Below are 57,140 nucleotides of genomic sequence, written 5' to 3'. Positions count from 1 at the left end.
CGACCTGCCAGTCGTTCGGGGCGTAGCCGGCGTCGACCGCCGCACGGCTGGCACCGACGGCAGCGCCGAGCTTGTCGGCAACCGGCAGGATCACTTCCTGGAATTTTTCCGACGAGCCGAGCGCCCGGCCGCCCGAGATGATGATCTTGGCCGAGGTCAGTTCCGGACGATCCGACGACGACAGTGCATCGGCGACGAAGCTCGACAGACCCGGGTTGGCGACAGCCGAGACGTTCTCGATCGCCGCCGAACCACCTTCAGCGGCAGACGCAAAGGAGGCGGTGCGCACGGTGATCACCTTCTTCGCTTCCGTCGTCTGCACCGTCTGGATCGCATTGCCGGCATAGATCGGCCGCTTGAAGGTGTCAGAAGAGACGACTTCGATGATTTCCGAGACCTGGCTGACGTCGAGCAGCGCTGCAACGCGTGGCATGACGTTTTTGCCGACTGAGGTCGCGGCCGCGACGATCGTGTCGTAATTGCCGGCAAGCGAGACGATGAGCGCTGCCAGCGGCTCGGCCAGGTTGTTGGCAAGCGAGGCGTCGTCGGCAACGAGCACCTTGGCAACACCGGCAAGCTTGGCGGCCTGTTCGGCCGCCGCCTTGGCGCCGGCGCCGGCGACCAGCACGTGAACGTCGGCTCCAGTCCCACTGGCGATCTTGGAGGCAGCCGTCAGCGCCTTGGCGGTCTGGTCGGAAAGGTGGTTGCTGTCGTGGTCAGCCAGAAGCAGAATGGCCATGATGAGATCTCCCTTTGCTGAACCTTAGAGGACGCCGGCTTCGACTTTAAGCTTCTCGACGAGCTCGGCGACCGACTTGACCTTGATGCCAGCCTTGCGGCCCGACGGCTCCTCGGTCTTCAGCACCTTGATGCGGGCTGCGGTGTCGACGCCGAAGTCGGCCGGCGACTTCTTGTCGAGCGGCTTCTTCTTCGCTTTCATGATATTGGGCAGCGAGGCATAACGCGGCTCGTTCAGGCGCAGGTCGGTGGTGACCACCGCCGGCAGCGTGATGTCGATGGTCTGCAGACCGCCGTCGACTTCGCGGGTCACCCTTGCTGTGCCCCCTGGCGCCTTGCCATCGCCGATCTCGACCTTGGAGGCAAAGGTGCCCTGGGCCCAGCCCAGCAGCGCCGACAGCATCTGGCCGGTCTGGTTCGAATCATCATCGATCGCCTGCTTGCCGACGATGATCAGCCCCGGCTGTTCGGCCTCTGCGACTTGCCTGACGATCTTGGCGACGGCGAGCGGCTCAACCTGGTCGTCGGTCTCGACGAGGATCGCCCGGTCGGCCCCCATGGCGAGCGCGGTCCGCAGCGTCTCTTCGGCCTTGGCCGGACCGACGGAAACGACGACGACCTCATCCGCCTTGCCGGCTTCCTTCAGCCTGAGCGCTTCTTCGACCGAGATCTCGTCGAACGGGTTCATCGACATCTTCACATTGGCCAGCTCGACACCCGAGCCGTCCGCCTTCACCCGGATCTTGACGTTGTAGTCAACCACCCGCTTAACCGTCACAAGTATTTTCATGGCCAACCCTTTCCGGCAATTTTCGTTATCTGCTCAGGACCGTTACATGCGCCCGCGCTTGGCTTCGGGATCGTAGGGCGATTCCGCAATGACGCGGGCCTTGCGCCTCTCACCGAGGATCGGGACCTTGAGTTCCGTTCCCGGAACGCCGAGTTCGACCGGCAGCAATGCGAAGGCGACGTCGTGGCCGAGCGTATAGGCATAGCCACCCGAGGTGATGCGCCCCACCAGCTTGCCGTGATGATAGACCCCTTCATAGATCAGCGCGCTTGCGCCATCGGTGTCGATCGCGATGGTGAAGGAGCGCCGGGAAATGCCCTCTTCCTTTGCCTTCGCCAGCGCATCGCGGCCGATGAAGTCGCCCTTGTCGAGCCGCACGAAACGATCGAGGCTGCTTTCCCAGGCGCTGAGCTCAGGGTTCATGTCGCGGTACATCGCCCGGTAGGACTTTTCGAGACGCAGTGATTCCAGCGCCTGCAGGCCGATCAATCTCAAGCCATGCGCTTCGCCGGCGGCAAGCAGCGCATCGAGCAAGTGGCGCTGGTAGCAGAGCGGGTGATAAAGCTCCCAGCCAAGTTCGCCTTCGTAGTTGACGCGCAGCAGGCGAACGTCGCTTGCGAGCCCCACTGTGCCCGATTGCACGCCAAACCACGGGAAAGCCTCGTTGGAGAGATCGATCTCGGTCAGCGATTGCAGCACTTCGCGCGCCTTCGGCCCGACGATGGTGAAGCAGCCGCGGTCGTTGGTGACGTTGCGAAGCTGCACGCTGCCGTCCTTTGGCAGAAGCTTCGACAGATCGTCGAAATTCCAGCGCTCTGCCCGCGGCGTCGAGATCAGGTAGAACAAACCGTCTTCCAGACGGGCAACGACATATTCCGCCTGCACACCGCCCTTCTGCGTCAGATGATGGCTGAGGTTGACGCGCCCTGTCTTCGGCAGGCGGTTGGCGAGAATGCCGTCGAGCCAGGCTTCAGCACCTGGGCCGCTGACCTCGAACTTGGTCATCGGCGTCATTTCGACAAGGCCGACGGCGTTACGCACGGCGTGAACCTCCTCGCCAACATATTTGCCCTTTTCGGTCCAACGCCAGCTGTATTGGTCCTTGGCCTCCACACCCTCAGGCGCGAACCAGTTGGGCATTTCCCAACCGTTGAGAACGCTCCAAACGGCGCCCTTCTCGGTCAGGCGATCATAGGAAGGGGCTGTCTTCTGCGGCCGCGCGGCCGGCATGTCCTGGCCGGGATAGTGCTGCTCGGCGTGGGTCCCCCAGGCCTCGCGCACCTTCTCGCGCGTCCAGTTCTTGTTGGCGTAGTCGCCGAAGCGGCGTGGGTCGAGCTCGGAGGTATCGAGGCTATTGCCGCCTTCGACGATGCGTTCGGAGAGGTAATAGCCGATCGCCCCGCCCCAGAGGATGCCGCCGGGCACGCCCTCGGCGATCCAGACATTGTCGAGCCCCCAGGCCGGGCCCACCAACGGCAGCTCGTCGGCCGTCATCTGGAACGGCCCGCGGACATTGGCCTTGATGCCGACGCGGCCGAGCGCCGGGACGAGGTCCATCGCCCGTTCCCAGTTCCAGGCAACGGAATCGAAATCCTCTTCGAGCAGGTCGGCGCCGAACCATTCCGGCACACCGTTTTCGGCAAACAGCTTCAGATGCTCGGTCTTCTCGTAGGGGCCGAACATCAGGCCGTCGCCCTCCTCGCGAAGATAGCCCTCGAACCCCTCGTCGCGCAGGATCGGCATCTCAGGCAGGCCCTGGCGCTTGCGCTCGATCACCTCAGGAACGGCATCGGTGATCCAGTATTGATGGACGATCGGGATCGCCGGGATTTCGAGCCCGAGCATGGCGCAGGTCTGGCGCGCATAGTTGCCGGTCGCCGAAATGATGTGCTCGCAGATGATCTCGCCCTGATTGGTCTTGATCTTCCACTCGCCGCTCGGCATGCGCTCGAAACCGCGCACCTCGGTGTTGAGATAGATCTTGGCGCCGCGATCGCGGGCACCCTTGGCCATCGCCTGCGTCACGTCGGCAGGCGCGATGTGACCGTCATCGGGATGGTAGAGTGCGCCCAGCATCTCCTTGTTGTTTTCAAGAAGCGGCCAGAGTTCGCGGGCTTCCGCCGGCGAGACGAGTTCGGCGCGAATGCCCTGAACCTCGGCGACGCTCATATAGCTCTTGTACTCGTCGAACCGGTCGCGGGTATTGGCGATGCGCAGCTGGCCGCATTTGTGCCAGCCGACATGCTGTCCGGTTTCGGCTTCGAGACCTTCGTAGATCTCGATGGTCTTGGCGATCATCCGGCCAATATTGATGCTGCGGGCATAGGAAGGAATGAGACCGGCAGCATGCCAGGTCGAGCCGGCGGTCAGTTGCGTACGCTCCAGGAGCGCGACATCGGTCCAGCCGCGCTTCGTCAGACCGTAGAGAATAGCTGCGCCGACGCAGCCGCCGCCGATGACAACGGCCCGAGCATGAGTTTGCATTGAGAGGTTCCCTTATGTGGAATTTTCAGCAACTTACAAACGGCGGGAGCGCTTGTAATCTTGCTAAAAATTGTCCGGGGGCATAACCTCAGTTTATGCATAGACTTCGCTCGCTCGTCCCCTCCGCCAACTATCTCTTCGTCTTCGAGGCCGCCGCCCGGCGGCAGAGCTTTACCGGCGCTGCGGAGGAGCTGAATGTCAGCCAGCCGGCCGTCAGCAAAACGATCCGGCTGCTTGAAGAGGCGACCGGCCTCAAACTCTTCCGCCGCGAACACGCCCGGCTGGAGCTGACAGCCGAGGGCAAGCGGCTTTATAAGGAAACGCAGGAAGCCTTCGATCACCTGCACATGGTGATCTCGTCGCTGAGGCAAAAACACTCGCGCGACATCGTGCGCGTCTCGTTCTCCGCATCCTTCGTGCAATTGTGGCTGCTGCCGCGGCTGAAAGCGTTTAAAGCGCAGCATCCGGATATCGCCTTGCGCATCGCCGAAAGCAGCCGTGACGACCAGGATCTGCTGGAGGAAGATATCGATCTGTCCGCGCGGCTCGGCACGGGCAAATGGCCAGGCATCCACGCCTGGCATTTCGTCACCGAGGAAGTGTGGCCGGTCTGCAGCCCGGCCTATCTGAGGGAACATGGGCCGATCGAGAGCCCGGCGGATCTGCTCAACCACACGCTTCTGCATTTCGAGGAGCGGCATCGCTCACGCGTGGGCTGGCGGGAATATCTCGAGCGCAACGAGGTCTCGGCCGCCAAGCTGACGCAGGATTTCGTCTTTACCGACGCGCTGAATTCGATCGAGGCGGCCGTGCTCGGGCAAGGGGTCGCGCTCGGCTGGAAGCATCTGGTGCACGACCACCTAAAGGCAGGCAAGCTCGTCTGCCCGATCCGGGCGAGCTATCACTCGGGGCAGAGCATTCACATCGTCATGCCGGCCCAACGCCCGCCGAAGCGGGGCACCGAGATCTTTCGCGACTGGCTGATGGAGCAGAACGCCGACGCCGACATCTTCGCCGACGAGGTTGGTTAGAAACGTTCGCCGACGAAGTGGGCTACCTGGGCTCCGGCCTCGTAATAGGCTTCCTTGAGACGCCGCATCGGCGGGTCGCTCGGGTCGGTGAGCGGCAACGGCAGCTCCGCTTCGGCGATCTCGCCCAGGATGTGCCGCGCCAGCACCCGACCGAACACCGTTCCAGGCGCAATACCGCGGCCGTTATAGCCGGAGAAGCCAACGACATTCGGTGCGAACCGGTGGAAGCGTGGCAATGCATTGGTGGTCATGCCGATCTGGCCGTACCATTCGCACTCGAAATCGACCTTGCCCAGTTGCGGGAAGAGCCGGCCAAGCGAACGCCGCGCCCAGGCCTTGTGAACGGCCGCACCGCCATTGCGCAAGGCGCCGACGCTGCCGAACACTAACCTGCCCGCCTTGTCCATGCGGAAGGACGAGAGGATTTCCTTGGTATCCCAGACGCCCTCGCGGTTGGGCAGAATGGTCGAGAGCAAGTCAGGTGCCAGCGGCCGGGTCGCGAGATTGAAATAGGGCAGATAGACCTGTTCGGTGCGCACCCTCTCCCAGGGGCCGGTGCTATAGGCATCGGTCGCGACGATGATCCAGTCCGCCGTCACGGACGCCCTTTCCGTTGCCACCTTCCAGCGGCTGCCGACGCGTTCGGTCGAGACGACCCGGCTTGATGTGTGCAAGACGACGCCGGCCCGCTGGGCCGCATGCGCCAGGCCGCGGACATAGGCGAGCGGCTGCAGTGTGCCTGCCCGCCTGTCGAGCAAGGCGCCGGCATAGGCGTTCGTGCCGATCCGTGCGGCCGTCTCGGCCGCATCGAGAAGCTCAACCGGCGCGCCGCGCTTTTGCCATTGCGACGCACGGTCCTCGATCTCCTTCAGGCCGGCATCGCCGACCGCGCAGTGCAGCGTGCCATTGCGTTCCAGCTCGCAGGCGATGGCGTGCCTGTCGATCAGGTCCATCACCACGTGCGGCCCGTTGCCGAGCAGATCGAGAAGACGCTCGCCATGGACCTCACCGAGTTCGCCCGGCAGATCGTCAGGCATGACCCACATACCGGCGTTGATCAGCCCGACATTGCGACCCGCGCCGCCAAAGCCGATCTCCGCACCCTCGAGTAGGATGACCCTGCGGCCGGCTTCCGCCAAATGCAGAGCCGCCGAAATACCCGTAAAGCCACCCCCGACGATCACCACGTCAGCAGATGCGTCGGCTGCAAGCGGACTGGTTATCGGCGGCTGGGGGGCGGTCTTTTCCCAAAGCCCATGGGAGCGGGGGTCGTTCAGCATCGTTCAGGTCCTTCGCGCGGGATATCGCTTCGTCTTTTCCCGCAACTTCCATCAATTATCACAATGATAACGTCGCCATCACTGTGTAAAGACCACCGTCCTGTGGCCGTTGACCATGACGCGGTTTTCCAGGTGCATCTTCACCGCCCGAGCCAGAACGCGGCTTTCGATATCGCGGCCGGTGGCGACGAAATCCTCGGCGCTCATCGCGTGGCTGACCCGCTCCGTCTCCTGCTCGATGATTGGCCCCTCGTCGAGATCCGGCGTGACATAGTGCGCCGTCGCGCCGATCAATTTGACGCCGCGCGCATGTGCCTGGTGATAGGGTTTGGCGCCCTTGAAGGACGGCAGGAACGAGTGGTGGATATTGATGATCCTGCCATAGAGCCGGTTCGACAGATTGTCGGAGAGGACCTGCATATAGCGGGCAAGGATGACGAGGTCGGCCTCGGTCTCGCGCGCCAGATCGATCAGCCGCTGCTCCTGTTCGGCCTTGTTGTCCTTCGTCACTTTCCAATGATGATAGGGAATGCCTCCGAGCTCGGCATTCCTTGCGCTGTCGTCATGGTTGGAGACGATGGCGACCACCTCGGCATTCAGCCAGCCGACGCGGATTTGGTAGAGCAGATGCAGCATCGCATGGTCGAATTTAGACACCATGACGATGATTTTCGGGCGTCGCGTTGCGTCGGCAACCGCGGCCCGCATGCCGAAGCGATCGATGGCCGGTTTCAGCGCCCGCTCGACACCGTCCCGCGACATGCCCACGGGTCCGGTAAAGGCGATGCGCATGAAGAAGCAGTTGCTCTCGACATCGCGAAACTGATTGCTTTCGACGATGTTACCGCCGATCGCCGCAAGCTCGGTCGTCACCGCTGCGACGATACCGGGCTGGTCGTCGCAGGCGATCGTCAGGATGAAAGAGGCAGCAGTGCCGGTCGATGTCAGGTTTGCGGGCATCACGGTCATGCCTCTTTCCTTTCGTGGTAGCGGTGGCGGACACGGCTCACCGGAGAGGTTCAATCCTTGGATTTCGGTTGGCCGAAAACATAATCGGAGACCTTGGGCAGAAAGGTCTCGCTGTAATACCCGCGCGGTTTTTCGCCGACCGCGACGCCGGCGTTGAGAATGCCGGCCTGGTAATCGTCGGTAAACAGCGAATAGGGGTAGACGGGTTCAACCGCGCTTGCCGCCTGCAGCTGCTGGCGCAATTCGGCGGGAATCGAAAAATCCAATGCCGCCAGGTTGTGATCGAGCTGTTCAATCCGGCTTGCGCCAATGATGGCGGCACCGACGCCTGGCTGCGTCACCACCCAGTTCAACGCGACCTGCGCCATGCTGCGACCGGTCTCGGCGGCGACCGCCTCGAGTGCGGCGACGATGCGCATGTTGCGCTCGGTAAAGAGGCCGAGGCCACTGCCGGAGGCGTCGAGCGAAAGCCGCCCCGCCGCCGGCTGGCCGGCGCGATATTTGCCGGAGAGCAATCCCATGGCGAGCGGGCTCCAGGCGGTGATGCCGAGGCCGAGCGTCTGGGCGAGCGGCACGAATTCGTTCTCGATGCTGCGCTCGGCCAGCGAATAGGGAAGCTGCAGGCAGATCGGCGGCGTCAGGGCATGAACCTCCGCCCGGGTCTGCGCGCGCGCGGCATACCAGCCTGGCACGTCGGAAAGCCCGGCATAGCGGATCTTGCCGGCGCGCACGAGATCATCGAGTGTCCGCATGACCTCTTCGGCTGGCGTGATCCTGTCCCAGGTGTGCAGCAAATAGAGGTCGATGTAATCCGTCTTCAGCCGCCGCAACGAAGCGTCGACAGCACGCATCAGGTTCTTGCGGCCGTTGCCGCCGGCGTTCGGATTGCCAGGCTCCAGGCTGTTGGAAAACTTGGTCGAGATCACCACCCGGTCGCGGATGCCTGCCTCGGCCACGAATTTGCCGATCAGCTCCTCGCTGACACCGGCCGCATAGGAATCGGCCGTGTCGATGAAATTGCCGCCAACCTCGAGGTAGCGGTTGAAGATCGCGCGCGCGGCGTCCTCGTCCGATCCCCAGGAACCGCCGATACCGCGAATGCCGCCATTGCCAAAGGTCATCGTTCCGAGCGCGAGCCGACTGACCCGCAACCCCGAACGGCCGAGAAGGTAGTAGTGGTCCATGGACATCGGTTATTCCTGATTTGTCTCGCGCCCTGCCCTCGGCCCCGGTCACATGCGGCCGTGATAGCTCCTGCGCGCGACGCTTTGCTGGACGTGGTTGATCATCGTTACGAAGTCGAAGACCGGTCGATCGGTCGCCGCCTGCACCGCATGAGCGTAAGGCGGCAGATCGCTGCATTCGAGCAGAATAGAGCGAACACCCGGGTTATCCTCCACGAGCTTGCGAGCGACCTCTGTGACCTCTCGCTCGATCTGCGCGCTGTCGAGCGTGCCCTTTTCTTCGAGAATGGCCTCGCGAAACTCCTTCTGCCCTTCCATGCCGGCAATCGCGAGCGGGACATGCCCCGGCACGTTGCTCGCCTCGAAGTGGCGAGGCGTCAGCCGGCTAGCATTGGCCGTGATGATGCCGACACTGCCGCCGGCAGCCGCATGCATGAACGGGATCTGCATCAGGCTCGACAGAAACACCGGGATATCGACGGCGGCCGCGACCTCCTCCTGGAAATAGGCCATGAAACCGCAGGCCCCGGTGATCGCCTTGACGCCGCGGTTCTGCAACTCGACAGCCGCTTCGATGAAGACGTCGCGAAGTGCGGGATCGCGCTGGTTGAGCAATCGGTCGATCGAGGCCCCACGGACCTCCTGAAAGCGGACCGGAAAGTCATAGGTCGTGGCGTTGCCGACATTGCCGGGCACGCAAGGATATGCCGCATCGAGGATCAGGATGCCGATCGACTCTCCATACCACGACTGCGTCCTCCGCGTGACTGAGTGGACAGTCATCGTCTTGTCTCCGATATCAAATTGTTCTCAAATCGGCATGCCCGCCGAGGGGAACGGGAGCCTGTAGCGGCTCCCGTATATGGCCTTACTGGACCAGACGCGGCGCGCCGGTTTCGGCGGCGGTGCCATCGAGGCCGTAGGACTTCAGGACGTTGACGATGGTGCCGTCCGCATGCATCGCCTCGATCTGCGCATCCAGGGCAATGCCGAATTCCTTGGCGTTGAAGGAATAGGGGAATGCGGCTTGAGCGGCCTCCTTGGTCGCCCTGACCCGATCGTCGGAGGCGGCAACCTTGACCTTGACGTCCTTGAGCGCACCGCTCTTTTCAGCGACGACGCCTGTCGAGTAACCGTCCACTGCCACGTCGATACGGCCGGAGAAGAGATCCTGCTGCATGTTGACCGAGTTCGGATAGAGCTTCAGCTTGGAGCCGAGCATCGTCTTCAGGTCCGTGACCCAGAGATAGCCCTGCACCGTGCCGACCTGCTTGTTTTCGAGGTCGCCGACATTGACGACGCCGTCCTTGGAATAGATCGCCATCTGGTCGGTATAGAGCGGCGCCGAGAGGTTCATGACCTTGGCGCGCTCGGCCGTGCGATACCAGTCGCCCGTGGCGATATCGGCCTGGCCCGAAAGCACGTATTGGATGGCGGCGGCCGGATCGACGGCAATCGCCTTCACCTTCAGGCATTCGCGCTTGGCGAATTCCGCGGCGATATCGCCGTCGATGCCCTTCATGTTACCGCTGTCGTCGAGATAGGAATGCGGGACGTAAGTTGTGACGGCAACCGTCAGCGTGCCCTCTTCGATCGTGGCAAAGGTGTGCTTCGGTGTGCAATCCTGGGCAAGCGCCACTTGGCCCGAAACGAGGACGCCGGCGATACCGGTCAAAAGAAGGCGGGTTTTGGTCGTGAACGAAGTCATGCCTGAATGCCCTTTCGTGGTGTTGGTTCAGCGTTGCGCATAGGAACCGGCGCGCTTTTCGACATGGCTGACGAGCAGAGCGGCGGGGATGGAGATCGAGGCGTAGAGAACGCCGGCGGCAAGCAGCGCCGGGAAATAGCGGAAGGTATTCGAGCCGATTTCATAGGCACGGCTGACGAGTTCCGGCAGCGCGATGGTGAAGCAGAGCGACGTGCCCTGGAAGATCAGGATCGAGAAGGCGAGCAGCGCCGGAAGTGCGACACGCAGCCCCTGCGGCAGCAGCACGTAGCGCAAGGCATCCAGTCGATTGAGCCCGATTGCGACGGCCGCCTCTCGCTGGCCATGCGGGATCGACTGTAGGCTGGCGCGAATGATCTCACTGGTATAGGCGCCGGTGTTCCAGGCGAGTGCGATGACGGCTGCGGTAAAGGAGCCAAGCGTCAGGCCGGTCGTCGGCAGGCCGAAATAGATGAACTGCAGCAGCACCAGCGCCGGCGCGCCACGCCCGACTTCGACCAGGAACAGGGCGATTATTTTCGTCAGCCGGCTCTTGGCGAGAACGCCAAGCGCCAGCAGCAGCCCGAACGGAATGCCGATCAAGAGACTGAGCGCGGTCACCTGCAGGCTGATCGAGAGGCCCGACAGGAGATCGGGAAGCCAGGCGGAAAGTTCTTCGTAGCTCGGCAACATCAGCGGGCCACCTTTGCTTGCAGATAGCCGTCAGCGACGCGCGACAGCCAGGCGACCGGCAGGCTCAGGAGGATGTAGAACATGCCGACCAGAGCGAAGACTTCGAGACCGCGGAAAGTCAGCTGCGACAGCTGGTTGCCCTGGAAAGCCAGCTCGCTGACGCCGATGGTCGAGGCCACGGCCGTCTCCTTCATCAGGCCGATGAGGTAACTCGCCGCCGAAGGCAGAGCGACGCGAAAGGCTTGCGGGGCGACAACGTCCGTCAGCGTGTACCAGCGGCCAAGGTTCAGCGCCGACGACGCCTCCCATTGGCCGAAGTGTATCGAGGCCAACGCGCCGCGGTAGATTTCCGCCATGTTCGCGGCCGCGATCAGCCCCAGCCCGGCCAGCGCCGCATTGAAAGGGCTGATCGGGAAGACGCTCATTCCCAAGCCGAAGAAGATGATGAACAGCCAGAGGATCGGCGGAATGCCGCGCACGATCTGGATGAACACCATGGCCACGAACCGCAGCGGCAGGATGCGGCTCTGCCTGGCCGCCACCAGCGGAACCCCGAGCACGGCGCCGGCCAGGAAGGCGCCGAGCGTCAAGGCGGCCGTCCAGGGAAGCCCGCGCAATATGGTGAAGAGGTCGGCCGTGCTCATCGGTCGTGCACCGCCCGAAGGAAGCGCTTGGTGCGCTCCTGCTGCGGATTGCGCATGACGTCTGCCGACGGCCCCTTCTCGATGATCTTGCCGTCGGCCATGATCATCACCGTGTCGGAAACATTCTCGGCAAAGCTCATTTCGTGGGTGACGACGATCATCGTCATGCCGGTCTCGGCCAGTTCCCGCATGACGGCGAGGACTTCGAGGCCGAGTTCGGGATCGAGCGCAGAGGTCGGCTCGTCGAAAAGCATGACGTCTGGATCGAGCGCAAGCGCTCTGGCAATGGCGATGCGCTGCTGCTGGCCGCCGGAACAGCGGCCGGGATATTGCTCCGCCTTGTCGGCCAGGCCGACGCGCTTCAGCAGTTGCATCGACCGTTCGTCGGCACTCCTGCGGCTGCGTCCGAGAACGCGCTCCTGCGCCAGGCTGACATTTCGCAGCACGGTCATATGCGGAAAGAGGTTGAAGGACTGGAAGACCATGCCGACGCTGCGGCGCAAGGTCGAAAGCTCCGATCGCCCGGCGGGGGCGGCCGCGTTGAGCGAGATGTCGCCGATGGACACATGCCCACCATCCGGCGGCTCTAGGTAGTTGATGCAGCGCAGCAGCGTGCTTTTGCCGGATCCGCTCGGCCCAATGATCGCCAGCACTTCTCCTGGCATCACCTCAAGGTCGATGCCGTCGAGCACCGTGTGGTTGCCGTAGTGCTTGCTCAGCTTGTCGAGCTTGATCAGCGGCTTCCGCGCCTGGCCTTTTGCGGATGGCACCCCTTTGGCAGCCAGAGCATCGTCCTCAGTCATTGTCGGTTTGCCACTCCCCAAGTGCAAGACAGCGCCATCCATGACGATTTCGCTCCATTGCAGGCACGGATCGACCCTGCGCCGGGCAGGCCGCGTCCTGTCGCTGAATGTGTTTGATGTTTGCCGTGCGCCGCGGGGGCGAACGACAGTCGTTCCCGTTCTTTTGTTATGGATCACCATAACGATTCGGCGCCGGCTCGGCAGACGACAAAAATTGCAGAGCGGCATAACCTGGGGTTATGACTTTAGTGAGGGCGTTTCGCTGCCTTCTGCGAAAACCGATCGAATGCGTGAGGTGCCAGGCGTTTGCTCGATGCGCCAAGCCTTTGGGGCGTCATGCCCGTCCAACCAAAAATGGTTAATGCTGACGATCGCCGCTGTTGGCAAGATAACACTATTTTAGCCATGACAGATGAGCAAAGCCATCAGATCGCTAGATATCGCTATGCTCACCGAGTCGCTCAAAAATTGCCTGCGCCGTCCGCAAGTGATAGAAAGGGCCGCAAAATTGCAACCGGGCAGGGAAGACGCTGGTGCCTTTACACGCAGTCCGAACCACTGGCTTTGATGACCGGCCACACCACTTGCGAGCAGCATTGACTGTGCGATAGCTATGCATGAGGACCGACTGAATTAGAGCGCGACACCGTTCTCGCCACTTGGATAGCTCGAGCGATGCTCGCGGGCGGTTCAAACGAAACCGCAACGGAAAGGGAAAGGGTAGGATGTCAAGCACTGACTCGACGTTGTCTGCTGCATCTTCCGTGGACGAGACCGTCCTTGGCAACACGGACGAAGTCATCTCTGTCTATGACGAGGCTCTTCATCTCGTGGGATCCTCGGTTGCTCTTCAACGGGCCTACGAGGTGGCCGGACTGGTCGATGCGACGCTCTGGCATGTCTACCCCGAACTGCTGGAACCGGCCTCGAAGGCAATGGCTGAATCCGTTCTTGCCAATGGCGTTCCCCGCAGCATCGAAATCATCGACGGGCCCAATCGTTCACGACGAACCCTGCTCCTCTTTCGCGCTGGGAACGGCGTCGGCGTCATAGAGACGGATGGGGCATCGGTGAGACGCGAAGTCGCGAGCCAGGGCGAGAATGAACGTGCGTTACTGCTTCATCAGGCGACCCATGATGCCCTGACCGGCTTGCCCAACCGTCGCCAGTTCAGCGATGACCTGCGAAGCGTATTGCCGGCGATCCATGAGAAGAAGCCGGCGCTGATGCAGATCGACCTCGACGACTTCAAGCCGATCAACGATACGCTCGGACACGGCGCTGGCGACGCAGTGCTCCGGATGGCAGCCGAGCGTATCCGCAGCGTGTTGCGCGACGGCGAGGTTGCCTACCGGCTTGCGGGAGACGAATTCGCGATCATCCAGCGCGACGCCGATCAGCCCATGGAAGCCGAGCGCTTGGCCGAAGCGGTGGTCAATGCTTTCAAGGAACCTTTCACGGTCGACGGCATCTCGGCCTTTGTCGGTGCAAGCATTGGCATTGCCATTGCGCCGCCCGACGGAAACGAGGGCGAACAGTTGATGAAGGCTGCCGACATCGCTCTTTATGCAGCCAAGAAGGAAGGCCGGGGCCGCGCCAAAACCTTCAGCCGCTCGATGCTGATCGTCCTTGAGCAACGGGAAATGCTGCGCCGGAGCCTGCGCACTGCACTCCGGGAAAACCAGTTCTCCATCGAGTACCAGCCGCTGGTCAGACCGCCCTTTGAGATCGTCGGCTTCGAGGCTCTGGTGCGGTGGCGTCATCCGCTGGTAGGCATCATTCCGCCCAATGTCTTCGTGCCGATGGCCGAGGCCGATGGGCTGATGAGCGATATCGGCCAATGGGTGCTGGAGCAGGCCTGCCGGCAGGCAACCACATGGCCCTCGCATTTCACTGTGGCCGTCAACCTGTCTCCGGCGCAGTTCCTGCACGACGGTTTCACCGATCGCGTGTCGCAGACACTTGATATGGTGGGCTTGCGGGCAGATCGGCTCGAACTGGAAATTACCGAATCGGTTCTTCTCGAAAAGACCACCAACAATCTCGACACACTCAACACCTTGAATGTGCTCGGTATTCAGATTTCTCTCGACGATTTCGGCACCTATTATTCGTCGCTGAGCTATCTCAAGAACTTCCCGTTCGACACGATCAAGATCGACCGCTACTTCATCAAGGATCTCGAGAACGACGAGAAGAGCCAGGTGATCGTCCGCTCGATCATCGCGCTCGCGCACGGTCTGGGAATGGCGGTAACCGCGGAGGGCGTCGAAACCCGTGCCCAGGCCCTGTGGCTGGAGCGCGAAGGCTGCGATCGCTTGCAGGGTTATTTCCTCGGCGTTCCCATGCCGCCCAACGCGATCGACAATTATTTGCGCCAGTCAGCGACAATGGAAATTTCGTAGCACAGCTGGGACATGCCAACGGTCGGGTCGGCCGACGGCGCTAAAGCCGCCCGGACCGCTTAGAAGTTTGCGTGCCTTGTAAATCAGTTTAGAAGTGCCTGTGGGCAGTGGCAAAGTTCCACAGATGGAGGACAAAACAGCATGGATGTCGGCAGCAGTGTTCCAGCTGAAGCGGTTTTCGAGCCCTTGCTCCAGTTCGAAATGGAGATGGGTACATTTCTTTCAGAGTGGCAGCATTGCGACCATCTCTCCACCTATCTGGCCCGCATGATCAGCCACAACAGGGCCGATCCGGTGCGGCATTCGAACTTCTTCTCCTCGGCGCTCAACGAACTGCTCGAGGTTTCCTTCCGCGGCGGCTCGTCCAGCGGTCACATCGGCCTCGCGATCTATCGAAACGGGCCGACGGAACGGGTTCAGATCACGTTTCCCTGCCCGCCCGGACAGATTCCGTTCTACCGTGAGGCCGTGTCGAAGATCGATCGCAGCGATGCGCATTCCCGTTATCTCGATGCCATCTCGACCGACATGGCGCCCAGCCGCGAATCCATCCTTCTTGATCTCGCCATCAATTTCGATGCGAGCATCCGCATCGAGGAAAACACGTCGCCCGCAGTGACACTGATCGTCGACCTGCCGCTGGAAGGGCTCGTGAGTTGAGCGTCGCAGGCCTTTCCCCCAACTTCAAGATGGCGTTCGACGCCAACAGCCAGGTGTTTTCGCTCGCCGGCATCATCCGGCCGAGGTCGGTCGACGAGATCGCCGATAGCATTGCCATGCTCAAGCAGGCGATCGACGACGTACGCGGCGTGCTCTACGTCGACGTGAAACGCCTGATCCAGATGAACAACACCGCCTTCCACGCCTTCGTGCGGGTTGCCCTCGATGCGTGCCGCGCACGCGCCGATTTGCGCGTGGTGATCGTGACGTCGAGCGTCGTCGGCTGGACCACGCGGATGTTCGCACATCTCAACCAGATCGAACCGCAGATTACCGTCGAGGTCTACGATTCGACGTTCTACCCCGGGCAGAGCTTCGTCGAAGACACGAGCTTCATTCCTGTCCTCCGCGCGCAGACGAAAATGACCTGGCGCCACGAGCGTTCGATCCTGCCGCGCCACGGCATGCGGCCCGGCATCGCCATGGCCGACATCTGCTGCGGCATCGGCGATTTCGCCGTGCTCGCGCAGAAGGAGTTTCAGCCGGCGCGGATCGTCGCTCTCGACCACTCGAAGCCGAGCCTCGCCTATGCCCGCAAGGTGGCGGCGGACTTCGGCGTGACGGGTATCGAATATACCTACGGCGACGCGTCGGAGATGCTACTCGAGGACAACCAGTTCGACTTCGTGACCTGCCGGCATTCGCTGCAGATCTTCAATCAGCCGGAGCTGCTTCTCAAGGAGCTCTATCGGATCGTGAAGCCGGGCGGCCGCGTCTACATCACCAACGAGAAGAACTCGCACTGCCTCGGCGAGCCACGGGCGCAAAGCATCCAATGGACCTACAATGAGCTCGCGAGGCTTTTGAGCCATTTCGAGATGGATGTGGAACTAGGGCCAAAGAGCCGCCGCTATCTCGCCGACGCGGGCTTCGACGACATCCTGGTCGAATCCTTCATGGTCACCAATCTGGACGGTGCCCCACAGGATTTCGCCGACGTCATCGCCGGCTGGGAGAAGATGTTTGCGGCAATGGCGGCGAGACACGGCGAAGCGCCCGAATTCATTGACCGTTTTCGCCAGGGCTTCCGGGATCACATCTTCGCGGCACTGCATCCGAAGGGCTATGCAGGCTGGCCGATCTGGGCAGCGTCCGGGCGCAAACCACTATGAGCGAAAGCAATGTCCAACGTCCCCGGTTCGGTTTGAGATCCTTTCGCGCCAAGTTCGTGCTGGTCGTCGGCAGCGCCGTGCTCTTCGACCTCCTGCTAACAGGCGGCCTGGCGCTCTGGAACGTTCAAAGATTGTCGCGCGACGCGACGACGGAGGTCGGGCAGGGCCTGCAAAAGGCAAACGAAGATTACATGCTCACCTACGCGGAATCGACGGCCGCGCGGGTTGATCTTCTGCTCGGCCAGGTTCACGCCGACGTCGCCACGCTCGCGGGCGTGCTCCAGGCGCAGATCGACCGCCCCGTGCGCAGGTCCGACGTCGGAGAGGCACTGGCGCGGCACGCACCAGAATCCGTTACCGTGGCTTACGATTCCAAAGGTGGATGGGCGCAGAACCTTCCGGGACCGCTCTCGAGCGTCAGCGTTTGGAGCTATCTCCTTGGCCCCGACCACCGGCCGCTACCCGAGGTGCAGACCGATATCGAGAACAGCGCCGTTCTCGATCTGGTTGCTCCCGCCCTGCTTGCGCACGGCCGCTCCAAACTGCAGATGTACTACGTCGGACCAAAGGAGCGGCCGATCTTGCGGATGGCGCCCTATGCCGATCAGGCGCAGACGTTCGACCGTCTCTACCCCGGTCACAACGAGGCCAACTTCTGGAACTTCTTCTTCCCCGGCCTCTACGAGTCCTGGGAGGGATGGGCGAAGGATCCGAGCCTCAGGCCCGTTGCAGCCGATAGCACGCAAACGGCACCTTATACGGATGCCGCCACGGGGAAACTGATCGTCAGTTTCTTCCAGCCGCTCTGGACCCGCGACCGCAAGGGTGTCGCCGGAGCGGCCGGAACCGATATCACGCTCGACCAGCTGGCCGAGGTGGTGCAGAACGTCAAGGTCGCCGAGACCGGCTTCGGCTTCCTGGCGATGTCCGACGGCAACGTGCTCGCTATCAACCCGGCCGGCGAAAAGACGATCGGCCTGCAGACGTCAAGCGATACCGGCACCCAGGGCGTGACCGGTGCGGACCGCTCGCTGCGCAAGAGTGCCCAAGCCGCCATCGCGCAATTGCCGCTGGGGCAGGACGGCGTGATCCAGCGTGTCATGCTCGACGAAGCCGGCGAGAAGGTGCCCTATCTCGTTCTCCTGAAGCAGTTGCAGGCGGAGAATTTCTGGGTGTCTGGCCCAGTGCGCAAGGAGACCATGTCGCTCGGCATCGTCGTCCCCGAGCGGGAAATCTATGCCTCGCTGTTTGCAGCGCAATCCGGCATCTCGCAGGCGGCCAACCGCATCCTGGCCTATCAGATCCTGGCGCTGCTTGCGTCATTGCTGTTCGTGACGGCGGCGGTGTTCGGTATCTCCAAGCGCGTGACCGCCGGCATCAGTGCGCTTGCCGGCGCCGCCAAGCGCATTCAGGCGAAGGACTATTCGGTCCGGGTGCCTATCTCGACGCGCGACGAGGTGGGCGAAGCAGGCACGGCCTTCAATCGAATGGCCGAGGAAATCAGCTTCCACACCGAAAACCTTGAGCACCTCGTCGAAGAGCGCACGAAGCAGATCGAGGAAGCCAATCAGCAGATCTCGGCCTTGAACGCGCAGCTGCGCAGCGAGAACCTGCGGCTTGGTGCCGAGCTGGCGGTCGCCCGACAAATCCAGATGATGGTGTTGCCGAAGGTCAGCGAGCTTGACGAGATCGCAGATCTGGAAATTGCCGCCTATATGCGCCCCGCCGACGAAGTGGGCGGCGACTATTACGATGTCCTGCGCGATGGCGCGCGGCTGAAGATCGGGATCGGCGACGTCACCGGCCACGGCCTTGAAAGCGGCGTGCTGATGCTGATGGTCCAGTCGGTCGCGCGCGCCTTGCAGGAAGCCGGCGACATGGATCCCTCACAGTTCCTCAACCGCTTGAATCGCGCGATCTACAAGAACATCGTGCGCACCAACACCAACAAGCATCTTTCCCTCGCATTCCTCGACTATGAGGGCGGCCGTCTGACGCTTTCCGGGCAGCACGAGGAGCTTATCGTCGTTCGCAACAATAAAGAGGTGGAGCGCATCGATACGCTGGATCTCGGCCTGCCGATCGGCCTGGAATCGGACATCTCGCGTTTCGTCGCCACGCGCGAAGTGGCCTTTGCCCGCGGCGACATGATCATTCTGCACACCGACGGTGTGACGGAAGCGGAAAATGCCGCTGGCGAGCTGTTCGGCATTGAGCGGCTTTGCGACAGTGCCCGGCAATTTTACGGACGCAGCGCCGAAGATGCGAAATCAGGTATCATCGAGGACCTGATGGCGCATATCGGCAAGCAGAAAATACACGACGACATTACGCTCGTCGTCATGAGACACAGGTGAGCAGATGACGACTTTGTACGGACCGGCGGACCTCACCAGGCGCGCCAACGAGAGCGTGACGCGGCTGCGCCTGTACGACGGCCAGCTCAATCTAAGCTGGAGACATTGCGCCCTCGCCTCGGATTTTGTCGCCGAGCTGATCGCCATGCGCTACCGCGCCTCGCGCAATGCCTACAAGGAAGTCCGCCACAACATCGGCTATCTGACGAATGAGCTGGTCGAAAACGCGGTCAAGTTCCGTGCCGCGGGCGGCATCGTGGTCGAGGCCTCTATCGACGACAGCAATTTCCGTGCGAAGGTGTCGAACTTCGTCGATGGCGAGACTGCGGCGCGCTTCCAGGATCTGCTGTCCGAGATCACCACGGGCGATCCGGGCGATCTCCTGATCGAACGTATTGAAGCCAACGCAATTGGTACCGGCAAAAGCGGATCTGGACTTGGTCTATTAACACTCATGAGCGATTATGGCGTTCGTTTCGCGTGGGTTTTCGGACCCAATGGCGACGGCGGCGGCATTGCGCTCGAGACCTATGCCTCGATCCCCGTCCCCGATATCTCGAACTGATGAGCAGGTGAATATGGAAATCAAGGACGAGGACTACCGCGTTTGGTCCGAGGGCAACGACATCCACTTCGAGGGAACCATGCGGCTTCCCGGCACGGAAGCCTATGCCCCGATCTTCTCGCTCGCCATGGGCGTGCTTGAGGCCGAGCCCGACCGCATGACGATCGACCTGGCGGAATTGCAGTTCCTGAACTCGTCGGGGATCAACCTGCTCGCAAAACTGACGATCGAGGCCCGCAACCGGCCGAACGTGCAATTGACGGTGCGCGGAACCTCCGAGATCCCGTGGCAGTCGAAGTCGCTGCCCAATCTCAAGAAGCTTCACCCCGGCATCGACCTCAGGCTGAACTGAGGCTGACGCCGGCACAATGGCGAACAGGGGACCTGCCCGACGTCACCTGACAAGATCGACCGGTGCTTTCCGGTCGATCGTTCATTCGCCGCTGCCGATAAGGACAACGGGACGGGCGGCCATCATCCCCCGATGCACGGCAGACCGGTCGGAGCGATGAGATGAGCATCGCAAGAAAACGGAAATCTGTTTCGCCAAGAGCCGCCTTAAGCGCAAAGTCGGCGTCCATGGCAGCGAATTCGCCGACGTTCGAGCACATCGTCACCGATGTCAACGAGACGTTTCTTTGGCGTCTGGACGATTACCCCTGGGAGCGCAACGTCTGGAATTTCCATCCGGAGATCGAGATCCACCTGTTGCGGAAATCCACGGGCATGGCATTCGTCGGTGACCACATCGGGGAGTTCTCACCGGGCTACCTGACGGTCATCGGCAGTAATCTTCCGCATGATTGGGTAACGGCAACGGCGCCCGGCGAGGTGATCGAAGGCCGTGACATCGTCATCCAGTTTCATCCCGACCGGATTCGGCAAATCACCGGCGCCCTGCCCGAATTCGCACAGCTCGAGGATTTCTTCGCGCGAGCGGAGCGAGGACTCGTCTTTCATGGAGACGCACGCGCCAAGGGCGGCGAACTGATCGAGCGCATGGGCAGCGTCAAGGGCTTGTCACGGCTTTCTCTGTTCGTCCAGTTGCTTGACCTTCTCGTCAACACGCCGGAGCACGAGGTGCTGTCGTCGCCCGAATTTGCGCCTAAGCTGGACGCGGAATCGCTCGACGTGCTCCGTCGATCGCTGGCCTACATCTACGAGAATATCGCCACCGACATCCACTTGACCGATGTCGCAGCCATGGCCGGAATGAGCGATACGGCCTTCTCGCGCTTTTTCCAGAAGAATACCGGCAACAGCTTCACCGACCACGTCAACAAGCTGAGGATCTGGCAGGCCTGCAAGCTACTCGCCGAAAGCGATATGCCGATTACCGACATCTGCTTCGAAGTTGGCTATCTCAACATCTCCAACTTCAACAGGACCTTCCTGCGTCATCACCGGATGACACCCTCAGCGTACCGCCGTTTGACGGGGCAGCGCCGCACCTCGCGCGGCTGAGCTCTCCTCTCCGCCGCAACCCTACGAACAATGAACCAATGCTTGGTCTTGAGCCTAGACGGGGTATTTTCTCACATATTTCGCATTAAAGTATAGATTAGACGCATCGCGGGCGCTAGTTCACCTGTCGATAGCGCCTATGATGGTGACCAGCGAAACGGTTCGCTATCAAAGAGACACGTGCCTGATCTGAGGAGTTTCCGGCGCGCGTTATGACCTTGGGGAGGTCCATCACATGAGAAAAGCCAGAACGCTCGTTTCGAGCATCGCCTTCGCATGCCTTCTTTCCAGTACCGTATCCACTATTGCACTCGCCGCCGAATGCACGGACACGATCAAAGTGCTCGCCCAGCCGCGCGACGGCCTGACATTGCTTGAGGATTACAAGGCCGAGTTCGAGAAGCTCAGCGGTGGGGCGTCTTTCGAGATCGACTACCTCAACGAAAACGATCGCCGCGCGAAGACGAAGGCCGACGCTTCGACGATCGGCAAATACAACGTCTACTACATCGACGAGGCCAACGTCGCGCTGTTCGCTTCGGCCGGGTGGGTCGCACCGCTGATGGACTATTATCCCGCGGATTACGACTACGCCGACTTCGATCCGGGTCGCCAGAAAGTCGCCACCTATGACGGCAAAGTCTGGTTTGCTCCGATCACCGGCGGCGGCGACCTCATGGTTTACCGCAAGGACCTGCTTGAAGCGGCAGGCATAGCGCCGCCGAAGACGCTTGATGAATACATCGCCGCGGTGAAGAAGCTCAACCAGCCCGACCAGGGCATCTACGGCACGGCCCTTCGCGGCCAGCGGGGCTCCGGCGCGAATGTGTGGCGCTGGATGCCCTTCTTCAAAGGCTTCGGCGGAAACTGGTTTGACGGCAAGACGCCTGTCTTCGACAGCGAACAGGCGGTGAAGGCCACCGAGACTTACCTAGAGCTCTTCAAGTATTCCGCGCCCGGCAGCCAGACTGGTGGGTGGGATGAGGCGGTCGGCGCCTTCACTTCCGGACAGGTGGCAATGCTGATCGAATCCACGCCGCTTGTCGGCATGGCGATCGATCCCAAATCGTCCAAGGTCGCCGGCAAGGTCGGTTATCTACCGCCGCCGGCACCGTTGACTGGTGGTGGATACGGGCATGGTCTGGCGATCGGCGCAAAGGCCAACAAGGACGAGATCTCCAAGGCCTGCGCCGGTCTGTTCATCGCCTGGGCGACGTCGAAAGAAAACGAGAGCCGGAGGCTTGAAGCCAATCAGTTCAGCGAACTCAACCGCACCAGCATCATGACGAGCAAGAAGTTCGCCGAACTCTACGGACCGGATCTCGGCCAGGCGCTGGCCGATACGGGCAAGGTCACCGCCGTCAACTTCTGGCAGAACCCGCAATGGCCCGACCTCGGCGACCGCTGGGGCATCATCCTGGAAGAGCTGATCACCGGCACCCGCACCGACATCAAGGACGGTCTCGACGAACTCAACGGCTTTGCCAAGGACCTGGTGGCGCGCAGCCAATAGTGGCCCCGCACGACCGATCGCTCCGGCAAGATGCCCCTCTTGCCGGAGACGTCCCAGCCCATCGGAAGCGCACCCGCGCCTTGCCGCAGGATGTCTACCTCATGAAGCAGAAAAACAGTTTGCCGGCCATCTTCCTGACGCCGGCCATGATGATCCTGGCCGTACTCGCGCTCGTTCCGACGGTTTACGCGATCTACATCTCGCTGCAGAACCGAGAGCTGAGCCGCCCGGATGGCGACTTCGTCGGCCTCGCCAATTACATCGATCTCTTCTCTGACCGTCGCTTCATCAACGCGATCGGTGTGTCGTTGACATGGGAAGCGGTGACGGTGGGCATGACGTTGATCGTTGCAGTCGGCCTCGGCATATTGCTGTTCGAATGTGCCTCGCCGCGCATGCGGAACATCCTAGCCCTGCTCTTTCTGATGCCGGTGATCCTGCCGCGTGTCTCGGCGGCTTTTGTCTGGAAGTTTGCGTTTCATCCGCTCTACGGCATTGCCACCTACCCCTACAAGGCCATCACCGGCCAGCCGCTCGACCTGTTGTCCAATCCGGCAACCGCGCTTGCGACCGTGGCCCTGGTCGACGTCTGGCAATGGGGGCTGTTCTTCTCGGTCATCGTGCTCAAACTTCTGCAGACTTTGCCTCCGCAACCTTTCGAAGCCGCACGCCTCGACCATGCCCGCACCTGGGAAACCTACACTCACATCGCCATTCCGATGCTGAAGGCGCCGCTGATCTCGCTGGCCTTCGTCAAGATGATCGAGTCGCTGCGCGCCTTCGATCTGATCTACGTCATGACGCGCGGTGGACCCGGCATCACGACGGAAACGCTCGACATGTACGCCTTCTCGCAAGGCTTCATCGAGTCCGGACGAATTTCCTACGCATCGAGCATGGCCGTCCTGATGATGATTGCCACGTCCATCGTCTTCACCTTCATCTGGAAGAGGGTTCAGTGATGAGCGCGCGCAAGCTGGGCCGCCTCGTCGGCCGCATTCTTCTCCTGGTGGCCGCGTTCTCCGCCGTCTTCCCCGTCTTCTGGACATTGCTCAACGCTTTCAAGAACCGGGTCGACATCGTCACCCCGACACCGCTGTTCATCTTCACGCCGACGCTTGACAACTTCGCCTATGTGCTTGGCCGCGAGAGCGTCTTTGCCGGACTGATAAACTCGCTGATCATCTCGGGCGCATCCGTTTTGATCGGCGCGCTTTTGGGTCTTCCCGCTGCCTATGCGATTGCGCGTTATCCCAATCGCTGGTCGCGCGACGTCCAGTTCTTCGTGCTTTCGCTGCGCTTCCTGCCGCCGGTGGCGATCGCTATCCCGCTGATGGTCATCTGGCTCGACTTCGGCCTCTACGACACGCGCCTCTCGATGATCGTCACCTACACCCTTTTGACGCTCGCCACCGTCATCTGGCTCAGCGTTCCGGCCTTCGCACGGGTACCGAAAGAGGTCGAGGAGGCGGCGCGGGTCGATGGATACGGACCCTATGCGATCTTCTTCCTGATCGCCCTGCCGATAGCGCTCAGATCACTGATTGGCGCGGTCGCCTTTGCCTTCGTGCTCGTCTGGAACGAGTTTCTGATCGCGCTGATGCTGACGACATCGGATGCCAAAACATTGCCGATCGTCGCGTCGGAACTGACCCAACTTGGTCGCGACGTGCCGTGGGGCATCCTCAATGCCTCCGTCGTTCTTCTCTCCATACCACCACTCCTCTTCATTGGAGTGCTGAGTGGCATGCTCAACAGCGCCTTCAAGCGCAAGACATCGTGACAACAAGGAAAGCATTCATGCAAGCGTTGGTCCTCGAAGAGAAGGGCGTCCTGTCGCTGAGGGAGATCGAACTCCCCCTCGAACTCGGTCCCGACGACGTCAAGATCGCCATTCATACCGTCGGCGTCTGCGGTAGCGACGTACATTACTATACCCATGGCGCGATCGGGCCCTACGTCGTGCGCGAGCCTATGGTGCTCGGCCACGAGGCAGCCGGAATCGTTATCGAAATCGGTGGCAATGTCGGCAACCTGAAGGTCGGCGACCGCGTCTGCATGGAGCCGGGCGTGCCGGATCTTTCGTCCCGAGCCTCCAAACTCGGCCTCTACAATGTCGATCCGAACGTGCGCTTCTGGGCGACGCCGCCAATCCACGGCGTCTTGACGCCGCAGGTCGTTCACCCCGCCGCCTTCACCTACAGACTGCCGGAAAACGTCTCCTTCGCCGAGGGCGCCATGGTCGAACCCTTCGCCATCGGCATGCAGGCGGCTGCACGGGCACGCATCGCGCCGGGAGATGTCGCCGCGGTCATCGGCTGCGGGCCGATCGGGATCATGGTTGCGCTCGCCGCGCTCGCAGGTGGATGCAGCCGCGTCTTCATCTCGGATTTCAGCGCGGAGAAACTCGCAATTGCCGGACAATATCCGGGCATCACACCTGTCAATATCGCCGAGCATCCCTTCGTCGAAACCATCGCCATGGAGACCGGCGGCTGGGGGGCCGATATCGTATTTGAGGCAAGCGGCAGCGCTAGGGCCTTCTCAGGCGTCTTCGATCTTGTCCGGCCAGGCGGAGCCCTGGTTCTCGTCGGGCTGCCGGTTGAAGCGGTCGCCTTTGACGTACCAGGTGCAATCTCCAAGGAAGTCCGGGTCGAAACGGTGTTTCGCTATGCGAACATCTTCGATCGGGCGCTGCAACTGATTGCGTCTGGGAAAGTCGACCTCAAGCCACTGATCACTGAGACATTCCGCTTCCAGGACAGCATCGCTGCCTTCGAGCGGGCGGCCGCTGCGCGGCCCTCCGATATCAAGCTGCAGATCCTCATCGACAGCGGGAAGGAATGAGCCATGGCGAATATCGTCTGTTCAAACGTTGACAAGCAATACGGCGCCGTCAGCGTCATTGCGGACTTCAACCTCGACGTCGCGGACCACGAATTCATTGTCTTTCTCGGTCCGTCCGGCTGTGGCAAGTCCACGCTCCTCAGGATGATCGCCGGGCTTGAGGATATTTCCGGCGGCAAAGTCGCCATCGGCGGTCGTACCGTCAACGACCTGCCGCCCCGCGACCGAGGTGTTGCGATGGTGTTCCAGAACTATGCGCTCTACCCGCATATGACCATCTACGACAACATCGCTTTCGGACTGAAGCGAATGAAAGTGCCGAAGCCTGAGATCGAGCAACGCATTCGGGCGGTGGCAGCGACACTGGGGCTTGACCCCTACCTGGGCCGCAAGCCGACGGAGCTTTCGGGCGGGCAGCAGCAGCGCGTCGCCATCGCGCGTGCGATGATCAAGACGCCACGCGTGTTTCTTTTCGACGAGCCTCTCTCCAATCTCGATGCGAAGCTTCGAAACCACATGCGCGTCGAGATCGCGCGGCTGCATCAGAAACTGAAGACCACTACGATCTACGTCACGCACGACCAGTTGGAAGCGATGACGCTTGCTGACCGCATCGTGCTGATGAAGGGCGGTGCGATCGAGCAGGTGGGCACACCAGCCGAAATTTACGATCGCCCGCGAACGTTGTTCGTCGCCGGTTTCATCGGCACGCCGAACATGAACTTCATCGACGTAACGACGGAAAAGGTAGACGGCGGCTGGTCGCTTCGTGGCGCCGGTTGCAATATCCATGCGGCAGGCACAAGGTTCGCGTTGACCCCGGGCCAGAAGGTCGTGCTCGGCTTTCGTCCGGCCGATCTGGAAATTGCGACATCGGCGGATGATCAAGCCAACGTGGTCGCCGGTGTTGCCGATCTCGTCGAATTTCACGGCAACGACGCCTTGGTGACATTCCTCTTTGCCGGCAAGGAGATCGGCGCCCTGGTCAAGGCCAGCGCCTGTCCGAAACCGGGAGATCAGGTTGCGTTCACGATCGGTGAAGAGAGCCTGCATCTCTTCGATCAATCAAATGGACTGTCATTGCTGAAAGCATGAAGCCGCCGGCTTTTAAGCGAGGTCCCTTCTATCACTCGACGCCCCGAATGGTCACGGGGCGCGCTCCTCCTTTGCCAAACCAGGGTCGAGAGCGCCCAAGGGACGAACCGGCGTTCACGCGATTTCGATTTTACTCGCCCCCATCTGTGCCATAGCCTTCTGCGGTTCAATCACACCGGGAGGAAACGCCATGAAACGCAGACTTCTACTTGTCGCGGCCGCCTTGGCCTGTTCAGTCGTCGGGGCATACGCCCAGGACACGTCAATGAGTTTCTTCGTCACCAGCGCAAACCCGGGCAAGGGCGGCGATCTTGGCGGCCTTGCCGGCGCCGACGCCTATTGCAACACGCTCGCCTCGGCGGGTGGCTCGACCGGCAAGACCTGGAAGGCTTACCTGTCCACCGACGCTGAAAACGCCAAAGATCGCATCGGCGCCGGCCCTTGGTACAACGCCAAGGGTGAAAAGATCGCCGACGATGTCGCCTCCTTGCATAGCGACAAAAACAACCTGACGAAGCAGACCGCGCTTAACGAGAAGGGCGAGGTCATCAACGGGCGCGGCGACACGCCGAACCGTCACGATATTCTCACCGGCTCCAAGGCCGACGGCACGGCCGCGCCGGAAACCTGCGGCAACTGGACCCTGAGCGGGACCGACGGTGCGGCTATAGTCGGCCACAGCGACCGAACCGGCCTGAACGACAGCGCCGAGGCCAAGTCCTGGAACGCGTCGCATGCGACGCGCGGCGGCTGCACCCAGGAAGCCTTCAAGGGAACGGGCGGCGACGGTCTATTTTACTGCTTCGCTGCGAACTGACCGCAACAGCGTGCCCTGCCGAACGGCGGACGGCATCTCGTAGATGCCGAGGGTCAGGTTTGCCGTGCGGCAGGTAGACGCGGTCCCATTGCTATCGTTGAACGACGTCCGCTCGCGACCGCGGCGCAGGGGTGGCGAGCCATTGGCTTTTCCACGGTTAAGTGGCTTTGTTTGCAAAGGGGTAGAGCCTTTCCAGGAAAAGCGTAAAAACAAAGAGATAGAGCGTTTCTGCGACTCCGTCTAAACCGGAAGCGCTCTAGGCGCAGCCATATCGACGGCATCGTCCCTTTCCCATTCAAGCTCATGCGACAATCGAACACGGCGATCCAGCGCGTTGCCGTGGATCTCGGTGCCGGTCGCGCTTCTGATCGGCGGGATCGGGGCGGTCTCGGCCCGGCCTGACGTCAAGGTTCGGCCAAGCGCCTTGATAATGGAATAAATGTTTGATCTACTAAAAAATCAGAACATACATTCTCCGAGCGACACATACTCGCTCGGACCAAGGGAGAGGACTGAGATGAAGAGATTTCTGATTTCTGCGGCCGTTTGCGCCTTGGCGGCAACGACGGCACATGCCGAGAATATCGGCATTGCGATTGCCCGTTCCGACAGCGCCTTCTTGACGATCCTGCGCAGCGGCATGGAGGGGCGCGCCGCCGAGCTCGCCAAGGTTACCGTCCAGGTCGAAGATGCACAGAACGATCCGAGCCGGCAGCTCGATCAGGTGCAGAACCTGATCTCGGCGGGCGTCGATGCCATCGTGGTCGTTGCCGTCGACGGCGACGGCACGCCGGCCATCACCAAGTTGGCAAGCGAAGCCAAGATCCCGGTCGTGTATGCGAACCATCCACCCGCCGATGTCGACAGCCTGCCGGAAACGGCCGCCTTCGTCGGCTCGAACGAGCTGGACTCCGGCACGATCCAGACGAAGGAAGTCTGCAAGCTGCTCGGCGGCAAAGGCGATCTCTTCGTCCTGATGGGGCCTTTGAACAATCATTCCTCACTGACGCGCACCAAGGACATCCACGACGTCATCGCCAGCGCCGATTGCAAGGGCGTGAAAGTGATCGAAGAACAGAGCGCCAATTGGGATCGGCTCGAGGCGACCAACATTATGACGAACTGGCTGTCGGCGGGCACCAGGTTTGACGCCGTCATCGCCAACAACGACGAGATGGCGATCGGCGCAATCCAGGCGATGAAATCCACCGGTGTCGACATGTCGAAAGTGGTTGTTGCCGGCATCGATGCGACGCCGGATGGGCTTGCCGCAATGGCGCAAGGCGATCTGGACGTAACGGTGTTCCAGAATGCCGTCGCTCAAGGGGCAGCCGCCATGGATGCGGCCGTGGCGCTGGCGCGCGGCGAAAAGACCGAGCGCCATATCTGGGTGCCCTTCGAACTGGTGACGCCGCAGAACATGAAGGATTATGCCAAGGCCAACCAGTAAATCCGGATTGAACCCTGACGTCTCCAAATGAGCGGAGGGCCATGGACGGCAACGTCCGTGGCCTATCTCTCCCACTACACTGGCACCTGCCGACCTTCGTCGCCGAAGGGCACCGCCTCGCAGGTTAGCGAGCCCCATTCCATGTCAGTTCGGAGCCGAATCCCGGTCCTTCACGTCCACGCGCCGATCGTCGCCGCCAAGCATCTGCATGAGCGCAAGCTCGCTGCGAACGCCGCGCTGATAGATCTGGATAATCGAGGCGCCAAGCCTATCCGCCTCTTCGCTATCAGGCTCCAGTTCGTGGCTGAAGCAGGCGTGTCGGAACACGCGCTGGAGCATTTTCAGTTGATCTTCATCGATTGCCAAGTCACGGAAATATCGATCCATCTGCCTCTGATCCTCCAACATCAAAGCAGGTTGAGATGACCTTTCAGATATTGGAAACGATCGCGAGATTTTCCAGAGGCCGATGCGTCTCTCGAGCAGATTCGCCCGGGAACCGAAGTGCGCCGTCTGTTGGAACATTTCGGCGCAGAAGTCCGCATCTTCGACCCGGAGGGGCTTCCGCTTGCGGATAGCGCTCCCGTCGATCACGACAAAGTCCAGAAACGGCGCCGCCGCTCGGAATGGTTGGAGGGCCAGGTCTGGGGCAGGCCCGGAGGGGCACGACATCATGAAGGCGCAGATCGATTGGATACCGCTGTCGCTCGGCTCGGCTCGGCCGACGCTGGGCAAGACCCTTGCCATCATGGAAGTTTCCGGCGGCAACCAATCCTTCAACGCCGACAGCCGGATGAAGCCCTCGTCCTGTTACGACCGTGTCGTCGATGTCTGCGAGGAGCTCATCAAATTCACGCTGCTGGCCCGCGACGCCTCGGCCTATCTGACGGATCGCTACAGCGAGCGTAAGGAAGGCGAGGCGCGCGACCTTTCGATTGCGGCCGTCATTCGACAGGTGCGCAGCGATGATTTCCAAGGGTGGCCGTTGCGCCGCACGCAGGAGATGTACACAGTCGGGTCATGTTGCCCGTTGCCGACATCAATCTCCGTCTTCTTGAAGACCGCATGGACACGCTTTATCGCACCGACGGTAAAGGCCGGCTTCTTTCCACCAACGAATGGGATGCAAGCCCGCCGCCGCGATTTCACCTCATGCGAACCCGCCAAGGGCCGATCTTTCGCTGCCATGCCGATCTTCCGGGGCAGCTTGTCGATGACCTCGGACAATTATGCCGCGCGGAGAAGCCCGAAACGGCATTCAACCGCTTGCCTGCCCTGCATGACTGCTATCTCGATCTGTTGAGCCGGCACAAGCCGGTCGAAAAGATCTGGTCCGGACCGGCCTACGTGGCCGTTGAACCCGGCCCGCCGGCGGTAGAACCGGCGCGCATCACAAATGGCAATGCCGAACTGCTTCATGCGCATTTCCAGGATTGGTTGCCTGACGTCCCACATAGACAACCCTTTTTCGCCAAGGTTCTGGATGGCAAGGCCGTGTCGCTCTGCTGCAGCGTTCGCGTATCAAACACCGTGCATTGCGCCGGCGTCGAAACGCACCCGGATTTTCGCGGCAATGGCTATGCACTCGACGTCGTCGCGCGATGGCCCCGGGAGGTCCGCGCTCACGGCGCTACGCCTTTCTACAGTACCGCATGGGCCAACGCCGCATCTCAACGGGTCGCCGCGCATCTCGGTTTTCGGTTGGTCGCCGTCGACTTTCACATGACCTGAGCGGGAATCTTCGTACGAGTCGCTCTCGCGCAGCGAAGGATGAAGAGAAGTCACATCCGGAGCGAAACTTCTCGAAGGCTCCGTCGATTACGACAAATGGATCGACACAAGCCTGTTTGAAGAGGCATACAAGGACGCCGACGCCAATCCGTAACGCGGCCTTGCGTTTTTTCTCGCCGATCCGCGCTGACAAGGTGTGGGTCGGGAATACCGTGATCAGTTCTGAAGCATCCCGATGATACCCACTGCAACCGTGCTCTCGCCTCCTTCCGTGCCGGATGGCCGCACCCCTGTTTGCAACGCAGGTCGGCGGTGACCAGATGACCGCGATCCCGAACGGCACGGACGCTGCCGGCGCATCTGCGACCCGCCATTCCCGCATCGTCGCGCTGGTCGTCGCCATCGCCTTCTTCATGCAGATGCTCGACGGAACAATCGTCATCACGTCCTTGCCGCAGATGGCAATCTCCTTCGGCGTGCAACCCGTCGCCATGAGCATCGGCATCACCGTCTACATGCTGACGATGGCGGCCTTCATTCCGCTCTCCGGCTGGCTCGGCGACCGCTTTGGAGCGCGCAACGTCTTCCTCGTCGCGATCGCCATCTTCACGCTCGCGTCGCTCTTTTGCGGCTTGTCTGCGAGCCTCGGCCAGTTCATCGTCGCCCGCGCCGTGCAGGGCATCGGCGGCGCCCTGATGACGCCAGTCGGCCGGATCATCGTCCTGAAGAACGCCCGCAAGTCGGAGCTTGTCGGCGCGATCGCGCTCATCACCTGGCCGGCGCTGATCGCCCCAGTCGTTGGCCCGTTGCTCGGCAGCGTCATCACCACGTGGTTCAGCTGGCATTGGAATTTTCTGATCAACATCCCGATCGGCCTGGTCGGCCTTGCGCTTGTACTGCGCTTCGTTCCGGACCAGCGTGAGGAGGAGGCGCGCCGCCTCGACACCAAGGGCTTCCTACTGTCGTCGACCAGCCTCACCCTGGTGCTGGCCGGCCTCGAGGCTTTCGTGCACGGCACAGCCAATGCGCTGGCGATCGTCCTGCTGCTGGCAACGGGTGCGGCCGTCGGGGTGATGGCAACACGGCACTTCAAGGCGATCGCCAATCCGCTGCTCGATCTCTCCACCTTGAAGGTTCAGACCTTTGCGATGTCGACATTGTCGGCCGGCACCGCCTGCCGCGTCGCAATCAATGCGACGCCCTTTCTGATCCCGCTGTTGTTTCAGGTCGGGTTCGGCCTCGATCCGATCCAGACCGGTATTTATGTGCTTGCCTACTTCGCCGGCAATCTCGCGATGAAGTCGGTGACAACGCCGTTGCTGCGTCGTTTCGGCTTCCGCACCGTCCTCGTCGGCAATGGCCTGCTCGCGTCACTGGCGATCGGCGCCTGCGCAACGCTGTCGACAGATACACCCAGGCTGCTCACGCTCCTGCTGTTGTTTGCTGCCGGGCTTTTCCGCTCGATGCAGTTTACGGCACTCAACACCCTTGGCTTTGCCGACATCAATGCGAGCCAGCGCAGCTCGGCTTCGACCCTGTCGAGCATGCTCCAGCAGGTCGCCATGCTTATGGGTGTTGCCGTTGCCGCCGCCGTTCTCAACCTGTCGCAGGCGTTTCGCGGCGGCGAGACAGCGACGCTGCCTGATTTCCGCTGGGCATTTCTTGTCATCGCGACGATCGGCATTCTCTCGACGCTGCGTTTTCTGGGCCTGCCGCGGGACGCGGGTGCCGAAGTCTCAGGACATTCGAGGAATACACACGCGACATAGCGACTTCAATTGGACCGCGATTGAGCGTGAGGCGGACCGCAGTGGCCCGCTTCACGGTCAGTCTTCCAATCTCAAACGGAAGCGGGCGGAAAAATCGCCCTCCCACCACATCGGGAAGTTCGTTCCCCACTTGTTGTTGTGGAGGTTGAAACGAACGCCGTCATTGAAATCCGGCAATGTCTTGCAGAAGGTCATGAAGTCGCAGGATTGAGGCGCAACCAGCGGCGTGTCGAGCGGCTCGATGGACAACTTTTCTCCTGAAGCGAGATCGCCTCTGACGGCTGTAACCGCCTGAAGTTGCGCGCCGCCCCCGGCGGCAATGTGGCCGGACTTGTGCCAGAGCCCCATCTTGCGCAGGCTCCACGCGACGTCGCCCGAAGGCGTGAAGGAGAGGAAGCTCGCCTCGGGCATGCGGTTGGCAGCTTTTGCGTGCAGGGTCAGGCGAAGTTCAAGCGTATCGCCTTCGCCTGAGAAGGCGAGAGCCACACGGTTCGGCGCGCCGTATTGGGCGACCGCCTGCTCAGGCATGGACATGAGCACGCCCGATGCATCCGCCGCCTGCAAGATCGGCGCAAATACCTGGGACAGCGCCGCGCCGGACCGGGCAAGACCCGGCTTGTCGTGATCGAGGATCGCCCATTCCTGGCGATGCGTCAGGTAGGTGTCCATGTGCCTGTTGACGTCGGTGGCGTCGTAGCTCTCGTAGCGATAGGCGATCAACGGCCCGGAACGGCCGGCAATAGACCGCCCGGACGGAGACGTCAGCGACAGGATGTCGCCCGTCGAAGGCCCAAGTTCGATCGACCAGCCGCCACATGCAAGACTGCTCCGCCTGTCTCCCCCGGCCATGAGGGCCGGCACGGCCAATTCGGCCAAGGCGGCATCGGCCGCCGCCGCGTCCGCGCCGTCGAGCGCCGCGCGGGCGTCATCAAGGTAGGCGCGCTGCTCGCTCCAGGAGGCTTCGGTATAGGCAAAGCGGTGGTCGCTCTTGCGGGCCGTCTCGAAGTCGGGACGGGACCATGCCCTGTCATCGCGCAGATAGGATTTGATGTCGACGCCGCAGGTGTGTTCCGCGGCCATTGTCAGCTTCTGCCCAAAAGCGACACGGCTGGCGGTCAAGCCTTCCGCCGCGAACCGGTCGTAAAGCCGCTGGAGCGCGAGGAAGCGGGCGGTCTTTATCGGATCGGAGGCGCTGCCGTGGATCCAGCTGTCGCCAAGCTCGTATTCGACGAGGGGGAAGGCTTCCCGCGCATCCCAGACGAGCGCGCCGTAGTCTTCGAGCGTTGCCGCCCGGACTGTCGCATCCGGGTGCTGATGGCGCATCTCGCGATAGACCTCGGCTGTCTGCGGCACGCTTTGCGGACCGATATTGTCGCTGGTATGGGCGAAGCTCAAGCCATCGGCAAAACCGGCGGGGAAATAGGTTTCGCCGTAGGATCGCTGATACATGACGACGATCTCCGCTCCGCCGGGCGCTCGCCAGCGAAAGATGTCGGGCGTCTCGGGCGGTGGCGACGCGGGGTTGACGCCGAGATGCAGGAACCGGATGCCGGCCTCCGCGAGAAGCGGAACCATACCCAGCGTATGCCCCGGCACATCCGTCATCTTGGCCGCGATCGTCCTCTTGCCGAACCGCCGGTCAAGCTCGCGCGAATAGGAAAGGCCGGCGCGGAAAAGCTCCGGCGACATCAACTCGGTATGGGTGGTGAACGGCAACCCGTGCCAGCGGATCAGGCCGAGATCGATCGCCCGTTCGAGCTTCTTCACCTCCGCCGCCGAACGCGACATCAGGTGATCCCAGATCAACCAGGCGCCCGTCGTCCAGACGAACTTCAGATCCTGCGGATCCTCGGCATAAAAATGCTCGGCCGTCTCGATCGCCTGGGGGATGAACCGCTCATGATATTGGCGGCGGACTTTTTCCGCGTGGTCGGTGAAGCCAATGTCAAGATGGGTCTTGAAGACCAGATGCACGCGCTTTTCTGTCATGTTGTTCCATTCAGCCGACGGTGCCGCGAACGACGAGGCGGGTGGTCAGGGTTTCGACCAGGGGGTCGGCATCCGGTGTCTTGAGGCGTCTGAGGATCAGCCGGACGAGGGCGCGAACGCGGTCGTCGAGGTCGATGCGGACGGTTGTCAGGTTGTAGCTCTTCCAATGCGCCTGCGGGATATCGTCGAAGCCGACGACCTTGACATCATCAGGCACGGAAAGCCCGAGTTCGTGCCTGAGGGCATCGATCGCGCCGAACGCGCCGACGTCGTTGGCTGCGAAGATCGCGTCTGCGCCGGAACCGACACGAAAGAGATCAAGCGTCGAGCGATAGGCCGTGTCGTAGGTATAATCGCCAGGAACGGTGACAGGCGGCGCCATGCCGCGGTCGGCAAGCACCTGCGCGATCATCCGTTCGCGTTCGGTATTGGCGAGGGACTGCTTCTTGCCGCCGAGATAGGCGATGCGGCGGACGCCATAGCCCTGCAGCAAGGCAACAGCCTGTTCGATGCCGTCCTTCTGCCGCACGAGAAGCCGGTCATAGAGCGTTTCGGACGCCTTGCCGGAAAACGCATCGGCATCGTCATAGATCACGTAGATCGGGACGGCACGATCGAGAAAGCTGCTGAGAACAGCCGGCTCGATATTCTCGGTAAAGGCGATCACCGAATCGGGATTGAAGCCGCGCATATAAGTGAGCAGCATCGGGTCCATGCTGAAATCAGCCTTCGCCTTGAACAGCAGCGTCGCGAAGCCCTCTGCCTGCAGCGCCGTCGTCAGGGCGTCGATCTCCTGGCTTTCCCAGGGGCTGCAGACATCGGGAACGATCATGCCGACCAGATGCGACCGCCTGGTCACCAGCGCGCGCGCGGCCATGTCAGGCGTATAGTTCAGTTCGCGCGCAACCTTCAGGATGCGATCGCGCTTCTCCGGCTTCAGTGAAGCATTCGGATTGAAGGCGCGCGAGACGGCGACGCGCGAGACATTGGCCTCCCGCGCCACCAGATCGGCCGTGGCGCGCGCTGCTTTCCTGTCGGGTTTCTCGCTCATGGGATCGTGCTCGGCGCAGAGAATGAAAACGTGTTCAAATCAACCTGCACCAATCGCCGCGCATTCGTCAAGACATCAATCGAAAACAGGCTATTCGCGCCGAATTTCCACGTCATACGGGCACGGAAGTCTGCCCTTATCAGATTCCTCCCGAAGGCGTGTTGACAAAAATGAAAGCGTGTTCATTGTTAAGCCCAGACGGATGGGAACGGCTGGAGGAGGTCCAATTCCCATCCCGATGCACCGCAGCCGAAACGGTCCGGCGAGAACCGGACCACCGTGGGAGGAGTTTCAATGCGCAGAAAGATGCAGTCTTATTTGCTGAGCGCGGCAGCCGTCATGGCCCTGTCCGGGCCGGCGATGGCGACCGAACTCAACATCACCTGCCGATGCGTCGTCGGCGGCGTCAACAGCGGCATGGCCGAGTGGATCGAGACCAAGGTCATCCCGGCCTTCACCGCCAAGATGAAGGCCGAGGGCAAGGACGTCACCGTCAAGCTCAACCAGTTCGGCGGCGAGGACGAGCAGCTGACACAGCAGCTCGCGCTTGATTTCTCGACCGGCGCCGGCCCGGATGTCTCCGGGTTCGACGGCTTCCTGATCCCGAGCTTCGTTCAGGGCGGGCTGCTGAAATCGCTGGAGGAAGTGGCGGGCGCCGACGTCAATGCCTGGGAAGGCTGGAGCCATATCTCCGACGGCACCAAGGCGCTGATGAGCTATCAGGGCAAACCCTACGGCATCGCGCTCGGCACCGACGCGCGCATGATCTTCGTGCGCAAGGACCTGTTCCAGAAGGCCGGCCTCGACGCGGCTGCTTGGCAACCGAAATCCTGGGACGAACTGCTCGACGCCGCCCGCAAGATCAAGGCGGCCGCGCCTGATTCCTTCCCGCTGCAGCTGAATGCCGGCGTCTCCATGGGCGAGGCCACGACCATGCAGGGCTACTGGATGGCGTTGCTCGGCACCGGCGAGCAGGTCACCGACGATGCCGGCAAATACATCGTCTCCAGCCAGGGCATCCTCGATACGCTGAAGCTCTACAAGACAATCTATGTCGACGACAAGCTCGGCGATCAGCGCGCCCAGTTGCTGGCCGACGGGCGCAATCGCACCTTCGCCAACTTCCGCGACGGCAAGACCGCCATGCTGGTGGAGGGCGACTGGTTCTATCGCTCGGTCACCAAACCTGGCGCAGAATTCGAAGTCGCCGACCGCGACAACGTCATGACCTGGAAGAAGATGCCGGCGGTGCAGCCGGGCAAGGGCCTGCGCGGCCAGGACTTCGTCACCATGTCCGGCGGCACCGGCTTCGTCATCAACCCGCATACGGACGCCCCGAAGGAATCCTGGGAGCTGCTGTCGTTCATGAACAGCCAGGAGCAGCTCACCGCCTTCCAGGAGATCCAGCCGGCGATCCGCATTCGCAACGACGTCGCGATCCCCAACTCGCCCTTCCTGACCGAAACCGCCGAGGCGCTGCTGCCGATCACCACCGCACGCCCCAATGACGCCAACTACAACAAGGTCTCGACCGAGATCCAGCGCATGACGGAAAGCGTCGTCTCGGGCGAACTGTCGCCGGAAGACGCGATGGCCCAGTACAAGGCAGCCGTCATTGCCATCGTCGGCGAAGAAAACACGGTCAGCCGTCTCTGACCGGGCCGATATCGCCGGTCGGCCTCCCGGCCGGCCGGTCATGTCGCCGAGCCGCTTCGCTCGCCCAAGGGAAACTCAACGCATGAAGAAATTCTCGCTGCTGTCCACGCGGGCGGGCGCCCTGTTTCTGGCTCCCGCGACGGCACTGGTCGGTGTATTCGTCATCATCCCGTTCTTCTGGGTGATCTTCGTTTCCTTCACCAACAGGACATTGCTTGGACGGACCGCGCTCGATCCGGATTTCGTGGGTCTCCAGAACTATTTTGCGCTGTTCAATCCAGCCACCTTCTTCGCCCGCGGCCAGTTCGGCTTTTCGCTGATCCTGACGATCCAGTTCGTGCTCCTGTCGGCGCTCATCGGCCAGGCGTTGCTGGGACTGATCCTTTCCTGGCTCAGCCAGACCGTCTCGCCCAGCATCAAGTCCTTCCTGCAGACGACCGTCATTGCCGCCTGGATCCTGCCGGAAGTGGTCATCGGCTTCGCCTGGTTCGCCTTTCTCGACTATGACAACGGCACGCTGAACATGATCATGCGTGGGCTCGGCCTGCCGCCGGGCGACTGGCTGCTGCAGCAACCGTTCTGGGTCATCGTGTTCTTCAACACCTGGCGGGGTGCTGCCTTCTCGATGATGCTTTTCAACTCGGCATTCCAGTCGATCCCGCCGAGCTATTTCCAGGCGGCGGACGTCGCTGGCGCCACTTCCTGGCAGAAGCTGCGCGATATCGCCCTGCCCCTCATCCGCGGCCATGTGGTCACCGATCTGATCCTGATCACCATGTGGACCTTCAACGTCTTCACGCCGTTCCTGCTGACCAACGGCGGGCCGTCCTATAGGACCGAACTGCTGTCGATCTACACCTACCGCATCGCCTTCAAGGATTTCGAGTTCGGCAAGGGCGCGGCCGTCGGCGTGGTCATCATGCTCATCAATCTGGCTTTCGCGCTTGTCTATCTGAGGCTCGCCCACAAGAAGCCTGTGGAGGCTGAATGATGCCGTTCTCTTCCCGTATCTACATCCGCCGCATGGGCTTTTCCGTGGTTGCCGCCCTGCTCGGCACCCTCTTCGCGCTGCCGCTCGTCTGGTTCTTCTTCGCGCCGTTCAACGCCCGCGCCGAACTCGGCCTTGCCATTCCGGCCCCTTTTACCTTCGCCAACTTTACGACGGTGTTTCAGAACACCTTCGCCATGCAGGCGCTGTTCAACAGCCTGGTGCAGGCCTTCGGCGGCGTTGTCCTCGTCGGCGCGGCGGCAACATTTGCGGCCTACGCGCTGTCCCGCTCTTCGATCCCCGGCAAGAGCGCGGTCACCTATGTGCTTCTGCTGTTCTCGTCGGTGGTCTCGGGCTCGGCCGCGATGGTTCCGATCTTCCTGATCGTTTCGGCCGCAGGCCTTATCGACACGCATCTGGCCGTCATTCTCGTCTTTGCCGGCGGCCTGCTGCCGACGGCGATGTTCATCCTGCGCGATTTCATCGACGCCATCCCGCGCTCCTATGAAGAAAGCGCGATGGTTGCCGGCGCCTCGCCGCTTCAGGCATTCTTCGATGTCGCGCTGCCGGTCATCCGGCCGGGCATCGTCGTCGTCGTCGTCTGGGCCTTCGTCAACATCTGGGGAAGCTTCCTGATCCCCTTCATCCTCTTGCGCAGCGACAGCCTGATGCCCGCATCGGTCGCCATCTATTCCTTCTATTCGGAGGCCGGCACGCCGATCGTCACGCTGCTGGCCGCCTACTCCCTCATCTACTCGCTCCCCGTCATCGCACTCTACCTCTTCGTGAACTGGAAGTTCGGTTTCCGGTTCTTCGGTGGCATCAAGTCGTAATCGGAAAACCAGTCTCATGGCCTCTGTCGAATTCCAGAACGTTTCCAAGAGCTTCGGCGCCTTCAACGCCCTGCCCGACATCAGCTTCTCGATCGCTGACGGCGAGTTCGTCTGCCTGCTCGGGCCATCCGGTTGCGGCAAGACGACAAGCCTGCGCATGATCGCCGGGCTCGAAACGCCGACCTCCGGCAAAGTGCTGATCGGCGGCAGGGACGTGACCTATCTGCACCCGAAGGATCGGCAGATTTCCATGGTCTTTCAGGACTATGCGCTCTATCCGCACATGAACCTCGCCGACAACATCGCCTATCCGCTGAAGGTGCGCGGTGAGGCGGAAGACAAGCGCCATGCCCGCGCCAGGGAAGTCGCCGACGTCTTGAAGATCGGCGACCTGATGAAGCGTCTGCCGAGCCAGATCTCCGGTGGCCAGCAGCAACGCACGTCGCTGGCGCGCGCGCTCGTCTATCCGAGCCAGGTCTATCTCTTCGACGAGCCGCTTTCCAACCTCGACGCCAAGCTGCGGCTGGAAGCGCGCGGCTTCCTCAATCACCTGCAGCGCGACATGGGCATGACCGCCGTCTACGTCACCCACGACCAGGCGGAGGCGATGGCGCTCGCCACCCGCATCGCGGTCATGGACAAGGGCCGGATCGTCCAGTTCGCACCGCCGATCGAGATCTATCGCCGCCCGGCCACCACCTTCGTCGCCAATTTCGTCGGCAACCCGCCGATGAACCTCGTGCCGGCGCAGGCCGCCATAATCGACGGCAAGCTGCAGCTACGTGCCGAGGGCCTCGACGTCACCGCACTGCCGGTTTCCGACACCATCGCCAGGGCCGTTGGCGCCAAATCGATAACGCTCGGCGTTCGCCCGGAACACCTGCGCATTGCCCGCCCCGACGATAGCAACGTCATCACCGGCGAACTCTTCGCCAACGAGAACATGGGGCCGGAAAGCCTGGTGACGATCGAGCGCAAAGATGCCGGCCGCGTGACGGCGCGCATCTTCACCGACGACGAGATCCGGGTGGACAAGACGGTGCGACTGTCCTTCGACGCCGAGCATGTCACGCTTTTCGACAGCACCGGCGCCCGCATTCCTGCCCATGGCGAATAGACAGAACCCTTGCGTATGACCACGATCACCGTTCACGTGACGCGCGCCGACCAGGCCGCTAACCCTTACTTCTATGTGCCTTTCGATGTGCCCGAGGGCACGACGCGCATCGATGTCACCATGGCCTACGCCAAGGCCGAGGACTGCATCATCGATCTCGGCGTGCTCGATCGGCGGGCGACCGACTACCCGAGCCGCGCCGGCTTTCGCGGCTGGAGCGGCGGCGCCCGCGACCGCTTTTTTGTCGCGACCGACGACGCCACGCCCGGGTATATCCACGGGGAGATGCCGGCGGGTCGCTGGCAGGGCATGCTCGGGCTCTACAAGCTTCCTCCAGAGGGTGTCGATGTCACCCTGACCGTCAGCCATGACAATGCGCCCCGCAGACTTGAACCGCAGCCCGCCCGCACCTTCCCGGTCAGGAAGGCGGCCGGATGGTATCGCGGCGACCTGCATTGCCACACCTTCCACTCCGATGCGGCGGGTTCGCCCGAGTTGTTGCATGCCGCCGCCAAGCAGGCCGGGCTCGACTTTCTCGCCGTCGCCGATCACAACACGATCAGCCAACGCTGCTACTTCCATCCCAATTCGTCTTCGGATCTGGTTTTCGTGCGCGCCATGGAAGTGACGACCGCGGTTGGCCATGCCAACGTCTTTGGCATCGATGACTGGATCGATTTCCGCATGACCAGGCCGGAGCACGGGCACACGCTCGCCGACATGGTGCATGAGCGTGGCGGCCTGCTGTCGATCAACCACGACAAGCCGACCATCCCCTGGGATTACGACGTGCCGGAGATCGACTGCATGGAGGTCTGGCAATCGCATTGGATGGCATGGAACTGGGTATCGCTCGGCCGATATCAGCAACGGCTCGCTTCGGGAAAGCGGATTTCGGCCATCGGCGGCAGCGACTTCCACCAGCCTGCCCGGCTGATGCCGGAAGGGCCGCTCGGGCTTGCAAGACCGACAACCGTGCTCTGGCTGGAGGAACTCTCCGAGGACGCGATCCTTGCCGCCATGAAGGCCGGGCGCGGCTATATCACCGAACGCCCGAGCGGACCGCATCTGGCCCTTTCGATCGATGGTCAACCGATGGGCTCGACGGTCCGGGGACCGGTAGAGGCAAAGGCCGAGGTCAACGGCGCAAAGGGCGATCGACTGCTCTGGTTCGACGCGTCAGGGCAGATTGCCGACGAAATCATTGAGGACGATCACTGGGTCGGACAATATTCCGGGCGCCCGAGCCTGTTCCTGCGCGCCGAGATCGCGGCGGAGAAAAGCCGGCCGCAGTTGATCGGCGATTTCACTGCAGCCCTTGGCGGCGGTTTGCCCTGGCAACTGACCGAGGTGGAACTCCAGCAGCAGACCGTGCGCCGCGCCATCAGCAATCCGATCTATGTGGTGTGATCCGGAACCTAGAGAAAGGGTCGTAAGGCCAGCTCCGCGCCGAGAAACAGCAAGCCGATCAGGAACCACAGCCGAAACGTGGCCGGGCTGACCAGACGGCGGATCACCTGCCCTGCCCACATGCCGGCCAGCGCCGGCACGATGGCAAGTGCTGACAGCAGCAGGTTGTCGGCCTCCAACGCTCCACGCCACAACAGACCTGCCGCAAGCGTCATCGTCGACACGGTAAAGGAGAGGCCGAGCGCCTGGATCAGGTCCTCCTTTTCCAGGCCAAGGGCCTGCAGATAGGGCACCGCCGGCATGACGAAGACACCGGTGCAGACGGTGACCACGCCCGTTATCATGCCGATTGGCGGCGACAGCCAAGCCTCGACCCTCGCCGGCACGGCGAACGGCCGGGCAATCAGCGTATATCCGGCATAGACGACAAGCGCCCCGCCCAGCATGGCTGTTGAAAGCACCGTATCGCCGCGCGCCAACAGAGCCGTGCCAAGGATGGTACCGATGCCTATCGCCAGCATCATCGGCCAGAGCCGCAGCAGGAGCGGGCGGAAGGCGGGGCCGGCAAGCAGCTGCCAGACATTCGTCATGAGGGACGGCAGGATCAGCAGGTTCGCGGCTGTTATCGGCGACAGCAATGCGCCGAGTGCGCCCATGGCGACGGTGGGAAGCCCCATGCCCGTCACACCCTTGACCACGCCGGCGAGGAAGAAGGTCGTCGCGATTGCACTGACAAGCCATGTGGATAGTTCGATCATGGCTCTAAAGGCATGACGCATTAGCAAAGCGCAATGCGGATGATCCGCAGGCAGACTTCGGCTGTACCGAAGGCAGACTTGCCGCTATCGTGTCCGGCATGCGCTTCGATCTAATCGACCTTCGCCTGTTTCTTGCCGTCGTCGAGGCCGGCAGCATCACCCATGGCGCCCAGGCCGCAAACCTCTCCTTGGCCGCCGCCAGCGAGCGGTTGCGCGGCATGGAGGACAAGGGCGGCGTGCAGCTTCTGGCGCGCGGCCGCAGAGGCGTATCGACCACCGCGGCCGGCGACGCGCTCGCCCACCATGCCCGGCTCGTCCTTCGTCAGATGGAGCATATGCATGGCGAACTTGGCGAATACGCCAGGGGATTGCGGGCGAGCATTCGCCTTCTCGCCAATACCGCCGCGATCACCGAGTTCCTGCCGGACCGTCTCGGCCCCTGGCTTCGAGCCCATCCGCAGACCGATATCGACCTCAAGGAGCGCCAGAGCTCGGACATCGCAAAGGCCGTCTCGGGCGGTCTGGCCGAGATCGGCATTATCTCGGACGCCGTCGACGCGACAGGCTTGCGGCTGACCCCCTTCGCGATAGACCGACTGGGTGCCGTGGTCGCAAAGGATCATGCCTTCGCAAACTACCGGCAAATCGACTTCACGGATCTGCTCGACCACGCATTCGTCGGCCTCGCGGAAGGCAGCGCCCTGCAGGACCATATCGAGGGCCAGGCGGCCCGCATCGGCCGTCGAATGAACTTCCGTCTGCGGGTCCGCAGCTTCGAGGGCGTCTGCCGCTTGGCCGCGCAGGATGTCGGTGTCGGCATCGTCCCGCAGACAGCCGCGCGTCGATGCCGTCGCACGACGGCGATTGCCGCCGTCCGCCTGACCGACAAATGGGCGACACGTCACCTGTCGATCTGCCTGCGGCCGGACGAAGACCTCTCGCCGCTCGCCCGCGACCTGGTCGCGCACCTCGGCAACTTCAAGCCGGACTGACGTCGAGGCAGACCCGCTCGCCGGTCGCCCAACCAGGCGACCGCCAACTTATCAACGCATCGATCAGTAACCTCTGGCCGCACCCGCGCCGATGCGACTGTCGGCCGCGCCGTTGTAACGGGCACCGCCACCAGCCGTAATTTCGGCCAGACCTTCGCCACCGACGAGAATGCCGGTCGCCTGTCCCCAGATGGTCCAACTCTTGTCGATCTGTACGTCATGGCCCATCGTCGACAGAAGCTTACGTGTATCAGGCGAGAGTGCGTAGGGCTCCATGAACACCTTGTCCGGCAGCCACTGATGATGGATGCGCGGCGCGTCGACGGCCTCCTGAATGTTCATGCCATGATCGATCACGTTGAGGATTGCCTCGAGCGTGATGGTAATGATGCGCGCTCCCCCCGGACTGCCGATCACCATGAACGGCTTGCCGTCCTTGGAAACGATGGTCGGGCTCATCGATGACAGCGGCGTCTTGCCCGGAGCGATCGCGTTCGCCTCCCCCTGGACGAGCCCATAGAGATTGGGCGCGCCCGGCTTGGCGGTGAAATCGTCCATCTCGTTGTTGAGCAGAATGCCGGTTCCCGGCGCAACCACGCCCGCGCCGAACGACCCGTTCAGCGTATAGGTGACGGCAACCGCATTGCCCTCGTCGTCGATGATCGAATAGTGGGTCGTCTCCTTGCTTTCGCCGACCCCCTCCGGCATCAGCGCTTGCGAAACGCCCGCCTTGAACGGATCGATCTTGCCGCGAATTTCGGCGGCGTAAGCCTTGTCGAGCAGCTTGGCGACCGGGTTCTCGACGAAATCTGGATCGCCGAGCGTCGTATTGCGATCGACAGAGGCATAGCGCATCGCCTCGATCATCGCATGCACGGTCTCGGCCGAGCCGTAACCGAGATAGGAGAGCGGATAGCCCTCGAGAATGTTGAGGATCTCGCAGATGATGACACCGCCCGACGATGGCGGCGGCGAAGAGACGATGTCATAGCCACGATAGTTGCATTTGACCGGCTCCAGTTCGCGCACGGCGTATTGCTCGAAATCCTTCTTGGCGAGGATACCGCCCTTGTCAGCACTTGCCTTGACGATGGCGTCGGCGATTGCCCCCTTGTAGAAGGCGTCGGTTCCCTTTTCGGAAATGCTTGAAAGCGAAGCGGCGAGATCCGCCTGCACCAGCGTCTCACCGACGGCAAAGGATTTGCCGTCGGTTTTCAGAAAGATCGCCGCTGCTGCCGGGTCCTTGGCCAGTCTCTCGGTCTTGCCATCAAAGGAATCGACGTCGCCCTGCTCCAGCCGGAAACCGTCCTTGGCAAGCGTGATGGCGGGCGCGATCAGTTCCTTCAGCGGACGCGTGCCGTAGCGGCTGCGCGCCACTTCGAACCCCAGCACTGGCCCCGGAACACCAACAGCCAGATACCCTTCGGTGCTCAGGCCCTTGACGAGTTGCCCCTTGTCATCGAGGTACATCGATTTGGTCGCCGCAGCAGGCGCGCGCTCACGAAAGTCGAGGAAGGTGGTCTTGCCATCCTTGAAGCGGATCGTCATGAAGCCGCCGCCGCCGATATTGCCCGCGGTCGGATAGACGACCGCAAGCGCGTAGCCGACGGCTACGGCCGCATCCACGGCGTTGCCGCCTTTTTTCAAGACCTCTACGCCGATCTCGGACGCCAGGTGCTGGGCGGTGACGACCATGCCGTGCTCGGCCTTGACGGGTTCCGGCGACGCGGCCTTGACGGCCGACGGAGAAACCGTGCTGAGTGCGGCGATCAGGGCGAAGGACAGGACATTCAGGCAGGAACTGCGCATGCTTTTCTCCCGCAACAAGAGGTTTTGCTGGCAAATGACGCCCTCGATCGAGGGCGGCGGCATCGGAGTTCGCGAAGGCACCAGGCACCAGTCGGCGGGCAAGGGTCCGGCCATCGAGCGGGCGCAGGCTCTCTTCAGATATTGAAGCCTTACCCGGAGTATAGACATGCACGGCCGGCACGGGCAATCGCTGCCTGAACATCGTGGCAGGCGAACAAGTCGAGTGCAAACGCGGTCGACCTACAGTTGGCCAGCAAATGGTAGCCGCTCTGTGGCAGCGAGCACCGGGTCGCGGCAAACCAAGATGCTTGCCGGTGACCGCGTCGTCACAGCCTCCAAATTTTTACCATTGCCATGATCAGCCATGGCTGTGACAGTTCGATCCTGGGATCTGGCAACATCCGAAACCGGATGTCTGGCGAAGAAAATCAACGGGAAGAAGGTCGAATGATCGAGGGTCATTGCCATTGCAAGTCAGTTCGCCTTTCCGTCCGTGTCCGACCCGACACGCTCGGCAGCTGCAACTGCTCGCTGTGCTCCCGGCTGGGCACGCTTTGGGGTTATTATGACGCCGAAGAGGTGTCGATCAGCGACCCGCAGGGCAAGCTCGTCGGCTACGTCCAAGGCGACGCCACCTTGACGATGCACCATTGCGGCACCTGCGGCTGCACCACGCACTGGTCGCCCATCGGTGCCGATGCGACACGCATGGGTGTGAACATGCGCCTGTTCGATCGCTCCGTCTGGGAAGACATTCCGCACCGGCTGATCGACGGCGCCAGCTGGTAGACGGGCGGCCCCACCCTGAGATCAGTTCCAAGTCTCTATCGGCCCGAGGCGGTCGCTCGACGAGAGCTTGGCGCATTTCCTATGCTGCTCACTCGGCCTTCTACGGACAGTCTTAGAAGTCTGGATAGAGCCAAGGCAGACTTTTGTGCTCTGAACGCTGTCCGAGTCGAAGTCAAATGACCGCTTCAATGAGAAACGGTCCGCGGCGCGTCAGTACACTGTCGAGGAGATCGCCAAACTGCTCGCAGGATTGCGCACGGGCCGCTTCAACCCCCATGCCTCGTGCAATCGAGACCCAATCGAACATCAAGGTCCAGCATCCGCCGTGCGTTCTCTCCAATCACCTCAACGCCGACATTCCGCATCTCGGCATGCAGGACGGCGTAACAGCGATTTGAGAAAATAATCGTTACGACGTCGAGCGTCCCGCGAGCCTGTGTCCACAGCCCCTGCACGGTATACATGGCGCTTCCATCTGCTTGGAGATTGAAAACTTTCCGATCTGGGTATGCGATCGCACCGCTGGTCGGGATCATGCCTGCTGCCAGCAGAGCTAACTCGTGGGTCACCTCTCTCGTTCGTAGGTCACCTCATGGACAACCTCGCGCCCGTCAAACGGATTTTTACCAGGGGCGGAAGTGTAGGTCAAAGTATGTTCATCGACCGTACAAAACCGCACCTGGTCCGTGCCGCTCCATGCCTCGTTCCAGCTCATGTCGACATGATGGATGACCCGATCTGCTTCAACCGTATAGCTGCCCGAATAGGCGAACATCGTGTCGAACAACGCGATCTTCTCTTCGTCCAATGGCGGCAACCGCTCGGGCCGCTTGCGATTGTTCTTCAGGATAAGGAACGTGACGCGCTCAGGTGTATAGACGACCGCGCCGCAAGGAATCTCACCCAGTGCGTCTCGTCGCTCACCAGTTGCAACGTCTCTCGTAACCCAAGACGTCATCCTCCAGCTTCCAAGAATGACGTCGCGTGTGAGCGGCTTGGCCGATATATCTTGGGCCATTGCAATTCTCCACCATTCCTCGGCAACTCCGATGAGGTCGGCTGGCGAACGAGATCAAGCCTCACAATTTTCACCTGAGACATTAGCATAAATCAACAGTATCGGCCCTCAGCGGCCATTCACGTTAATGGCTTGAATCTCGCGAGAGAAGGAAGCCGCCTACCGAATAATATTCGCTTAGAGTCGGCATCACTGAATCGGGACGTCAGAGGCAGGTGTCTAAACGATGCTGTATATCTTCGACCAACAGGGCTGCTTCCTCCGCGATTGCCAATATTGTGCCCGACCGTCGCGAGATCGCGAAAGGCAGGCCGGCAAAATACACGCCAGGGACGCCCGCGAACCCGTTCTCGTGCAATGGTTGGCCTTGTGTATCGAGCACATTGGGAACACACACCCACCCGAAATCCCCTCTGAACCCTGTGCACCAGATCACCGTTGTGATCCCCCGCGCGGCAAGATCAATTGACCGGACCGGTGGATTCGGCAGAAGCGCGCCTATCACCTCCGCCGGGTCCGGCTCAGCCTCGGGGGCATCGATCCCGTTGCGCGCGATAAACTCGTCGATCTGGCTTCGAACTCTGGCGGAGCCCTCGTCTCCAAGGCGAATATGCTCTTCTGCATCGTCGCTGAACGAGAGACGGCCGTCGTCGACGCCCGTGAGCCGACCCAGCAAGACAACGCCTTGCGCACTGAGGGACTGCAGGCTGATCGTATGGAGCGCTCCTGTCAGCGGCCTTCCAGGGATGGGCCCCTGTTGAAGAATTTCCCTGCGCGTCACATCGATCAGTCCGCTAAGAACCATCCAGACCGAGATGTGACGACCTCGGTACATTCGGGGCAGCCGGCCGACTCGGCTCGTTGCAAGAAACACCGTTCGCCCCGCCTGGACCAAGTCCTCGGCGATTTGGCCGCCCGACTGGGCGCTACCGACCACCAACACGGCTCCACTGTCGAGACCAGATGCGTTGCGGTAGGCCGATGCATCAATCTGTTGGACTTCGGGCGGCAACAAAGCAGAGAAAGGCGGGCGTGACGGGCAATTCTGGTTACTGCTGGCGATCACCACATTCCTCGCCCACAGAGGGCCGCGCGGAAGGGCCAGCCGGAAAAGACCATCGCTCGCAACAAGGTCGGTCACGGGCGTACCGGTTTCCACCGGGAGGCCATGCCGGCCGGCATAGTCCTCCAACAGCGCGACAAACTCGTCGCTTGTCATTGCACCGTCGGGATCGGGGCCGACATAGGTGTCTCCGGGCATGACCGTTTGGCTATTAGGTGTGTTTATCCGAAAGGAGTCCCAGCGCTGGGTTCGCCAAGTCTCGCCGATGCGACCGCGCTCCAACACTCTATGGCGCAAGCCGCGCTGCGACAGCGCATGACTGACGCCCAGCCCCGCCCAACCGGCACCGATGACGACGGCATCGAGAATGTCCGTTCCGCTGGTCATTACGCTCCCCTCTGACTGTCACGCTATTGCACTTTGTGAAATCAGTAAAATCGTCAGCTTTCCAGTACGGCGTTGATCTCACGCATGACAAAATCGAAGACCACGGCAGTTGGCGAGGCGCTGACTGGGATGTCGCGTGTCGTGTAAGCCGCGCCTCTATGGACGTCTGTCAACTGAACGTCCGCCATTGGGTCGAGACGCGACACTCCCGTCATTCCGAGCGGAGGTCGGAAGTGGCGTAAAGGAGACGGGTCGGCAGAACACGCCCCTGGACGGCTCGCCTGTCCGACAGCCTTGTGGAAGCGGCGCTAGGCCGCCGATGCGGCGCTGCCGCGCTCGCCGGCCGCCTTTCCGCTCTGAGCGTCGCGGCTCTCCTGCTCGGCGTATCGAGCCCGCTTCTGTTCGTACATGCTCAAATCGGCACGCTTGACCAGCGCCTCCATCGTTTCACCCGCTTCGCTGGTTGCCGCGCCGAGCGATATGCTGATGGGAGCGTTGGAATAGAACTGGTTGTTGATCTTCAACAACTCGTTGATGGTCTCGACCATCGTTGCCACCGCCTGCCGGTCAGCGCCGGGCATCAATATGGCGAACTCGTCGCCGCCGATGCGGGCGGCATGGTTGGGCTGCGATACCGCACCGTTCAACACTTCGCCGAGCCGGCGCAAGAGGGCATCGCCGGCATCGTGGCCGAGCTGGTCGTTGGCTGCTTTCAGGCCGTCAAGGTCGATGACGATGGCCGACACCGGCCGGAGCGACTTGCGCTCGAGCCTGTTCAGTTCGTCCATGTAGAAGGCGCGGTTGTGCAGCTTGGTCAGCACATCATGTTTGCCGAGATATTCGAGATAGGCCTCAGCCTTCTTGCGCGCGGTGATATCGGTCAACGCCACCTGGACAAGGGACCAGTCGGCTTCATGCCCCGGAAGAACGGAGAATTGCAGCAGGACGTGGCGCTCGGATCCATCGAGCGCATAGTTGACCACCTCGCGGTGGTGCAGAAGATTGCCGTTCCACAGCTCGATCAGTTGCTCGCGGAAATGCTTCTCCATCTCATTGCGGAAGATATCGCCGAGACGCTGCAGCAGCGTGTTCCGGTCGGGCGCGCAGAACAGGTCGAGCGTCGCCTGGTTGATGTCGATGACCCTGATCTCGCTCATGCATTGGCGCACGAACTCCGGATGGACGTCGGTGAAGACGCGAAAATCGACGATCCCGCGATCACGGACGTCCTCGAGCAGCACCTTTATCCGGCTGAAATCCTCCACCCACAGCGACACCGGCGAATGTGCGAAAATACCTTCCGCATAGCGCCGGTTCTCCCGTTCCTTGCGCCGCGCCTCCTCGCGCGCCGTGACATCTTCCGTCGTCAGCAACAGCCGCCCGAGCGTATTTTCGTATCCGGGCAGGACGGAACCGCGCAGCTGAATGTCCAGCCTGCGGCCGGATAGAGTATAATTGACCGCGCTGCTGCTGAACTCGGTCTTTCCTTCCCACAATTCGGCAAGCTCGTTGACGTGGCTTTCCAGCATCTCGTCACGAAAGACCTTCGACAGGTTGGCCGAGAGATGATCGAGATCCCTGGCTTCGAACAGGTCCAGTGTGCGGCGGTTGACCTGAAGCACACGAATTTGGCCGGAGCATGCGGCGACACGAGTAAGATCTTGCTTGAGAAAGGCACGGATATCCGCCACGCCTTCGGCCCGCCAGCGATCGAACTGCGCTTTGACCCCACTGAAATCCTCAATCCACATTGCGATTGGCGCCAGATCAAAAATGTTGGTGTCGGAAGGACCTGTCATTACTGTTCCATCTCAGTCGGCGGGGGAGAGGGTTCCATGCAAAGGCGCATCGCCTTTGACAGCAGTCTAATGCTCTTTAAGTAAAGATACGTAAATCCTCAACCGCGGATCACTTCGCATCTTCGTTATCGGCAGCATACAGAGGCCAACGGGGGCGGCACGGGCGAACGACCCTTGCGGCCATCGCGGCGGTCTCTATTTCAAGGCGTTCACGCAGGAGCAGAATGGGAGATGTCCATGGTATTTCGCGACGATGATCTGACCTACCTTGAAAGCCATGGCATTCCACCGCTTCCAGGGGCGGACGAACAGGGCTTCATCGACAATGAAGGCGCACGTATCTGGTATGCATCCCACGGTTCCGGGCCGGCGGTGATCCTGCTGCATGGCGGCATGGGAAACAGCGGAAACTGGGGCTATCAGGCTCCGGCGATCGTCGAAGCCGGCTATCGTGCCATCGTCATCGACAGCCGCGGCCACGGCCGCAGCACGCGAGACGCGCGTGAATACAGCTACCAGCTGATGGCCGCCGATACCCGCGCCGTCATGGATCGACTGCAAGTCAACAAGGCCGCGATCGTCGGCTGGAGCGATGGCGCCGATACCGGCCTCATCCTTGCGCAGGAAGCACCCGGGCGCGTCGCCGGCATTTTCTTCTTCGCCTGCAACGTTGACAACACGGGCACCAAGCCGTTCGAGTTCACGCCGATCATCGGCCGCATCTGGCAACAACACCAGAAGGACTATGCCGCACTCTCGGCCACGCCAGGCGATTTCGATGCGCTTTCCGAAGCTGTCGAAGCGATGCAGCGCACACAGCCGAACCTGTCGGCGGCCGCACTTGCCGGCATCTCTGTCCCGGTGGCCGTCGTTCTTGGGGAGCATGACGAATTCATCAAGCGGGAGCACATGGGCTATCTCGCCGACACGCTACCTGACGCAACACTTCACGTTCTTCCCGGTCTCAGCCACTTTGCGCCATTGCAGGGCCCCGCTGTTTTCAATGAGGCCGTGCTCACCTTCCTGAAGGGTATCTTGCGCTAGCCCAACCTTCCTTGCCCCACAGTTCGAATCGCAGACAGTTTGCCGATTTCCCAAACGGCGTTTGCCGAAGAGAGAGCTTTACACAGACGAAACCGGTGGCCCACTTCGACTTCGAACGGTACAACCGGCGAGCGACCAGGAGGAAACAATGCAGAAGTCAGATTACCCGAAGGGTTCGGTGTCCCGTCTCAGCATCGACAGCGATGTTCTGCGCAGCAACAGGCTCGGGGACCCAAGCCGACGGGACGTCGACGTCTATATTCCGGCAAACCACGATGGCGCCGGCCTGCCGCTGCTCGTCGATCTTGTCGGCTTTACCGCAGGTGGCCCGCTGCACACCGCCTGGAAAGCCTTCTTCGAGAACGTCCCGGAGCGCCTGGACCGGTTGATTGCGACCGGACAGATGCCGCCGGTGGCCGTCGCCTTTCCCGATTGCTTCACCTCGCTCGGAGGCAACCAATATGTCAACAGCTCGGTCGTCGGACGCTGGGAAGATTTCCTTATCGACGAGATGCTTCCGGCGGTCGAAACCCGCTTTGGCTGCGGTGGCACGGGACGGCGCGGCGTTTTCGGAAAAAGCTCGGGCGGCTACGGCGCGTTTTCCCATGCCTTCCGGCGGCCCGACATCTGGGCTGCGGCCGCAAGCCATTCGGGAGACGCCGGCTTCGACCTGATGGCCGCCGACTTTCCCATGGTTCTGCGCGCCCTTGCGCGGCATGGCCTGTCGATCGAAAACTGGTTCCGAGCCTATGAGGCGCGGCAGAAACATGCCGACGAGGACATCCCGGTCCTGCTTGTCCTCGCCCAGGCGGCAAGCTACGACCCCGATCCCGACCTCGAGGTCTTCAAGGGGCTGCGGCTTCCGGTCGATCTGGAAACCTGCGAGTTGATCGAGGACCGCTGGAAGAACTGGATGGCGTGCGATCCCGTGCAACTGGCAAAAACCCACGGACACAACATCGGCAAGCTCAAGGCTTTCTACCTGGATTGCGGCACAGTGGATCAGTACAATCTGCTCTACGGCAATCGCCGCATCCACCGGACGCTGAAGGAACTCGGCATCGAACACACCTATGAGGAGTTCGAGGACAATCACAACTCGGTCGATTACCGCATGGATGTCAGCCTGCCGTTCCTAGCCAAGGCGCTACAGTAGTCGGCAGCAACGGGGTCCGGCCGGCGGGAAACTCAGGCCGGCCGTAGTGCCTCGATAAGCTGTGATCAGGGATGCCTGATGAGGTCGTCCCCGTTTCTCTCACCCTCAAGCGGCACGCCGATCGTGGCGCCCTTCTTCGATCTCCTCGACGATCTTGGCGACGAAGGCGTCGAGATCATCGGGCGATCGGGAGGTAACGATGCCATGATCGCAGACGACCTTTGCATCGACCCACTGCGCGCCGGCATTTTCAACGTCCTTGCGGATCGAGGCATAGGACGTCGCCTTGCGCCCTTTCAAAGCGTCGGCTTCGACAAGGAGCCACGGGGCATGGCAGATGGCTGCCACCACCATGCCAGACTGCACGAAATCGGTGACGACGCGCATCGCATCGGGGTCCTTCCTCAACAGGTCAGGGTTGATTTGCCCGCCGGGCAGCACAAGAGCATCGAAGTCGCGAACGAAAACGTCCTTCGCCGTCAGGTCGACATCGACGGTGTCGCCCCAATCGCCTTTGTCCCAACTCTTGATGGCACGTTTTTCCAGCGATGCGATCGTCACTTTGGCGCCGCGTTTTGACAGTTCGTCGCGCGGCAAACGCAGCTCCGAACGCTCGTAGCCGTCGGTTGCGAGAATGAGAATTCTGGCGGTGTCGATCGATGGCATGGCCAAGTCCTTTCTCGGTTTGTGAGCCCGGAGGAAAAACCGGCTGCGGATGGAATGGTTCCCTCACGGGGATTTGCCGGGAGCAAGCGAAGGTTGCTTGGATGCTACGCCCCTTCGGCAAACGCCTTCACGGTGTCAGCAACCAGAACACCACTCCGCAAAGAAGGATGAAAAGGGCGATCAACCTGGCGAAGCGCTGCATGCCGTGGGTCGTGTCCTCGCCAAGGATAGAGTTCCAAAGCGAGCCGCCGGTGGCATCGACGTCGGCGGTTGATGCCAATGCGGGCTCCGATCTTGCCGCACTGTAATCGTGAGGACGCGGCTGGCGGTTCACCGTTGTCGCTTCATCAACATAGATCCCGGCGCTGACAATTTGTCCATCGCCTGCATCGGCCACCTGGGCTTCGCGCAACACCCGATCGTCCGGCTCTGGCCGGCCCAAGAGCGCATCGAGCCAGGCACGGCGCGCCTGGGATGCCGCCGCGTGGCGTGGCCATTGCGCGGTTGGCAACAGCATTGCGGAAGAGCGTCTGCTTCTCGGATGACGGAGTGACATCTTGAGGCCTCCCGTAACAACAATACACCGGAAGCGCGTTTGTTCCATCACACTTCAGACCGGTGTTTGGAAACGCAAGGTAGCGCACCGAGCGGCCAACGTCTCGAGACCTCGGCACTGATTATCGGCCGACGACCGGCAGTACCTGCCGCCACCGCCCTATCTCCTGGGAGAGCCCTGAAATAGAAAAGGCGCTCGACCCTTGACGGGGAGCGCCCTTTCTTGACCCGGACAACGTCAAACGCGCGGGCATAGCCGCTGCAGGACGCCATCGATACGGGTAGTGATGACCTAAATAGTCATGGCCCCCGGCTTTTCAAGATCCAATCGTCGTTATCCCGGAAATTGTTTGGTCCGCCTGGTCAACATGGGTTTGCTGGCATGTTCCCGTAGAGACCTTTCCTCTCGCCATCCCATCATACCGCATTGCAGAGCCGCAACTGCGCTGGCCACTCAGGATGGCACAACCGCCTCTGTCAGCTTGAGCCGACGCCAGTCGCTCGGTGCCATGCCGGTGCGCAAACGGAAGAATCGGGAGAAATAGGCGGCATCCCTCAGACCGATCTCATAGGCGATATCCTCAAGCGAGCGCACGGTGAAGAGCAGCAGGCGTTTGGCCTCAAGCAGCCGGCGCTCGTTGATCAGTTCCTTCACCGGCATTCCGAACGCCGCATTGCTGGCCTTGGCCAGCAGATGCGGGGTGGTCGCGAGCACATCGGTGTAGCGCCCTACACTCCAGTTCTCACGGAAATGCGCGTCGATCATACGACGCAACTGCGTCGCGAGCATCACGTCGGGCGACTGCGATGGTGACGGCGCCAACGAGGCAAGGCGGGCGATCTGCGTCAGGATCGCCGATGCGAGCGATGCCATCATCGACTGGGTGCCGAAAGCGCCTGTCCCGTACTCTTCCGCAATCATGTCCATCAGCTGCGACAGGCGCTGCCATTGCCTGTCGTCCCTCGTGCCAGCAACCATGATCGGCGCATCGATCGCCAGGACTGTTCTCTCCCGGGCAGACAGCATCAGGCCGTCGGCAATCGAAATGACGATGGCGTCGCTTTCCAGTGGTTCGACAGAGAACCCATGCACGATGCCGCTCGGAACAGAGCTGACGGCCGGCGCGGAAAAGTCCAATACCTTGTCTTCGATGAAATATGTTCCACGGCCGCGGAACCAATAGGTCACCTGGGCAAGTTGATCATGCTTGTGGGCCTTGACCTGCCCTTGATGAAGCCCACGCCGGGCCATCACCGTTTCGACGTGAAAGAACCCGGGTTCGAGCTGTTGTTCCGGTTCTCCGTAGACAAAGAAACTTGGAATGCCGTCGGCCATGAACCACCCGAAAAAGTACAAGTCATTTTGTCATTCTGTCCATGGCGGCCTCGACAATCAATGCCTAGTCTTGACGAAACTCAAGGAGGAGAACCATGAGAGCTGAGGACTTTCGCGCCGACAAGGCGCGCCCTTTTACCGGAGCCGAATACCTCGAAAGCCTGCGTGACGGTCGCGAGGTCTATATCAACGGCGAGCGCATCGCCGATGTGACCACGCATCCGGCCATGCGCAATTCCGCGCGATCGCTGGCAAGGCTCTATGATGCCCTCCACGTCCCCACGAAGAAGGATATCCTGACCTCGCCAACCGACACGGGTTCCGGTGGCTACACGCACAAATATTTCCGTGTCGCCCGATCGTCTACCGACCTCGTTGCCCAGCAGGGCGCCATCGCCGAATGGGCGCGCATGTCCTATGGCTGGATGGGGCGCACGGCCGATTACAAGGCGGCGCTGATGAACACGCTTGGCGCCAACGCCGCGTGGTACGGCCCCTTCAAGGACAATGCGCTCGCCTGGCACAGCCGCGCCCAGGAAGCGGCGCTGTTCATGAACCATGCGATCGTCAACCCGCCCATCGACCGGCACAAACCGGCCGATGCGGTCAAGGACGTCTTCGTTCATATCACCAAGGAAACGGATGCCGGCATCTATGTCTCCGGCGCCAAGGTGGTGGCGACCTCGTCGGCACTGACGCACTACAATTTCCTTGCCCAGAGTTCGGCGACGGTGACCGAGGATCCGTCGCTCTCGGTGATGTTCATCGTCCCGATGAATGCGCCGGGCATCAAGATGTTCTGCCGCGTTTCCTACGAGCAGACGGCCAACACGGTCGGGCACCCCTTCGACTACCCCCTGTCGTCGCGGTTCGACGAAAACGATGCCATCCTGGTGCTCGACAACGTCTTCGTGCCCTGGGAAGACGTGCTTGTTTTGCGCGATGCCGCCAAGATCCTTTCGTTTCATCCGGCATCGGGTTTCATGCACGGCTATTGCTTCCAGGGTTGCACTCGCTTTGCCGTCAAGCTCGACTTCCTTGCCGGCCTGCTTGCCAAGGCGCTTCGGGCAACCGGCGGCGACGCCTTCCGCGGTAACCAGGCAGCGCTTGGCGAGGTCATCGCGCTCCGGCACATGTTCTGGAGTTTTTCCAATGCCATGGCCTACAACCCGATTCCCTGGGCGGATGGCGCCGTTCTGCCCAATCTCGAGGCTGCACTTTCCTATCGGACCTTCATGTCGGAGGCCTATCCGCGGGTGGTCGATACCATTCGCCGGGTCGTCGCCTCTGGCCTCATCTACCTGCCGTCGTCGGCCAGGGATTTCGGCAATGGCGAGATCGACCGTTACCTCGCGCAATATGTCCGCGGCTCCAACGACATGGGCCATGTCGAGCGCATCAAGATCATGAAGCTACTCTGGGATGCGACCGGCACCGAGTTTGGCGGGCGCCATGCGCTTTATGAGCTCAACTATGCCGGCGCCCCTGAAGAAGTCCGGCTACAGGTGCTGAAGGGCGCCGAACGCGGCGGACGGCTGAAGGAAATGGAAGCGCTCGTCGACACCTGCATGAGCGACTACGACCAGCATGGCTGGACCGGCGACACCTGGCTGCCGCCGCTTTGTGCCGAAGCGCCAATCCGCAATGCGGCCGAGTGAGGCAGTCACCATGGAAACGGTTGTCTCCAAGACCGAATTTCGCAACGCGATGGCGCGCGTCTGCGCACCCGTCAATGTCGTCACCACCAACGGACCCGCCGGGCGCGGCGGGTTTACGGCGACGGCAATGTGCTCGGTCACCGACGATCCGCCGAGCCTGCTCGTCTGCATGAACCGCAACTCGACGCAATGCGGCCTGTTCATCGAGAACCGGCGCTTCTGCGTCAACGTGCTCAGCCACGACCACACCGAGCTTGCCGGGCATTTCGCCGGCGCGACCCAGGACATGGCGGCGCGCTACGCCGCCGCCGACTGGGTGGAAATGAAATCGGGAAGTCTCGCCGTGAAGGATGCGATCGTCTCGCTCGATTGTGAGCTGGCGGAAGCGAGATTGCTCGGCACCCACCACATCCTGGTCGGCCGGGTCGTCGGCATAAGGTCGCGCAGCGACGGCAACGCGCTTCTCTACTTCGACCGCAACTACGTGCACGTGCCAACACAGCTCGGAAGCTTCGGCGGATAGGATACCGAAGGGTAGAAACGAAACCGGCCGGAGTTCAACTCCGGCCCGTGAAGCATGATGACAAAGCTTGAGAATGCCTGTCTGCCGGGAGGCTCGTCCAGTTCTCCCTCATTCCGGCCTTGTGCCGGAATCCGAACTGACATCCGTCAGGTCAAAAGACCTTTCAGCCCAAGGACTTGGACTGGCTAGATTCCTGTGACAGGCACAGGAATGAGGGCGAACCCGGCTAACGCTGAGGCAATTCCTGGTATTGACTCTGTCAGCAGTCTGACGGGCCGGAGTTGAACTCCGGCCCGTTTTGTTTTGATGGCGTTTGCCTGTCGCGCTTAGAGCTGGATCCAGGCGGTCTTGAGGTCGGTGTATTTGTCGAGCGCATG

The 57,140-nt window shown here is 61.6% G+C and carries 52 protein-coding genes and 2 pseudogenes (2 of these 54 cut by a window edge); 30 read left to right on the top strand and 24 right to left on the bottom strand.

Translation table 11 applies throughout. The features are described 5' to 3' along the window. The 3 genes in view from AC244_RS23930 to AC244_RS23920 are tightly spaced (at most 42 nt apart) and all read right to left on the bottom strand, a layout consistent with a single transcriptional unit that may run on beyond the window. On the bottom strand, positions 1–739 hold the 5' portion of the coding sequence (locus AC244_RS23930) for an electron transfer flavoprotein subunit alpha/FixB family protein (RefSeq protein WP_053251322.1). Its footprint begins 203 nt before the window's first position; only the first 739 of its 942 coding nucleotides appear in the window; its start codon is at positions 737–739; its stop codon lies off the left edge, out of view. A 24-nt stretch (positions 740–763) separates the two neighbouring features. Continuing rightward, the gene (locus tag AC244_RS23925) at positions 764–1,528 is read right to left on the bottom strand and encodes an electron transfer flavoprotein subunit beta/FixA family protein (protein ID WP_053251321.1); all 765 of its coding nucleotides are present in this window, start codon (positions 1,526–1,528) and stop codon (positions 764–766) included. Positions 1,529–1,570: 42 nt separating this feature from the next. Then, positions 1,571–4,012 (bottom strand): GcvT family protein, encoded by a 2,442-nt coding sequence (locus AC244_RS23920; RefSeq protein ID WP_053251320.1) that lies wholly within the window; start codon positions 4,010–4,012, stop codon positions 1,571–1,573. A gap of 95 nt (positions 4,013–4,107) precedes the next feature. Here AC244_RS23920 and AC244_RS23915 point away from each other — a divergent pair, with 95 nt between their 5' ends. Then, positions 4,108–5,043 carry a LysR substrate-binding domain-containing protein gene (locus AC244_RS23915; RefSeq protein WP_053251319.1) on the top strand — a complete coding sequence of 312 codons (936 nt, stop codon included), beginning with the start codon at positions 4,108–4,110 and terminating at the stop codon, positions 5,041–5,043. Here AC244_RS23915 and AC244_RS23910 read toward each other — a convergent pair. The 8 genes from AC244_RS23910 to AC244_RS23875 all read right to left on the bottom strand — a co-directional run bounded on the left by AC244_RS23910 (position 5,040) and on the right by AC244_RS23875 (position 12,321). Then, positions 5,040–6,323: an NAD(P)/FAD-dependent oxidoreductase gene (locus tag AC244_RS23910; RefSeq protein WP_053251318.1), complete on the bottom strand. Its 1,284-nt coding sequence runs from the start codon at positions 6,321–6,323 to the stop codon at positions 5,040–5,042. The two genes, AC244_RS23915 and AC244_RS23910, sit on opposite strands and share 4 nt — an antisense overlap. A 78-nt stretch (positions 6,324–6,401) precedes the next feature. Next, a complete protein-coding gene (gene purU, locus AC244_RS23905; protein WP_152976078.1) occupies positions 6,402–7,283 on the bottom strand; it encodes a formyltetrahydrofolate deformylase in 882 nt (293 codons plus the stop codon). Positions 7,284–7,342: 59 nt separating this feature from the next. Then, a complete protein-coding gene (locus AC244_RS23900) occupies positions 7,343–8,482 on the bottom strand; it encodes an aldo/keto reductase (RefSeq protein WP_053251316.1) in 1,140 nt (379 codons plus the stop codon). 42 nt (positions 8,483–8,524) lie between these two features. After that, the gene (locus tag AC244_RS23895) at positions 8,525–9,259 is read right to left on the bottom strand and encodes an aspartate/glutamate racemase family protein (protein ID WP_053251315.1); all 735 of its coding nucleotides are present in this window, start codon (positions 9,257–9,259) and stop codon (positions 8,525–8,527) included. 85 nt (positions 9,260–9,344) lie between these two features. Further along, complete coding sequence (locus tag AC244_RS23890; protein WP_053251314.1) at positions 9,345–10,184, bottom strand: transporter substrate-binding domain-containing protein; 840 nt, start codon at positions 10,182–10,184, stop codon at positions 9,345–9,347. A 27-nt stretch (positions 10,185–10,211) separates the two neighbouring features. After that, on the bottom strand, positions 10,212–10,874 hold the full coding sequence (locus tag AC244_RS23885) for an amino acid ABC transporter permease (RefSeq protein WP_053251313.1): 663 nt from the start codon (positions 10,872–10,874) through the stop codon (positions 10,212–10,214). Continuing rightward, positions 10,874–11,518: an amino acid ABC transporter permease gene (locus tag AC244_RS23880; protein WP_053251312.1), complete on the bottom strand. Its 645-nt coding sequence runs from the start codon at positions 11,516–11,518 to the stop codon at positions 10,874–10,876. Before AC244_RS23880 ends, AC244_RS23885 begins: the two co-directional genes overlap by 1 nt. Continuing rightward, on the bottom strand, positions 11,515–12,321 hold the full coding sequence (locus AC244_RS23875; RefSeq protein ID WP_053251311.1) for an amino acid ABC transporter ATP-binding protein: 807 nt from the start codon (positions 12,319–12,321) through the stop codon (positions 11,515–11,517). Before AC244_RS23875 ends, AC244_RS23880 begins: the two co-directional genes overlap by 4 nt. Before the next feature lie 40 nt (positions 12,322–12,361). On the opposite strand from AC244_RS23875, the gene AC244_RS36670 reads away from it, so the two are divergent. The 15 genes from AC244_RS36670 to AC244_RS23805 all read left to right on the top strand — a co-directional run bounded on the left by AC244_RS36670 (position 12,362) and on the right by AC244_RS23805 (position 28,666). Beyond that, the gene (locus AC244_RS36670) at positions 12,362–12,724 is read left to right on the top strand and encodes a hypothetical protein (RefSeq protein ID WP_152976074.1); all 363 of its coding nucleotides are present in this window, start codon (positions 12,362–12,364) and stop codon (positions 12,722–12,724) included. 322 nt (positions 12,725–13,046) lie between these two features. Next, positions 13,047–14,726 carry a putative bifunctional diguanylate cyclase/phosphodiesterase gene (locus tag AC244_RS23870; RefSeq protein ID WP_053251310.1) on the top strand — a complete coding sequence of 560 codons (1,680 nt, stop codon included), beginning with the start codon at positions 13,047–13,049 and terminating at the stop codon, positions 14,724–14,726. Between the two features lie 141 nt (positions 14,727–14,867). Further along, positions 14,868–15,386, top strand: a complete 519-nt coding sequence (locus AC244_RS23865) for a hypothetical protein (RefSeq protein ID WP_053251309.1) — start codon at positions 14,868–14,870, stop codon at positions 15,384–15,386. A gap of 29 nt (positions 15,387–15,415) precedes the next feature. Then, entirely contained in the window at positions 15,416–16,558 is a 1,143-nt protein-coding gene (locus AC244_RS23860) for a class I SAM-dependent methyltransferase (protein WP_053251338.1), read from the top strand. After that, positions 16,555–18,915: a SpoIIE family protein phosphatase gene (locus tag AC244_RS23855; protein ID WP_053251308.1), complete on the top strand. Its 2,361-nt coding sequence runs from the start codon at positions 16,555–16,557 to the stop codon at positions 18,913–18,915. Before AC244_RS23860 ends, AC244_RS23855 begins: the two co-directional genes overlap by 4 nt. Positions 18,916–18,919: 4 nt before the next feature. Then, the gene (locus tag AC244_RS23850) at positions 18,920–19,480 is read left to right on the top strand and encodes a slr1658 superfamily regulator (RefSeq protein ID WP_053251307.1); all 561 of its coding nucleotides are present in this window, start codon (positions 18,920–18,922) and stop codon (positions 19,478–19,480) included. A gap of 13 nt (positions 19,481–19,493) precedes the next feature. Continuing rightward, a complete protein-coding gene (locus tag AC244_RS23845; RefSeq protein ID WP_053251306.1) occupies positions 19,494–19,832 on the top strand; it encodes a slr1659 superfamily regulator in 339 nt (112 codons plus the stop codon). A gap of 227 nt (positions 19,833–20,059) precedes the next feature. Then, complete coding sequence (locus AC244_RS23840) at positions 20,060–20,944, top strand: AraC family transcriptional regulator (protein ID WP_053251305.1); 885 nt, start codon at positions 20,060–20,062, stop codon at positions 20,942–20,944. 235 nt (positions 20,945–21,179) lie between these two features. Continuing rightward, a complete protein-coding gene (locus tag AC244_RS23835) occupies positions 21,180–22,457 on the top strand; it encodes an ABC transporter substrate-binding protein (RefSeq protein WP_053251304.1) in 1,278 nt (425 codons plus the stop codon). Positions 22,458–22,558: 101 nt separating this feature from the next. Then, positions 22,559–23,419, top strand: coding sequence for a carbohydrate ABC transporter permease (locus AC244_RS23830; protein WP_053251337.1), 861 nt, complete (start codon positions 22,559–22,561; stop codon positions 23,417–23,419). After that, positions 23,419–24,240: a carbohydrate ABC transporter permease gene (locus AC244_RS23825; RefSeq protein ID WP_053251303.1), complete on the top strand. Its 822-nt coding sequence runs from the start codon at positions 23,419–23,421 to the stop codon at positions 24,238–24,240. The genes AC244_RS23830 and AC244_RS23825 overlap by 1 nt, the downstream gene beginning before the upstream one ends. Positions 24,241–24,257: 17 nt before the next feature. Beyond that, the gene (locus AC244_RS23820) at positions 24,258–25,304 is read left to right on the top strand and encodes an NAD(P)-dependent alcohol dehydrogenase (protein WP_053251302.1); all 1,047 of its coding nucleotides are present in this window, start codon (positions 24,258–24,260) and stop codon (positions 25,302–25,304) included. A 3-nt stretch (positions 25,305–25,307) separates the two neighbouring features. Beyond that, positions 25,308–26,399 (top strand): ABC transporter ATP-binding protein, encoded by a 1,092-nt coding sequence (locus AC244_RS23815; protein WP_053251301.1) that lies wholly within the window; start codon positions 25,308–25,310, stop codon positions 26,397–26,399. 190 nt (positions 26,400–26,589) lie between these two features. Then, a complete protein-coding gene (locus AC244_RS23810) occupies positions 26,590–27,216 on the top strand; it encodes a hypothetical protein (RefSeq protein WP_053251300.1) in 627 nt (208 codons plus the stop codon). Positions 27,217–27,733: 517 nt separating this feature from the next. Further along, complete coding sequence (locus tag AC244_RS23805; RefSeq protein WP_053251299.1) at positions 27,734–28,666, top strand: substrate-binding domain-containing protein; 933 nt, start codon at positions 27,734–27,736, stop codon at positions 28,664–28,666. Positions 28,667–28,810: 144 nt separating this feature from the next. On the opposite strand, the gene AC244_RS38265 is transcribed toward AC244_RS23805, so the two are convergent. Continuing rightward, positions 28,811–29,260: a hypothetical protein gene (locus tag AC244_RS38265; RefSeq protein WP_234717013.1), complete on the bottom strand. Its 450-nt coding sequence runs from the start codon at positions 29,258–29,260 to the stop codon at positions 28,811–28,813. Here AC244_RS38265 and AC244_RS35625 point away from each other — a divergent pair. The 3 genes and pseudogenes from AC244_RS35625 to AC244_RS23785 form a co-directional block, all read left to right on the top strand. Further along, a pseudogene (locus AC244_RS35625) lies at positions 29,168–29,588 on the top strand (NAD(P)H-dependent oxidoreductase); the annotation flags it as partial. The gene AC244_RS38265 and the pseudogene AC244_RS35625 overlap by 93 nt on opposite strands. A gap of 344 nt (positions 29,589–29,932) precedes the next feature. Then, a complete protein-coding gene (locus tag AC244_RS23790) occupies positions 29,933–30,397 on the top strand; it encodes a GNAT family N-acetyltransferase (protein WP_053251297.1) in 465 nt (154 codons plus the stop codon). Positions 30,398–30,717: 320 nt separating this feature from the next. Continuing rightward, a complete protein-coding gene (locus AC244_RS23785; protein ID WP_053251335.1) occupies positions 30,718–32,166 on the top strand; it encodes an MFS transporter in 1,449 nt (482 codons plus the stop codon). Between the two features lie 57 nt (positions 32,167–32,223). Here AC244_RS23785 and AC244_RS23780 read toward each other — a convergent pair whose 3' ends face one another. After that, positions 32,224–34,155: a DUF5054 domain-containing protein gene (locus AC244_RS23780; protein WP_053251296.1), complete on the bottom strand. Its 1,932-nt coding sequence runs from the start codon at positions 34,153–34,155 to the stop codon at positions 32,224–32,226. A gap of 10 nt (positions 34,156–34,165) precedes the next feature. After that, entirely contained in the window at positions 34,166–35,206 is a 1,041-nt protein-coding gene (locus AC244_RS23775) for a LacI family DNA-binding transcriptional regulator (RefSeq protein WP_053251295.1), read from the bottom strand. 294 nt (positions 35,207–35,500) lie between these two features. On the opposite strand from AC244_RS23775, the gene AC244_RS23770 reads away from it, so the two are divergent. The 5 genes from AC244_RS23770 to AC244_RS23750 all read left to right on the top strand — a co-directional run bounded on the left by AC244_RS23770 (position 35,501) and on the right by AC244_RS23750 (position 41,210). Further along, entirely contained in the window at positions 35,501–36,862 is a 1,362-nt protein-coding gene (locus AC244_RS23770) for an extracellular solute-binding protein (RefSeq protein ID WP_053251294.1), read from the top strand. A gap of 82 nt (positions 36,863–36,944) precedes the next feature. Beyond that, the gene (locus AC244_RS23765; RefSeq protein ID WP_053251293.1) at positions 36,945–37,853 is read left to right on the top strand and encodes a carbohydrate ABC transporter permease; all 909 of its coding nucleotides are present in this window, start codon (positions 36,945–36,947) and stop codon (positions 37,851–37,853) included. After that, the gene (locus AC244_RS23760; RefSeq protein WP_053251334.1) at positions 37,853–38,683 is read left to right on the top strand and encodes a carbohydrate ABC transporter permease; all 831 of its coding nucleotides are present in this window, start codon (positions 37,853–37,855) and stop codon (positions 38,681–38,683) included. The genes AC244_RS23765 and AC244_RS23760 overlap by 1 nt, the downstream gene beginning before the upstream one ends. Positions 38,684–38,699: 16 nt before the next feature. Continuing rightward, a complete protein-coding gene (locus AC244_RS23755) occupies positions 38,700–39,800 on the top strand; it encodes an ABC transporter ATP-binding protein (protein ID WP_053251292.1) in 1,101 nt (366 codons plus the stop codon). Between the two features lie 15 nt (positions 39,801–39,815). After that, positions 39,816–41,210, top strand: a complete 1,395-nt coding sequence (locus AC244_RS23750; RefSeq protein WP_053251291.1) for a CehA/McbA family metallohydrolase — start codon at positions 39,816–39,818, stop codon at positions 41,208–41,210. 8 nt (positions 41,211–41,218) lie between these two features. On the opposite strand, the gene AC244_RS23745 is transcribed toward AC244_RS23750, so the two are convergent. Beyond that, positions 41,219–41,968 (bottom strand): sulfite exporter TauE/SafE family protein, encoded by a 750-nt coding sequence (locus AC244_RS23745; protein WP_053251290.1) that lies wholly within the window; start codon positions 41,966–41,968, stop codon positions 41,219–41,221. A 98-nt stretch (positions 41,969–42,066) separates the two neighbouring features. Between AC244_RS23745 and AC244_RS23740 the strand changes: the two genes are divergently transcribed. Then, positions 42,067–42,960 carry a LysR substrate-binding domain-containing protein gene (locus tag AC244_RS23740; protein ID WP_053251289.1) on the top strand — a complete coding sequence of 298 codons (894 nt, stop codon included), beginning with the start codon at positions 42,067–42,069 and terminating at the stop codon, positions 42,958–42,960. A gap of 63 nt (positions 42,961–43,023) precedes the next feature. Here the strand turns inward: AC244_RS23740 and ggt are convergent, their stop codons facing one another. Further along, the gene (ggt, locus tag AC244_RS23735; RefSeq protein ID WP_053251288.1) at positions 43,024–44,769 is read right to left on the bottom strand and encodes a gamma-glutamyltransferase; all 1,746 of its coding nucleotides are present in this window, start codon (positions 44,767–44,769) and stop codon (positions 43,024–43,026) included. Between the two features lie 447 nt (positions 44,770–45,216). On the opposite strand from ggt, the gene AC244_RS23730 reads away from it, so the two are divergent. Then, the gene (locus tag AC244_RS23730; protein WP_053251287.1) at positions 45,217–45,558 is read left to right on the top strand and encodes a GFA family protein; all 342 of its coding nucleotides are present in this window, start codon (positions 45,217–45,219) and stop codon (positions 45,556–45,558) included. A gap of 172 nt (positions 45,559–45,730) precedes the next feature. Here AC244_RS23730 and AC244_RS23725 read toward each other — a convergent pair. The 4 genes and pseudogenes from AC244_RS23725 to AC244_RS23710 form a co-directional block, all read right to left on the bottom strand. Then, positions 45,731–46,091: pseudogene (locus tag AC244_RS23725) on the bottom strand (thiamine pyrophosphate-dependent enzyme); the annotation flags it as partial. Positions 46,092–46,123: 32 nt separating this feature from the next. Next, positions 46,124–46,576, bottom strand: a complete 453-nt coding sequence (locus tag AC244_RS23720) for a lipocalin-like domain-containing protein (protein WP_053251285.1) — start codon at positions 46,574–46,576, stop codon at positions 46,124–46,126. Between the two features lie 205 nt (positions 46,577–46,781). Continuing rightward, positions 46,782–48,026 (bottom strand): flavin-containing monooxygenase, encoded by a 1,245-nt coding sequence (locus AC244_RS23715; protein ID WP_053251284.1) that lies wholly within the window; start codon positions 48,024–48,026, stop codon positions 46,782–46,784. A gap of 308 nt (positions 48,027–48,334) precedes the next feature. After that, positions 48,335–49,825: a sensor domain-containing diguanylate cyclase gene (locus AC244_RS23710; protein WP_053251283.1), complete on the bottom strand. Its 1,491-nt coding sequence runs from the start codon at positions 49,823–49,825 to the stop codon at positions 48,335–48,337. Between the two features lie 237 nt (positions 49,826–50,062). Between AC244_RS23710 and AC244_RS23705 the strand changes: the two genes are divergently transcribed. Together AC244_RS23705 and AC244_RS23700 are read left to right on the top strand one after the other, a co-directional pair. After that, positions 50,063–50,869 carry an alpha/beta fold hydrolase gene (locus AC244_RS23705; RefSeq protein WP_053251282.1) on the top strand — a complete coding sequence of 269 codons (807 nt, stop codon included), beginning with the start codon at positions 50,063–50,065 and terminating at the stop codon, positions 50,867–50,869. 148 nt (positions 50,870–51,017) lie between these two features. Further along, positions 51,018–52,025, top strand: coding sequence for an alpha/beta hydrolase (locus AC244_RS23700; protein WP_053251281.1), 1,008 nt, complete (start codon positions 51,018–51,020; stop codon positions 52,023–52,025). Between the two features lie 105 nt (positions 52,026–52,130). Here AC244_RS23700 and AC244_RS23695 read toward each other — a convergent pair whose 3' ends face one another. The 3 genes from AC244_RS23695 to AC244_RS23685 form a co-directional block, all read right to left on the bottom strand. Continuing rightward, a complete protein-coding gene (locus AC244_RS23695; RefSeq protein ID WP_053251280.1) occupies positions 52,131–52,691 on the bottom strand; it encodes a type 1 glutamine amidotransferase domain-containing protein in 561 nt (186 codons plus the stop codon). 127 nt (positions 52,692–52,818) lie between these two features. After that, the gene (locus AC244_RS23690; protein WP_053251279.1) at positions 52,819–53,208 is read right to left on the bottom strand and encodes a hypothetical protein; all 390 of its coding nucleotides are present in this window, start codon (positions 53,206–53,208) and stop codon (positions 52,819–52,821) included. Between the two features lie 492 nt (positions 53,209–53,700). Next, positions 53,701–54,582, bottom strand: a complete 882-nt coding sequence (locus AC244_RS23685) for a helix-turn-helix domain-containing protein (protein WP_053251333.1) — start codon at positions 54,580–54,582, stop codon at positions 53,701–53,703. A gap of 95 nt (positions 54,583–54,677) precedes the next feature. Between AC244_RS23685 and AC244_RS23680 the strand changes: the two genes are divergently transcribed. Together AC244_RS23680 and AC244_RS23675 are read left to right on the top strand one after the other, a co-directional pair. Further along, entirely contained in the window at positions 54,678–56,240 is a 1,563-nt protein-coding gene (locus tag AC244_RS23680; RefSeq protein WP_053251278.1) for a 4-hydroxyphenylacetate 3-hydroxylase N-terminal domain-containing protein, read from the top strand. 10 nt (positions 56,241–56,250) lie between these two features. Continuing rightward, positions 56,251–56,763 carry a flavin reductase gene (locus AC244_RS23675; protein ID WP_053251277.1) on the top strand — a complete coding sequence of 171 codons (513 nt, stop codon included), beginning with the start codon at positions 56,251–56,253 and terminating at the stop codon, positions 56,761–56,763. A 326-nt stretch (positions 56,764–57,089) separates the two neighbouring features. Here AC244_RS23675 and AC244_RS23670 read toward each other — a convergent pair whose 3' ends face one another. Next, positions 57,090–57,140: the 3' portion of an aldehyde dehydrogenase gene (locus AC244_RS23670; RefSeq protein WP_053251276.1), read on the bottom strand. The gene runs 1,428 nt beyond the window's last position; the window shows 51 of its 1,479 coding nt (coding positions 1,429–1,479); its start codon lies off the right edge, out of view; its stop codon occupies positions 57,090–57,092.

The sequence above is a fragment of the Ensifer adhaerens genome, assembly GCF_001270265.1.
Lineage (GTDB): Bacteria > Pseudomonadota > Alphaproteobacteria > Rhizobiales > Rhizobiaceae > Ensifer > Ensifer adhaerens_B.
Note: the sequence above shows the minus strand (reverse complement) of the source record. Positions and strands in the feature narration are given on the sequence as shown.

Coding starts and splice junctions, on each gene's coding strand:
- AC244_RS23700 (WP_053251281.1), top strand. CDS start 51,018: ATGCAGAAGTCAGATTACCCGAAGGGTTCGGTGTCCCGTCTCAGCATC.
- AC244_RS23760 (WP_053251334.1), top strand. CDS start 37,853: ATGCCGTTCTCTTCCCGTATCTACATCCGCCGCATGGGCTTTTCCGTG.
- AC244_RS23810 (WP_053251300.1), top strand. CDS start 26,590: ATGAAACGCAGACTTCTACTTGTCGCGGCCGCCTTGGCCTGTTCAGTC.
- AC244_RS23775 (WP_053251295.1), bottom strand. CDS start 35,206: ATGAGCGAGAAACCCGACAGGAAAGCAGCGCGCGCCACGGCCGATCTG.
- AC244_RS23855 (WP_053251308.1), top strand. CDS start 16,555: ATGAGCGAAAGCAATGTCCAACGTCCCCGGTTCGGTTTGAGATCCTTT.
- AC244_RS23910 (WP_053251318.1), bottom strand. CDS start 6,323: ATGCTGAACGACCCCCGCTCCCATGGGCTTTGGGAAAAGACCGCCCCC.
- AC244_RS23755 (WP_053251292.1), top strand. CDS start 38,700: ATGGCCTCTGTCGAATTCCAGAACGTTTCCAAGAGCTTCGGCGCCTTC.
- AC244_RS23875 (WP_053251311.1), bottom strand. CDS start 12,321: ATGACTGAGGACGATGCTCTGGCTGCCAAAGGGGTGCCATCCGCAAAA.
- AC244_RS23900 (WP_053251316.1), bottom strand. CDS start 8,482: ATGTCCATGGACCACTACTACCTTCTCGGCCGTTCGGGGTTGCGGGTC.
- AC244_RS23780 (WP_053251296.1), bottom strand. CDS start 34,155: ATGACAGAAAAGCGCGTGCATCTGGTCTTCAAGACCCATCTTGACATT.
- AC244_RS23685 (WP_053251333.1), bottom strand. CDS start 54,582: ATGGCCGACGGCATTCCAAGTTTCTTTGTCTACGGAGAACCGGAACAA.
- AC244_RS36670 (WP_152976074.1), top strand. CDS start 12,362: ATGACGATTTCGCTCCATTGCAGGCACGGATCGACCCTGCGCCGGGCA.
- AC244_RS23740 (WP_053251289.1), top strand. CDS start 42,067: ATGCGCTTCGATCTAATCGACCTTCGCCTGTTTCTTGCCGTCGTCGAG.
- AC244_RS23815 (WP_053251301.1), top strand. CDS start 25,308: ATGGCGAATATCGTCTGTTCAAACGTTGACAAGCAATACGGCGCCGTC.
- AC244_RS23680 (WP_053251278.1), top strand. CDS start 54,678: ATGAGAGCTGAGGACTTTCGCGCCGACAAGGCGCGCCCTTTTACCGGA.
- AC244_RS23805 (WP_053251299.1), top strand. CDS start 27,734: ATGAAGAGATTTCTGATTTCTGCGGCCGTTTGCGCCTTGGCGGCAACG.
- AC244_RS23895 (WP_053251315.1), bottom strand. CDS start 9,259: ATGACTGTCCACTCAGTCACGCGGAGGACGCAGTCGTGGTATGGAGAG.
- AC244_RS23880 (WP_053251312.1), bottom strand. CDS start 11,518: ATGAGCACGGCCGACCTCTTCACCATATTGCGCGGGCTTCCCTGGACG.
- AC244_RS23920 (WP_053251320.1), bottom strand. CDS start 4,012: ATGCAAACTCATGCTCGGGCCGTTGTCATCGGCGGCGGCTGCGTCGGC.
- AC244_RS23820 (WP_053251302.1), top strand. CDS start 24,258: ATGCAAGCGTTGGTCCTCGAAGAGAAGGGCGTCCTGTCGCTGAGGGAG.
- AC244_RS23845 (WP_053251306.1), top strand. CDS start 19,494: ATGGAAATCAAGGACGAGGACTACCGCGTTTGGTCCGAGGGCAACGAC.
- AC244_RS23870 (WP_053251310.1), top strand. CDS start 13,047: ATGTCAAGCACTGACTCGACGTTGTCTGCTGCATCTTCCGTGGACGAG.
- AC244_RS23705 (WP_053251282.1), top strand. CDS start 50,063: ATGGTATTTCGCGACGATGATCTGACCTACCTTGAAAGCCATGGCATT.
- AC244_RS23925 (WP_053251321.1), bottom strand. CDS start 1,528: ATGAAAATACTTGTGACGGTTAAGCGGGTGGTTGACTACAACGTCAAG.
- AC244_RS23915 (WP_053251319.1), top strand. CDS start 4,108: ATGCATAGACTTCGCTCGCTCGTCCCCTCCGCCAACTATCTCTTCGTC.
- AC244_RS23860 (WP_053251338.1), top strand. CDS start 15,416: ATGGCGTTCGACGCCAACAGCCAGGTGTTTTCGCTCGCCGGCATCATC.
- AC244_RS23835 (WP_053251304.1), top strand. CDS start 21,180: ATGAGAAAAGCCAGAACGCTCGTTTCGAGCATCGCCTTCGCATGCCTT.
- AC244_RS23750 (WP_053251291.1), top strand. CDS start 39,816: ATGACCACGATCACCGTTCACGTGACGCGCGCCGACCAGGCCGCTAAC.
- AC244_RS23770 (WP_053251294.1), top strand. CDS start 35,501: ATGCGCAGAAAGATGCAGTCTTATTTGCTGAGCGCGGCAGCCGTCATG.
- AC244_RS23710 (WP_053251283.1), bottom strand. CDS start 49,825: ATGACAGGTCCTTCCGACACCAACATTTTTGATCTGGCGCCAATCGCA.
- AC244_RS23720 (WP_053251285.1), bottom strand. CDS start 46,576: ATGGCCCAAGATATATCGGCCAAGCCGCTCACACGCGACGTCATTCTT.
- AC244_RS23885 (WP_053251313.1), bottom strand. CDS start 10,874: ATGTTGCCGAGCTACGAAGAACTTTCCGCCTGGCTTCCCGATCTCCTG.
- AC244_RS23830 (WP_053251337.1), top strand. CDS start 22,559: ATGAAGCAGAAAAACAGTTTGCCGGCCATCTTCCTGACGCCGGCCATG.
- AC244_RS23690 (WP_053251279.1), bottom strand. CDS start 53,208: ATGCTGTTGCCAACCGCGCAATGGCCACGCCACGCGGCGGCATCCCAG.
- AC244_RS23745 (WP_053251290.1), bottom strand. CDS start 41,968: ATGATCGAACTATCCACATGGCTTGTCAGTGCAATCGCGACGACCTTC.
- AC244_RS23890 (WP_053251314.1), bottom strand. CDS start 10,184: ATGACTTCGTTCACGACCAAAACCCGCCTTCTTTTGACCGGTATCGCC.
- AC244_RS23825 (WP_053251303.1), top strand. CDS start 23,419: ATGAGCGCGCGCAAGCTGGGCCGCCTCGTCGGCCGCATTCTTCTCCTG.
- AC244_RS23850 (WP_053251307.1), top strand. CDS start 18,920: ATGACGACTTTGTACGGACCGGCGGACCTCACCAGGCGCGCCAACGAG.
- AC244_RS23695 (WP_053251280.1), bottom strand. CDS start 52,691: ATGCCATCGATCGACACCGCCAGAATTCTCATTCTCGCAACCGACGGC.
- AC244_RS23730 (WP_053251287.1), top strand. CDS start 45,217: ATGATCGAGGGTCATTGCCATTGCAAGTCAGTTCGCCTTTCCGTCCGT.
- AC244_RS23765 (WP_053251293.1), top strand. CDS start 36,945: ATGAAGAAATTCTCGCTGCTGTCCACGCGGGCGGGCGCCCTGTTTCTG.
- AC244_RS23715 (WP_053251284.1), bottom strand. CDS start 48,026: ATGACCAGCGGAACGGACATTCTCGATGCCGTCGTCATCGGTGCCGGT.
- ggt (WP_053251288.1), bottom strand. CDS start 44,769: ATGCGCAGTTCCTGCCTGAATGTCCTGTCCTTCGCCCTGATCGCCGCA.
- purU (WP_152976078.1), bottom strand. CDS start 7,283: ATGCCCGCAAACCTGACATCGACCGGCACTGCTGCCTCTTTCATCCTG.
- AC244_RS23840 (WP_053251305.1), top strand. CDS start 20,060: ATGGCAGCGAATTCGCCGACGTTCGAGCACATCGTCACCGATGTCAAC.
- AC244_RS23785 (WP_053251335.1), top strand. CDS start 30,718: ATGACCGCGATCCCGAACGGCACGGACGCTGCCGGCGCATCTGCGACC.
- AC244_RS23675 (WP_053251277.1), top strand. CDS start 56,251: ATGGAAACGGTTGTCTCCAAGACCGAATTTCGCAACGCGATGGCGCGC.
- AC244_RS23865 (WP_053251309.1), top strand. CDS start 14,868: ATGGATGTCGGCAGCAGTGTTCCAGCTGAAGCGGTTTTCGAGCCCTTG.